General features: G+C 66.9%; 48 protein-coding genes (2 of these 48 running past the window's edge). 21 read left to right on the top strand and 27 right to left on the bottom strand.

The annotated features are described in order from the left end of the window. From ABRP34_RS11420 to ABRP34_RS11400, 5 genes are all read right to left on the bottom strand, one after another. On the bottom strand, positions 1-2,409 hold the 5' portion of the coding sequence (locus tag ABRP34_RS11420) for an ATP-binding cassette domain-containing protein (protein ID WP_353710278.1). Its footprint begins 474 nt before the window's first position; the window shows 2,409 of its 2,883 coding nt (coding positions 1-2,409); the start codon lies at positions 2,407-2,409; its stop codon lies beyond the left edge, outside the window. Continuing rightward, positions 2,406-2,963 carry a hypothetical protein gene (locus tag ABRP34_RS11415; protein ID WP_353710277.1) on the bottom strand — a complete coding sequence of 186 codons (558 nt, stop codon included), beginning with the start codon at positions 2,961-2,963 and terminating at the stop codon, positions 2,406-2,408. Before ABRP34_RS11415 ends, ABRP34_RS11420 begins: the two co-directional genes overlap by 4 nt. A gap of 191 nt (positions 2,964-3,154) precedes the next feature. Next, the gene (locus ABRP34_RS11410; RefSeq protein ID WP_003798225.1) at positions 3,155-5,662 is read right to left on the bottom strand and encodes an FAD-dependent oxidoreductase; all 2,508 of its coding nucleotides are present in this window, start codon (positions 5,660-5,662) and stop codon (positions 3,155-3,157) included. Positions 5,663-5,697: 35 nt separating this feature from the next. After that, positions 5,698-6,636 carry a formyltetrahydrofolate deformylase gene (purU, locus tag ABRP34_RS11405; protein ID WP_353710276.1) on the bottom strand — a complete coding sequence of 313 codons (939 nt, stop codon included), beginning with the start codon at positions 6,634-6,636 and terminating at the stop codon, positions 5,698-5,700. An 85-nt stretch (positions 6,637-6,721) separates the two neighbouring features. Further along, complete coding sequence (locus tag ABRP34_RS11400) at positions 6,722-7,072, bottom strand: bifunctional 3-phenylpropionate/cinnamic acid dioxygenase ferredoxin subunit (protein ID WP_003798219.1); 351 nt, start codon at positions 7,070-7,072, stop codon at positions 6,722-6,724. A gap of 249 nt (positions 7,073-7,321) precedes the next feature. Between ABRP34_RS11400 and ABRP34_RS11395 the strand changes: the two genes are divergently transcribed. Together ABRP34_RS11395 and ABRP34_RS11390 are read left to right on the top strand one after the other, a co-directional pair. After that, entirely contained in the window at positions 7,322-8,563 is a 1,242-nt protein-coding gene (locus ABRP34_RS11395; RefSeq protein ID WP_003798217.1) for an FAD-dependent oxidoreductase, read from the top strand. 55 nt (positions 8,564-8,618) lie between these two features. Then, a complete protein-coding gene (locus tag ABRP34_RS11390; RefSeq protein WP_353710275.1) occupies positions 8,619-9,839 on the top strand; it encodes an aromatic ring-hydroxylating dioxygenase subunit alpha in 1,221 nt (406 codons plus the stop codon). 72 nt (positions 9,840-9,911) lie between these two features. On the opposite strand, the gene ABRP34_RS11385 is transcribed toward ABRP34_RS11390, so the two are convergent. The 8 genes from ABRP34_RS11385 to purU (ABRP34_RS11350) all read right to left on the bottom strand — a co-directional run bounded on the left by ABRP34_RS11385 (position 9,912) and on the right by purU (ABRP34_RS11350) (position 20,101). Beyond that, on the bottom strand, positions 9,912-10,718 hold the full coding sequence (locus ABRP34_RS11385; protein ID WP_353710274.1) for an IclR family transcriptional regulator: 807 nt from the start codon (positions 10,716-10,718) through the stop codon (positions 9,912-9,914). A 187-nt stretch (positions 10,719-10,905) separates the two neighbouring features. Beyond that, positions 10,906-12,168: a molybdopterin molybdotransferase MoeA gene (locus ABRP34_RS11380; protein WP_353713351.1), complete on the bottom strand. Its 1,263-nt coding sequence runs from the start codon at positions 12,166-12,168 to the stop codon at positions 10,906-10,908. A 199-nt stretch (positions 12,169-12,367) separates the two neighbouring features. Then, positions 12,368-14,734, bottom strand: coding sequence for an FdhF/YdeP family oxidoreductase (locus ABRP34_RS11375; RefSeq protein ID WP_353710273.1), 2,367 nt, complete (start codon positions 14,732-14,734; stop codon positions 12,368-12,370). Between the two features lie 46 nt (positions 14,735-14,780). Further along, a complete protein-coding gene (locus ABRP34_RS11370) occupies positions 14,781-15,014 on the bottom strand; it encodes a hypothetical protein (protein ID WP_353710272.1) in 234 nt (77 codons plus the stop codon). 12 nt (positions 15,015-15,026) lie between these two features. Further along, positions 15,027-15,905, bottom strand: a complete 879-nt coding sequence (locus ABRP34_RS11365; RefSeq protein WP_353710271.1) for a bifunctional 5,10-methylenetetrahydrofolate dehydrogenase/5,10-methenyltetrahydrofolate cyclohydrolase — start codon at positions 15,903-15,905, stop codon at positions 15,027-15,029. Beyond that, complete coding sequence (locus ABRP34_RS11360; protein ID WP_353710270.1) at positions 15,902-16,528, bottom strand: cyclodeaminase/cyclohydrolase family protein; 627 nt, start codon at positions 16,526-16,528, stop codon at positions 15,902-15,904. The genes ABRP34_RS11365 and ABRP34_RS11360 overlap by 4 nt, the downstream gene beginning before the upstream one ends. Before the next feature lie 111 nt (positions 16,529-16,639). After that, positions 16,640-19,132 carry an FAD-dependent oxidoreductase gene (locus tag ABRP34_RS11355; protein ID WP_353710269.1) on the bottom strand — a complete coding sequence of 831 codons (2,493 nt, stop codon included), beginning with the start codon at positions 19,130-19,132 and terminating at the stop codon, positions 16,640-16,642. 54 nt (positions 19,133-19,186) lie between these two features. Further along, complete coding sequence (gene purU / locus ABRP34_RS11350) at positions 19,187-20,101, bottom strand: formyltetrahydrofolate deformylase (RefSeq protein WP_353710268.1); 915 nt, start codon at positions 20,099-20,101, stop codon at positions 19,187-19,189. Positions 20,102-20,214: 113 nt separating this feature from the next. Here purU (ABRP34_RS11350) and ABRP34_RS11345 point away from each other — a divergent pair, with 113 nt between their 5' ends. After that, on the top strand, positions 20,215-20,895 hold the full coding sequence (locus ABRP34_RS11345) for a GntR family transcriptional regulator (protein WP_353710267.1): 681 nt from the start codon (positions 20,215-20,217) through the stop codon (positions 20,893-20,895). 94 nt (positions 20,896-20,989) lie between these two features. On the opposite strand, the gene ABRP34_RS11340 is transcribed toward ABRP34_RS11345, so the two are convergent. The 3 genes from ABRP34_RS11340 to ABRP34_RS11330 all read right to left on the bottom strand — a co-directional run bounded on the left by ABRP34_RS11340 (position 20,990) and on the right by ABRP34_RS11330 (position 24,495). Then, positions 20,990-22,447: an MFS transporter gene (locus ABRP34_RS11340; RefSeq protein ID WP_003798193.1), complete on the bottom strand. Its 1,458-nt coding sequence runs from the start codon at positions 22,445-22,447 to the stop codon at positions 20,990-20,992. Positions 22,448-22,732: 285 nt separating this feature from the next. Beyond that, positions 22,733-23,353, bottom strand: a complete 621-nt coding sequence (locus tag ABRP34_RS11335) for an MBL fold metallo-hydrolase (RefSeq protein ID WP_353710266.1) — start codon at positions 23,351-23,353, stop codon at positions 22,733-22,735. Then, complete coding sequence (locus tag ABRP34_RS11330) at positions 23,350-24,495, bottom strand: S-(hydroxymethyl)mycothiol dehydrogenase (RefSeq protein WP_353710265.1); 1,146 nt, start codon at positions 24,493-24,495, stop codon at positions 23,350-23,352. Before ABRP34_RS11330 ends, ABRP34_RS11335 begins: the two co-directional genes overlap by 4 nt. A 330-nt stretch (positions 24,496-24,825) precedes the next feature. On the opposite strand from ABRP34_RS11330, the gene ABRP34_RS11325 reads away from it, so the two are divergent. Next, positions 24,826-25,143 carry a DUF6457 domain-containing protein gene (locus tag ABRP34_RS11325; RefSeq protein WP_353710264.1) on the top strand — a complete coding sequence of 106 codons (318 nt, stop codon included), beginning with the start codon at positions 24,826-24,828 and terminating at the stop codon, positions 25,141-25,143. 228 nt (positions 25,144-25,371) lie between these two features. Here the strand turns inward: ABRP34_RS11325 and ABRP34_RS11320 are convergent, their stop codons facing one another. After that, entirely contained in the window at positions 25,372-27,270 is a 1,899-nt protein-coding gene (locus ABRP34_RS11320) for a BCCT family transporter (protein ID WP_003806310.1), read from the bottom strand. A 477-nt stretch (positions 27,271-27,747) separates the two neighbouring features. Between ABRP34_RS11320 and ABRP34_RS11315 the strand changes: the two genes are divergently transcribed. Continuing rightward, positions 27,748-27,927 carry a hypothetical protein gene (locus tag ABRP34_RS11315; RefSeq protein WP_353710263.1) on the top strand — a complete coding sequence of 60 codons (180 nt, stop codon included), beginning with the start codon at positions 27,748-27,750 and terminating at the stop codon, positions 27,925-27,927. On the opposite strand, the gene ABRP34_RS11310 is transcribed toward ABRP34_RS11315, so the two are convergent. Both ABRP34_RS11310 and ABRP34_RS11305 read right to left on the bottom strand, forming a co-directional pair. Next, on the bottom strand, positions 27,912-28,727 hold the full coding sequence (locus ABRP34_RS11310; RefSeq protein ID WP_353710262.1) for an IclR family transcriptional regulator: 816 nt from the start codon (positions 28,725-28,727) through the stop codon (positions 27,912-27,914). The two genes, ABRP34_RS11315 and ABRP34_RS11310, sit on opposite strands and share 16 nt — an antisense overlap. A gap of 164 nt (positions 28,728-28,891) precedes the next feature. Then, positions 28,892-29,464 (bottom strand): GNAT family N-acetyltransferase, encoded by a 573-nt coding sequence (locus ABRP34_RS11305; protein ID WP_353710261.1) that lies wholly within the window; start codon positions 29,462-29,464, stop codon positions 28,892-28,894. Between the two features lie 142 nt (positions 29,465-29,606). Here ABRP34_RS11305 and ABRP34_RS11300 point away from each other — a divergent pair, with 142 nt between their 5' ends. Further along, entirely contained in the window at positions 29,607-29,825 is a 219-nt protein-coding gene (locus tag ABRP34_RS11300) for a hypothetical protein (RefSeq protein WP_353710260.1), read from the top strand. On the opposite strand, the gene ABRP34_RS11295 is transcribed toward ABRP34_RS11300, so the two are convergent. Then, positions 29,818-30,987, bottom strand: a complete 1,170-nt coding sequence (locus tag ABRP34_RS11295) for a N(5)-(carboxyethyl)ornithine synthase (protein ID WP_353710259.1) — start codon at positions 30,985-30,987, stop codon at positions 29,818-29,820. The genes ABRP34_RS11300 and ABRP34_RS11295 overlap by 8 nt on opposite strands. Continuing rightward, positions 30,984-31,130 (bottom strand): hypothetical protein, encoded by a 147-nt coding sequence (locus ABRP34_RS11290; protein ID WP_175305048.1) that lies wholly within the window; start codon positions 31,128-31,130, stop codon positions 30,984-30,986. The genes ABRP34_RS11295 and ABRP34_RS11290 overlap by 4 nt, the downstream gene beginning before the upstream one ends. 172 nt (positions 31,131-31,302) lie before the next feature. Here ABRP34_RS11290 and hxlA point away from each other — a divergent pair, with 172 nt between their 5' ends. Beyond that, positions 31,303-31,926 carry a 3-hexulose-6-phosphate synthase gene (gene hxlA / locus ABRP34_RS11285; RefSeq protein WP_003802977.1) on the top strand — a complete coding sequence of 208 codons (624 nt, stop codon included), beginning with the start codon at positions 31,303-31,305 and terminating at the stop codon, positions 31,924-31,926. 120 nt (positions 31,927-32,046) lie between these two features. On the opposite strand, the gene ABRP34_RS11280 is transcribed toward hxlA, so the two are convergent. From ABRP34_RS11280 to ABRP34_RS11270, 3 genes are all read right to left on the bottom strand, one after another. Further along, on the bottom strand, positions 32,047-32,412 hold the full coding sequence (locus tag ABRP34_RS11280; RefSeq protein WP_003806304.1) for a hypothetical protein: 366 nt from the start codon (positions 32,410-32,412) through the stop codon (positions 32,047-32,049). A 103-nt stretch (positions 32,413-32,515) separates the two neighbouring features. Beyond that, a complete protein-coding gene (locus ABRP34_RS11275; protein WP_353710258.1) occupies positions 32,516-34,969 on the bottom strand; it encodes a family 78 glycoside hydrolase catalytic domain in 2,454 nt (817 codons plus the stop codon). A 60-nt stretch (positions 34,970-35,029) separates the two neighbouring features. After that, positions 35,030-36,034 (bottom strand): EAL domain-containing protein, encoded by a 1,005-nt coding sequence (locus ABRP34_RS11270; protein ID WP_353713350.1) that lies wholly within the window; start codon positions 36,032-36,034, stop codon positions 35,030-35,032. 81 nt (positions 36,035-36,115) lie between these two features. Between ABRP34_RS11270 and ABRP34_RS11265 the strand changes: the two genes are divergently transcribed. Further along, positions 36,116-36,775 carry a TetR/AcrR family transcriptional regulator gene (locus ABRP34_RS11265; protein WP_353710257.1) on the top strand — a complete coding sequence of 220 codons (660 nt, stop codon included), beginning with the start codon at positions 36,116-36,118 and terminating at the stop codon, positions 36,773-36,775. Here ABRP34_RS11265 and ABRP34_RS11260 read toward each other — a convergent pair. Then, on the bottom strand, positions 36,750-37,379 hold the full coding sequence (locus tag ABRP34_RS11260; RefSeq protein WP_353710256.1) for a helix-turn-helix domain-containing protein: 630 nt from the start codon (positions 37,377-37,379) through the stop codon (positions 36,750-36,752). The genes ABRP34_RS11265 and ABRP34_RS11260 overlap by 26 nt on opposite strands. A 157-nt stretch (positions 37,380-37,536) precedes the next feature. Here ABRP34_RS11260 and ABRP34_RS11255 point away from each other — a divergent pair, with 157 nt between their 5' ends. Then, positions 37,537-38,799 (top strand): family 1 glycosylhydrolase, encoded by a 1,263-nt coding sequence (locus ABRP34_RS11255; RefSeq protein WP_353710255.1) that lies wholly within the window; start codon positions 37,537-37,539, stop codon positions 38,797-38,799. A 62-nt stretch (positions 38,800-38,861) separates the two neighbouring features. Here ABRP34_RS11255 and ABRP34_RS11250 read toward each other — a convergent pair whose 3' ends face one another. Beyond that, positions 38,862-39,695, bottom strand: coding sequence for an IclR family transcriptional regulator (locus ABRP34_RS11250; RefSeq protein ID WP_353710254.1), 834 nt, complete (start codon positions 39,693-39,695; stop codon positions 38,862-38,864). 245 nt (positions 39,696-39,940) lie between these two features. Between ABRP34_RS11250 and ABRP34_RS11245 the strand changes: the two genes are divergently transcribed. The 11 genes from ABRP34_RS11245 to ABRP34_RS11195 all read left to right on the top strand — a co-directional run bounded on the left by ABRP34_RS11245 (position 39,941) and on the right by ABRP34_RS11195 (position 55,131). Continuing rightward, positions 39,941-41,497: an ABC transporter substrate-binding protein gene (locus tag ABRP34_RS11245; protein WP_353710253.1), complete on the top strand. Its 1,557-nt coding sequence runs from the start codon at positions 39,941-39,943 to the stop codon at positions 41,495-41,497. A gap of 83 nt (positions 41,498-41,580) precedes the next feature. After that, positions 41,581-42,534 (top strand): ABC transporter permease, encoded by a 954-nt coding sequence (locus tag ABRP34_RS11240; protein WP_353710252.1) that lies wholly within the window; start codon positions 41,581-41,583, stop codon positions 42,532-42,534. After that, entirely contained in the window at positions 42,531-44,534 is a 2,004-nt protein-coding gene (locus ABRP34_RS11235) for a dipeptide/oligopeptide/nickel ABC transporter permease/ATP-binding protein (protein WP_353710251.1), read from the top strand. The genes ABRP34_RS11240 and ABRP34_RS11235 overlap by 4 nt, the downstream gene beginning before the upstream one ends. Beyond that, positions 44,531-45,538: an ABC transporter ATP-binding protein gene (locus ABRP34_RS11230; protein WP_353710250.1), complete on the top strand. Its 1,008-nt coding sequence runs from the start codon at positions 44,531-44,533 to the stop codon at positions 45,536-45,538. Before ABRP34_RS11235 ends, ABRP34_RS11230 begins: the two co-directional genes overlap by 4 nt. 57 nt (positions 45,539-45,595) lie before the next feature. Then, positions 45,596-46,555, top strand: coding sequence for an alpha/beta hydrolase (locus ABRP34_RS11225; RefSeq protein WP_353710249.1), 960 nt, complete (start codon positions 45,596-45,598; stop codon positions 46,553-46,555). After that, positions 46,552-49,218, top strand: a complete 2,667-nt coding sequence (locus ABRP34_RS11220) for a family 78 glycoside hydrolase catalytic domain (RefSeq protein WP_353710248.1) — start codon at positions 46,552-46,554, stop codon at positions 49,216-49,218. The genes ABRP34_RS11225 and ABRP34_RS11220 overlap by 4 nt, the downstream gene beginning before the upstream one ends. Further along, positions 49,215-50,225 (top strand): alpha/beta hydrolase fold domain-containing protein, encoded by a 1,011-nt coding sequence (locus ABRP34_RS11215; protein ID WP_003806288.1) that lies wholly within the window; start codon positions 49,215-49,217, stop codon positions 50,223-50,225. The genes ABRP34_RS11220 and ABRP34_RS11215 overlap by 4 nt, the downstream gene beginning before the upstream one ends. A 128-nt stretch (positions 50,226-50,353) precedes the next feature. Next, a complete protein-coding gene (locus ABRP34_RS11210; protein WP_353710247.1) occupies positions 50,354-51,199 on the top strand; it encodes an alpha/beta hydrolase in 846 nt (281 codons plus the stop codon). Positions 51,200-51,291: 92 nt separating this feature from the next. Further along, entirely contained in the window at positions 51,292-52,182 is an 891-nt protein-coding gene (locus ABRP34_RS11205) for a fumarylacetoacetate hydrolase family protein (RefSeq protein WP_353710246.1), read from the top strand. Beyond that, on the top strand, positions 52,182-53,915 hold the full coding sequence (locus ABRP34_RS11200; protein ID WP_353710245.1) for an FAD-dependent monooxygenase: 1,734 nt from the start codon (positions 52,182-52,184) through the stop codon (positions 53,913-53,915). Before ABRP34_RS11205 ends, ABRP34_RS11200 begins: the two co-directional genes overlap by 1 nt. Then, on the top strand, positions 53,893-55,131 hold the full coding sequence (locus ABRP34_RS11195; RefSeq protein ID WP_353710244.1) for a DUF3500 domain-containing protein: 1,239 nt from the start codon (positions 53,893-53,895) through the stop codon (positions 55,129-55,131). Before ABRP34_RS11200 ends, ABRP34_RS11195 begins: the two co-directional genes overlap by 23 nt. Positions 55,132-55,291: 160 nt before the next feature. On the opposite strand, the gene ABRP34_RS11190 is transcribed toward ABRP34_RS11195, so the two are convergent. Next, positions 55,292-56,359 carry a quercetin 2,3-dioxygenase gene (locus tag ABRP34_RS11190; protein ID WP_353710243.1) on the bottom strand — a complete coding sequence of 356 codons (1,068 nt, stop codon included), beginning with the start codon at positions 56,357-56,359 and terminating at the stop codon, positions 55,292-55,294. 265 nt (positions 56,360-56,624) lie between these two features. On the opposite strand from ABRP34_RS11190, the gene ABRP34_RS11185 reads away from it, so the two are divergent. Further along, positions 56,625-57,134, top strand: partial view of a hypothetical protein gene (locus ABRP34_RS11185; RefSeq protein ID WP_353710242.1) — the 5' portion only. Its footprint extends 30 nt past the window's final position; 510 of the gene's 540 nt are visible here — the first part of the coding sequence; the start codon lies at positions 56,625-56,627; its stop codon lies beyond the right edge, outside the window.

Genomic DNA, 57,134 nt, shown 5'->3' with positions numbered 1-57,134 from the left:
GCCGAGGAGCATTCCGAAGCGGGCACCGAAGGCCCGGCCGGCCAGGATCAGCAGGATGAAGACTGCCTCCACGCCCCCGACGCCGGTGCTGGCCACCCGCACTGCCGAACCGACGGCGGCCAGGACACCGAGCAACGCCACCGTATGAGCGGAGCTGACCGAGCCGTCGAGGGACACCACGATGGCGACGACGGCGAGCGGCGCCATGGCCAGCGCCGCGTAGGGGAGGGCCGCGGCGGCATCCTCCGGGAGGGCCGCTGCGAGCAGCGGCCAGCAGAACGCAGCGAGGGCCACAAGGTTTGCAGCGGCGAGAGCAGAGAGCTCGACGCCTCGCGGCATCCGGATGCGGCGGGATTTTTTGGCAGCTGGAATGTCTGTCCGCCGGTCAGCGAACCGTGGCCCTACGATGTGCTGCGCCGTTGCCGCATCGGCTGTGTCCGCACTGGCCGGGGCGGCTTCTGACACGGAAGCGGGCGCGACGCCGTCGCGCATCGGGAGGATCCGGGCGCCGAGGCCGTGGGCAAAACCGAGGTCGTGGGTGGCAATCAGGACCGCAGCACCGGCGTCCGCTGCTGCCCGCAGCGCGGCGGAAACTGCCGCGCGCGCCGCAGGATCGAGTCCGCGCGTGGGCTCATCGATCAGGAGCACCAGGGGGTCATCCATGGTCTGAAGGGCGATGGCAAGGATCCTGCGCTCGCCGGCAGAGAGGTCCCGGGGGTGCTCGTGGCCAATGGGAATGCTGACGTCTCCCCGCAACCGGGCAAGGTGTGACTCCGCTGAGCGTGCGGGAAGCGGGCCACTGCCCCGGCCCGCTTTACGCGAAGCGCGCGCCAGGCGCCGCTCGGCGGCGCGGAGCTCTCCCGCGACGGTATCCCGGGTGAAGAGATCGTCCGAGGCGTCCGGGACAAGGGCGACGCGGCCGCCGTGGACCGTACCGGCGTCGACCGTTCTTCCACCGCCAGTGCCTTCACCGAGCGTGCCTTCGCCGAGGGCGAGCGCCACCAGGAGGGACGACTTCCCGGCACCGTTCGGCCCCACCAGGGCCACCACTTCACCGCGGTGCAGGGTGAAGGAGGCGTCGCGCACGAGCGGCGTGCCCTGGCGGTTCACCGCGACGTTGGTGGCGGCCAGCACGGGCACGCGCGCACCCGGGTGCGCCGGCGTCGGACCGGCAACGGCAGCGGGCGGTGTCTGCGACGGCGCAACACCGGGCACCAGGGCGCCGTCGTCGATGGTCCACCACGAGTCGGCCACGGTCACGAGCGGTTCCGCCCGGTGCTCCGCCACGATAACGCAGACATCCGCTTCGCGGGCAAGGCCATTGAGCACGGCGATGACGTGTCCGCGTGCTGCGGTGTCAAGGTCGGCCAGGGGCTCATCGACCAGGAGCAGGGCCGGCTGCTCCACCACCGCGGCGGCGATGGCCACGAGCGTTGCCTCACCGGCAGAGAGGGTGCTGACATTCCGGTCCAGCAGCGCCGACACCCCGATACTCTCCGCGACCGCCAGCACCCGGGCCCTGGCGGCCCCGGATGCCACACCGCCCAGCTCAAGTGCGAGGCCGATTTCATCCCGGACCAGGGTGGTGGCGAAGGCGGCACGGGGATTCTGCAATACGACGCCGATGAGGTGGGCAGTATCGCGCGGCGGCGTGGTGGCACGGTCCGTTCCGCCGACTCGCACGGTGCCGGAAATTTCTCCGCCGTCAACGTGGGAGAGGAGGCCCGCGATACCCCGCAGGACCGTGGACTTGCCGGAGCCAGTCGGCCCGGTAATGACCGTCATGGACCTGCTGGGTGGTGCGAAACCGGCGACGCGCACCTGCGCGCCGCCAACCCGGAATTGTGCGTCACGGACGAGCAGCGGTGCGTCATCGCCGCGGCCGGGTTGGTGTGGTGCCCGGCTCCCGAAGCCTCGCAGCTCTAGGGCCGCGGCAACCCGGCTGGCGTGCTCGAGGGTGCGCTCGAGCACGGGAACAAGGGCGCGGGGTCCGAAGCGTTCGCCCCGCAATCGGAAAGCCAGGCGCACGGAGCCCACGGCGTCGGCGAGTGCCGGGAGCGCCGCCCACGCTACCACAAGCATCCGGGCCATGCCCTGCATGGGGCCGCGGCGGGCCAGGTGCACGAAGCCGCGGGCCACGTCCACCCAGGCGTTGAGGATGCCGAAACCGAGGATCATCCCGGCAATGGGCAGGGCGGACAGGACCGCCTGCCACAGGCCTGCTGCCGTTACCGGGCCCAGGATGACCACATGGGCGTACGGGGCAGGCAACGGGATCGCCGGTGTGTTGAGCAGCACCGTGTCACCAATGCCCGCCCCGTTGAAAAGGATGCGGTAGATGACCCGCGCCGCGATGAATACGACGGCGAGAACCGCCGCTGCGCGTAACGGCGCGGGTCGAAAGGTCATGCCGCGGGTGCGGCCGGTGCGCCGTCGACCGTGTAGAGCAGTTCCAGGCTCTGTCCCGGGCTGACCTTAAGGGTAGCGAGGCCTTCCTGCGCGTAGGCCCAGGCACCCGTGGCCGGCTTAACCCAGAGCGCCCAGTAGGCAAAGGCGGCCGGCATGCCGCTGCATTCTTCCTTGTAGGTGCCGCCCTTGTGCTTGATTTCGAGGTCTGCGGCGGGCACACCATTAACACGGCACACGAGTTCGGTGGGGTACTGGGTAGTGCCCTCGGTTTTCACCTTTGCTTCGTCGAGCACCTTGGATGCGAGAGTCGGCGCGTCCACGGCCACGCAAACGGACGTGTCGGCGGCGTCCTGCTTCAGGGCGCCCGAATCGACGATGACCTTCACACCGGCGCAGGGCTCGGAGGCGGCGCTGGATGAAGACGTTGCCGGGGAAGCCGGTGCAGAGGTAGTTGGCTGGGTGGCGGCCGGCGTGGAACAGCCAGCAAGAGCAAACAGGAGACCTGCGGCGGCGAGCGAGCTCGCGGCGGCGGTGCGGATCTTAGTCAAAGTCACCTGACAAGGGTAGGCCGTTGCTTATCCGGATTTGGATGCCGTCGCGTTGTGTGACGTTAGTTCTCGCGCGGGGCTTAAGTGTTCGTTCGGGCTTAACCAACAGAACGGCCCCGCTTCATTTCGGAAGCGGGGCCGTTCTTGGGTTTCGACAGGCTCAACCAGCGGGGTTTGGGCTGGCTCATCCAGCGGCGTCAGCCGCGGAGGCGCTCCATGCCGGGGTCGAACAGCGGTTCGGCGCTGACCGTGGCGGCGACGCGGCGGCCGAAGTACTCGATCTCCACGGCGTCACCCTCGGAAACCGCGGCGGGCAGCCAGGCGTAGGCGATCGGCTTGCGGATCGAGTAACCGTAGGCCGCGCTGGTGACGTACCCGGCCGCTACCCCGCCCACATATACGGGTTCCTTGCCCAGCACGATGGACGTGCCGTCGTCGACCGTCAGGCAGCGCAGCACCTTCTCCGCCGGCTGTTCCTTGCGGGCCGCCAAAGCCTCGGCCCCGACAAAGCCCACCTTGTCCTTGGCCACCGAGAAGCCCAGGCCCGACTGGTAGGGGTGGTGCTCGGTGGTCATGTCCGTGCCCCAGAGGCGGTAGCCCTTCTCCAGGCGCAGGCTGTTGAAGGCGCCTCGGCCGGCGGCGATGATGCCGTGCTCCCGGCCCGCCTCGAAGAGCAGGTCCCAGAGCTTGAGGCCGTATTCGGCGGTGGTGTACAGCTCCCAGCCGAGTTCGCCCACATAGGACAGGCGCATGGCGGTGACGGGGATGCCGCCCACCGAAATTTCCTTGGTGCGGAAGTACTTCAGGCCGTCATTGGTGAGGTCGTCGCTGCTGACCTTGCCGATCACTTCGCGCGCCAGGGGGCCCCACAGGCCGATGCAGCAGGTGCTGCCGGTGATGTCGGTGACGTGCACCCACTTCGCCGGATCAGCGGCCGACTGCTTACGGGCCTCAACGCGCAGGTAGTCGAAGTCCACGTTGCTGTTCACGCCGAGCTGGAAGTCTTCCTCCGCGAGCCGGGCGACGGTCACGTCACTGCGGATGCCGCCGTCGTGCTCCAGCAGCAGGCAGTAGGTGACCGCGCCGGGCTTCTTGGCGATGTTTCCGGTGCTCAGGCGGTGCAGCAGCTCCTGCGCGCCGGGTCCGTTGACGGCCAGGCGCTTCAGCGGCGTCATGTCGTAAAGCGCGACGGCGGTACGCGTCTTCCACGCTTCGGCCGCCGAAATGGGGGAGGAGAACATCGCGGCCCAGGGTTCGCGTTCCGGCGCCTGCCACTCTGCCGGCAGTTCGTCCAGCAGGGCACGGTTGGCCTCGAACCAGTGCGGCCGCTCCCAGGCTGCCGACTCGAGGAAGAAGGCGCCGAGTTCCTTCTGCCGGACGTTGAACGGGCTGACCCGCACGTCCCGCGGGGATTCCTTGGGCTGCAGCGGGTGCAGGACGTCGTAGATCTCCACGAAATTCTGCTGCGAGGTCTCGCTGACGTAGTCGTCGGAGGTCTGCACCTTCTCGAAGCGGCTGAGCTCTGTACCGTGCAGGTCGGTGCGGGAACGGCCCTCGGTGAGCAGCTCGGCCACGGCCTTGGCCACACCGGCGGAGTGCGTCACCCACACGGCCTCGGCAACGAAGAAGCCTGAGAGTTCCGGGGCTTCGCCGATCAGCGGGCCGCCGTCAGGGGTGAACGAGAAGATGCCGTTGAAGCCGTCCTCGATCTGGGTGGCGTGCAGGGCGGGCAGCAGGTCCTGGCAGTCCTCCCACGCGGGCGCGAAGTCCTCCAGGGTGAAATCAAGTCGCGACGGCATCCGGTGGTCGGACATTTCCTCCGCGCCGACGCGGGGCAGCTGTTCCATGTCCACCGGCATCGGCCGGTGGGCGTAGCTGCCGATGCCGATCCGGTCGCCGTGCTCGCGGAAGTACAGGTCGCGGTCCTGGTAGCGCAGGATGGGCTTCTGGGCGCCATTGGGCAGGTCGTTCACGCCCTGGAGTTCCTGCAGCGGCGTGGTCTTGACGTACTGGTGGGCCAGCGGCAGCAGGGGCACGTCCAGGCCCACCAGCTTGCCGAGCTCACGGCCCCAGAAACCTGCACAGGACACCACGATGTCGGCAGGAACCACGCCGGAGGACGTCTCGACGCCGGTGACCTTGCCGCCCCACTGGCTGATGCCGGTGACTGTGGTGGAGCCGAGGAAGGTCACGCCGCGCTCGCGGGAGCGTTCAATCAGCAACTGCACGGCACGGGCAGCCAGGGCCAGCCCGTCGGTGGGGATGAGCAGGCCGCCCAGGACCTCGCGGCCGCCGGTGAGCTTGCCGGTGTTCAGCAGCGGATAGATCTTTTCGCATTCATCAGCGTCGATAATCCGGCTTTCGACGCCCCAAGAGGTCATCACACCCATCTTGCGCTTCAGGTCGGCCAGGCGCTCGGGAGTGGTTGCCAGCTCCAGGCCGCCCACCTGGTTGAAGCAGGACTGGCCGTCCTTGCTCAGGGAGAGCAGCTTGTTGACCGTGTACGTGGCGAATTCGGTCATGGTCTTGGACGAGTTGTTCTGGAACACCAGGCCGGGGGCGTGCGACGTGGAGCCGCCGGCCAGTTCCAGTGGGCCCTGCTCGACGACGGTGATGTCGTTCCAGCCGCGGCTGGACAACTCGTCCGCGAGGTTGGTGCCGACGATGCCGGCTCCGATGATAACGACGCGTGGTGATGCGCTCATGGGGTGTGGTTCTCCTGGTTCGCGTTAGCGGAAAATTAGCGGAATACGACGGTGCGGGTCTTGTTGAGCAGGACGCGGTGCTGGCAGTGCCACTTCACGGCGCGGGAGAGCGCCTGGGTCTCCGCGTCCCGGCCCACCGTCACCAGTGCGTCCGGGTCAAGGGCGTGGTCCACCCGGAAGACCTCCTGCTCGATGATGGGACCTTCATCGAGGTCTGCGGTGACGTAGTGGGCCGTGGCACCGACCATTTTGACTCCGCGGTCGTAGGCCTGGTGGTACGGTTTCGCGCCCTTGAACCCGGGCAGGAACGAATGGTGGATGTTGATGGCCCGTCCGCGCAGCTGCCTGCACAGATCGTCCGACAGCACCTGCATATAGCGGGCCAGTACAACAAGATCGGCGTCGTATTCGGCCACCAGCTCCAGCAGCCGGGCCTCGGCCTCCGGCTTGGTGGCTGCCGTCACCGGCACGTGGATGAAGGGCAGGCCGGCAGCCTCGGCCATGGGCCGCAGGTCCTCGTGGTTGGAAACCACGACGGCGATCTCCGCACCCAGGCTGCCGGCCCGCCACCGGAAGATGAGGTCGTTCAGGCAGTGGCCGAACTTCGACACCATGACCAGCAGCCGCTGCGGGCGGCCGTCGTGGATGCTGAAGTCCATGCCGAACTCGCCGGCGACGGCTGCGAATTCGGCGGACAGGCTTTCGGCCGTCTGCTGGTCCCGTTCGATGAGCTTGTCGAAACCAAAGGCGGTGCGCAGGTAGAGCTTGCCGCTGACGTGGTCGTCGAACTGCTGGTGCTCCACGATGTCGAAGCCGCGGTCGGCCAGGAATGTGGTGATCGCGCGGACGATGCCCGGCCGTTCGGGACAGGCCAGGGTGAGGACAAATTCGGCATTGCGGGCTTTTGCCGGAGCACCGGAGTTGGCGGCGGTGGTGGCGGCGACCGCGGGCGCGCCTTCAAGGAGTGTGGACAAGGGGTGTCTCCTGGGTTGATGCAGACGTCGCTGCGGTTGTGGAGGTGACCCAAGCCGCGTTGCTTTGGTCACCGGACGGGCTTGCTTAGACGTGGCCGTTTACTGTCAGCCCGGGGGGAAGGTTGGGCTCCTCCTCAGACTCGATGACCATGATGTCGCCGTCCACAACGGTCACTTCGTGCGTGCGGACGGGGAGTTTGGCCGGCGGTGCGTCAACCTTTCCGGTCCGGAGGTTGAACTTGGAGGCGTGCAGCGGGCACTCGACCTCGCAGCCTTCCACCCAGCCGTCGGTCAGCGAGGCGTCCTGGTGGGTGCAGGTGTCGTCGATGGCGAAGAGCTCGCCCTCTTCGGTATGGAAGACGGCGATTGGCGGCGCTGTGTTCAGGCGCAGGGCTTCCCCTGGTGCCAGTTCGCTGAGCGGGCATGCCTTGTGCATGGGGGGCCTCTTTTCTGGTGTGGAAGGTATATATGGATGCTGCTGGCGGCGTGTTCCGTATAGCTCAACAGCCGTCGTAATATGCAACAGCGTGCTTTCGCTCACACTGTTTTGTCAAGGGCTAACGCCCCGATTACGCGCTCCTTCTTTAATGAGTCCCCGGCCCCTTGACAGGTACCGTGGCATGAATCACTGTGTTGCATATAGCGATTCTTGTTGCGCTAAAAGCAATTGAAAGAGGGTGAAGAAATGCAGACGCTTGCGATCGTGGGAGCCTCGCTGGCCGGACTTTCCGCCGCACGGGCAGCCCGCGCCCAAGGCTTCACCGGACGGCTCGTCATCATCGGCGATGAAGAGCACCGTCCGTACGACAGGCCGCCGCTCTCCAAGGACTTCCTGCTGGGATCCATTACGGCGGAGGACCTGTCCCTGGAAACCGAAACCGACGACCTCGACGCGGAATGGCTGCTGGGTACACGTGCGGTGTCCCTGGACGCTGATTCGAAAACCGTCAGCCTGGCCAACGGCCAGGTTGTCCAGGCCGATGGCATCGTCATAGCCACCGGTGCACGTGCCCGCCAACTGCCGGCCCTCGCCGGCTTGAGCAACGTCTTCTCCCTGCGCACCCTCGCCGATGCACAAAGCCTGGCGCCGGAACTGGTGCCCGGAAGCAAGATGGCCGTCATCGGGGCAGGCTTCGTCGGCGCCGAGGTTGCCTCTTCCGCCGCCTCCCGCGGGATGGACGTCACCCTGGTTGACACCAAGCCCGTACCGTTCGCCGCCCAGCTGGGCATGGAGATGGGCTCGGTGGTGGGCGGCCTGCACACCGCCAAAGGCGTCCGGCTCATCTCCTCGGCTGTAATTGAGGACTTCTACGCAGGCGAGGGAAATGTCACCGGCCTTCGGCTGGCCGACGGGACGTTCGTCGCCGCCGACGTTGTGGTGGTGGGCATCGGTGCGGAGCCGAACGTTGAATGGCTCGCCGGTTCCGGCGTGCAGGTCGACGGCGGCGTGCTGTGCGATGCGATGGGGCGCACCAACGTTCCGGGCATTGTGGCAGTGGGCGATTGCGCCGCCTGGTTCGACGCCGCTGTCGATCGGCACCGCAGGGTGGAGCACTGGACGGGCGCCCTGGAACGGGCGGCCCTGGCGGTTCAGGGGCTGCTCGATGACGACGCCCCGGCGCAGCCGCTCAAGCCCCCGTACTTCTGGTCGGACCAGCACGGCGTGAAGATCCAGTTCGCCGGGCACTCGGCCGGCTATGACCGTCTGGACGTCGAAGCGGGGGATGCTGCCGAGCATAGCCTGCTGGCCGTCTACTACCGGGATGACGTTCCTGTCGCCGTTCTGGGCATGAACCAGCCGCGGCTGTTCACCAAGTGGCGCAGGAGCCTGGTGCCGTCGGCACCCAAGCCGGCAGCCGCCGTCGTGCCCTCAGTTTTGACGCCGGCGGGCGGACCTGCCCTTGCCGGCGCCGCCGCGGGGCTTTAGCCCCCCACTCTTCTTGTCATTCGTGTTGTTTGTGTTGTTTTGTTAGGAGAACAAATTGTCTGTTGAGGTATCCACCCCGAGCCTGATCCCGACGCTGGGCGGGCACCTGTACACGGATCCGGCTATCTTCCGGGCCGAGCAGGAGCGTATTTTCGAGCAGATGTGGTTCTGCGCGATCCGGTCCGCGGACCTGGACAAGCCCGGGGCATGGCAGACGGTGCAGGTGGGCCGGGAAAGCGTGCTGATCTCGCGGACCCGCAAGGGCGAGATCCGGGCCTTCTACAACGTCTGCCGGCACCGCGGCGTGAAGCTGTGCATGGAGGAAAAGGGCGAAGCCGCCCGCAACTTCCAGTGCCCGTACCACGCCTGGACCTATGACTTCGAGGGCAAGCTGATCGCCGCCCCGAACCTGACCAAGATGCCCGACATCGACCGTGACGAGTACGGGCTGTCCAAGGTCCACATCCGCGAATACCTGGGCTACGTGTGGGTGTGCCTCGCCGAGGAGCCGCCGTCCTTCGAAGAAGAGGTGATGGGTGCGATCGAGGAACGCCTGGGCAACGTCCACGCCATTGACGGGTACGACGTGGCGAACCTGTCCGTGGGCCGCCGGATCCGCTATGACGTGAAGGCCAACTGGAAGCTCATCATTGAGAACTTCATGGAGTGCTACCACTGCGCCACGATCCACCCGGAACTGACCGAGGTCCTGCCGGAGTTCGCTGACGGCCTGGCCGCGCAGTACTTCGTGGGCCACGGTGCGGAGTTCGGTGAGGACATCAAGGGCTTCACCGTGGATGGCTCCGAGGGCCTGGACGTCATCCCGGGCGTGGCCGAGGACCAGGACCGGCGCTACTACGCGATCACGATCAAGCCGACCGTGTTCGTGAACCTGGTTCCGGACCACGTGATCATCCACCGCATGTTCCCGATGTCCGCAGACCACACGATCGTTGAATGCGACTGGCTGTACCTGCCCTCCGTGGTGGAGTCCGGCAAGGACGTCAGCGCCTCCGTTGAGCTGTTCCACCGCGTGAACATGCAGGACTTCGACGCGTGCGAGCGCTGCCAGCCGGGCATGGCCTCCAAGTCCTACGCCAAGGGCGGCGTGCTCGTCCCCAGCGAACACCACATCGGCGCTTTCCACGACTGGGTCCAGGAAAGGGTCGGCGACGTCCAGCTGTCCGGAGAAGCCCTGCTGGGCCTCACCGCGGACACCCCGCCGCTGGAGGAACGGGCCGAAACCCTGCAGCGCAAGGAGACCGCAAAGTCCTAGTCCGCTGATTGAGCCTGTCGAAATCTCGGCAGGCTCAATCAGGTTTCGACAGTGCTCAACCAGCGACCGGGGTCACCGGTGGGTGTAGCCCATTTTTCCGCTGATGTTCAGGCCGGCCTCCTGGAGGCCCTGGATCAGGCCGGGTGTGTTTTCCGGGTCGAAGCGGAAGGCGGGGCCGGAGATGCTGACGGACCCGATGACCGTCCCGAAGTGGTTATAGACGGGCACGGCAACCGCGGTCAGTCCGATCTCGAATTCCTCGTGGACAATTGCATAGCCGTTGTGGGATACGTCGAGGAGTTGGTTTTCCAAGGTGTCGCGGTCCGTGATGGTGCGCGGGGTGCGGGCCGGAAGGCCCGCCTCCTGGAGGATCCGGGAGCGTTCTTCAGCCGGCAGGGCTGCCAGCAGTACCTTGCCGCTGGAGGTGGCGTGGAGGGGTGTGAGGCTGCCCACCCAGTCCGATGTTGCCAGCGTTGACGGGCCCATGGCCTGGTCCACGTTCACCGCGTAGTTGGAGCGGAGGACAGCGAGGTTGACGGTTTCCTTGTACTGGTCTGCGAGGCTCTCCAGAATGGGGCGTGCCTCGTGGACCAGGCTCAGCCGGCCCGGAATGGAGCTGGCCAGCCGCAGGATCCCAAAGCCCAACTGATACTTGCCGCGGTCGTTGTTCTGCCGCACAATCTCCCTGGACACCAGCGATCCGAGCAGCCGCGAGACGGTGGACTTGTGGACCCCCATTTCGTCCGCGATGTCGCTGACGCCCGCGTGACCGTCCCTGGCGAGGATCTCCAGGATCTGGAGGGCGCGGTCCACGGACTGGACGCCTCCGCCTTGGGCGTCCGGATCCCTGCCGGTCCCTACTTCGTCTCTTGCAGCCATCAGAGGTGCTCCCGTGTTGTCGCTGTGACCAGCGGTCAGGCTCTGCGCCTTCCAGCCTGCTTCACACGTTCGATCCTAGACTGCGGCGGACACCGCGGCGTCATTTTCCTGAACACAACGTTTATTTCGCGCACGCAGCGGAGGCCGTGCCACGCGGCAGTCCGCCCAAATCTATGTGCCGGCCAGCCTATGTGCCGGCCAGCGGCGGCCGCAGCTCCGGACGCCACGGGAGCGCAAAAGCCGGAACCGGCTCACCCGGCTGGACGCCGCGGGACGGAACCACCATGACGCCGTCGGCAGTGGCCAGTCCGCGCATCATTCCGGGGCCTGTGTAGTCGACGGGAGCCGCCAGGTCCTGGATCCAGCGGAAGGGCATGAGCCGGGTGGACGCGCGGTGTGCGTCGATGATGGTGCCGCACGGCACCGGGCTGATGCCGGGTATTGGCTGGTGGCCGAGGGCAGCCAGCAGCGGACCGCCCACGGTGAAGAGCGCCATTAGGGCGGCGAGCGGATTCCCGGGAAGCCCGACGACGAACCGGCCATTGGGCAGTTTGCCCATGGCGGCGGGATGGCCGGGTCGCATGGCGATGCCGTCGATGAGGAGCCGCCCGCCGAGCGCCAGCACGGCATTTCGGAAATGGTCCGCGCCTGAACGTCCTGTGCCGCCGGTGGTCACGACGACATCGGGCCACTGCCCCATCGGAGCCTCGGAGGCGCCCAGCGCCGTGAGCCATTCCTCGTAGGAGTCCCCGATCCGGACCAGTGGTCCCGGGGTGCCGCCAAGCATCTGGATGACAGTGCTGAGCTGGGGCCCGAAGGCATCCCTGACCTGGCCCGGTGCCGGGAGCCTGGCCGCGACCACCTCTGAGCCGGTAACCAGCATCTTGACCAGGGGCTTGCCGCGCACCGTCAGTTGGTCGAATCCGGCGACGGCGGCCAGCGCGATATGCGCAGGGTTCAAGGTTGTCCCGGCGGGGATCAGCACCTCGCCGGCTGCTGATTCCTCGCCCGATTTGCGGATGTGCTGGCCCGGACGGGGTTCGCCGGGGGATGCTCCCTCGCCCAGCATCAGCATGACCTGGCCGGCTGCGTTGGTGCCAAGCCGTCCGCTCTCCACCCGGAGCACCGCCTGGGCGCCCGGAGGAATGACGCCGCCGGTGACTACGGGGCTTGCCTCTCCGCTGTGGAGGGGCTGTCCCGCTTCCGTCAATACCCAGGGGCCGTCACCACTGACCGTCCAGCCGTCCATGGCGGATGAGGCGTAGTGGGGCATCTCCTGAAGCGCGACGACGTCCGCTGCCAGGGTTCTGCCGGTCGCCTCCCCGAGGGGCATACTCTCTGGTCCAAGGGGCCCGGCGCAGTCGAAGGCCAAACGGCGCGCGTCATCCCACGTGAGCTCCCCGTGGGCGTCTCGCCCGTTATCCTTGCCCGGTCTGTCGACCGATTGCAAGGCTGGAGCTACCACTGGCCGTCCCCTCGTTGGATGGTTCGTTTCCCGAAAGCGGTGCTTCGGCGCTTACCTCCCCAGGTATTTCAGGCCTCCGAAACACCGTTTACGGGAAACGAAACTGCTTGTGCCCGGCGGACGCGGGCCGGGCGCCGCATCGTCGGCGATCGAACTGATATTCCAAATATAGCGTAAAGATATATCAGTACGGAAGGGCTGCAGGCACCTGATTTTCCGCGGTTTTGATTCGTGCCGGTTCCAGCCGCACCACGACGGATTTGGACGTCGGGGTTCCACTGGTGTCAGCGACGGAGTCGAGCGGCACCAGCACGTTGGTTTCCGGGTAGTACGCGGCTGCGCAGCCCTTCGGCGTCGAGTAGCTGACGATGCGGAAGTTCTCTGCCCTGCGTTCTGTACCCCGGAACTCAGAGACCAGGTCCACCATGTCGCCGTCGGCATAGCCCAGCTCGGTGACGTCGGCCTCGTTGACCAGCACTACGCGCCGGCCTCCGTGGATTCCGCGGTACCGATCGTCCTTTCCATAAATGGTGGTGTTGTACTGGTCGTGCGAACGCAGGGTCTGCAGGATCAGCCGGCCGGGCGGGACCCGAAGGTACTCCAGGGCATTGGAGGTGAAGTGCGCCTTACCGGATGGGGTCTTGAATTCCCTGCTGTCGCGTGGCGGGTGGGGCAGCACGAAGCCGCCGGGGTGCTGGATTCTCTCCTCGAAATTCTCGAATCCATCGATGACAGCCTCGATGTGCTCCCTGATCAGGGAATAGTCGTCCCGGAGCGAGAGCCAGTCGGCCGCCGGAGTGCCGGGAAGGGGGTGGCCGTCGGCGTCCGTGAACACCCTGTGCGCGAGGTTGCAGACGATGGCCACCTCGGACATCAGGTGCTCGCTGGCTGGCTTCAGCCGGCCGCGGGATGCGTGAACAGCGCTCATGGAGTCCTCCACGGTGACCCTTTGGTCACCGGAGCGCTGGGTATCCCGCTCGGTGCGGCCCAGCGTTGGGAGAATCAGGGCGCGTTTGCCTGTCGACAGGTGCGAATGGTTCAGTTTCGTCGAGATCTGTACGGTCAGCCGGGTATTCGCCAGGGCCTTCTCGGTGGCATCCGAGTCCGGAGCCGCCCGCACGAAGTTCCCGCCCATGCCTACGAACAGCCTGACCTTGCCGTCCCGCATCGCCCGGATTGCGGCGACGGTGTCATAGCCGTGCGCCCGGGGTGAACGGAAGTGGAATTCCTGGTCCAGCCGGTCGTGGAAGGCATCGGGCATCCGTTCGAAGATGCCCATGGTCCGGTCGCCCTGGACATTGGAGTGTCCGCGCACCGGGCAGACTCCCGCTCCGGGCTTGCCGATGTTGCCCTGAAGCAGCAGGACGTTGACCACGTCGCGAAGGGTGGGCACTGAGTGCTTGTGCTGCGTCAGGCCCATCGCCCAGCAGACGATGGTGGATCCCGAGGCCAGGAGCCGTTCACCGGTGGCGTTGATCTGCTCCATGGTCAGGCCGGTCGCCTCGACGATGTCGTCCCACTCCACCTGTTCCAGCTGCGAAAGGTAGGACTCAAGGCCCACCGTTTGCTGCCTGATGAAGTCGTGGTCAAAAACCGTGGACAGGCCAGGGGTGTTCCTGCCTGCACGTTCCGCGTCCAGCAGGTATTTCCCGAGGCCCTGGAAGAGTGCCTGGTCCCCGCCGGCCCGGATCTGCAGGAAGTCATCGGTCAGCTGCGTGCCCACCAGCGTTCCCGCGATGGTCTGCGGGTTCTCGAAATAAAGGAGTCCGGCCTCGGGGAGCGGGTTGATGGAGACGATGGCGGCGCCGTTTTTCTTGGCCTTCTCCAAAGCGCTGAGCATGCGCGGGTGGTTCGTTCCCGGGTTCTGGCCCGCCACGAAGATGAGGGACGCCGTCTCCAGATCCTTGAGGCTGACCGAACCCTTGCCGATGCCTATGGTCTCCACCAGCGCCGACCCGGATGACTCGTGGCACATATTTGAACAGTCCGGAAGATTGTTCGTGCCCACGCCGCGGACGAGGAGCTGGTACACGAACGCTGCCTCGTTGGAGGTCCTGCCGGACGTGTAGAAGACGCTCTGGTCGGGGTGGTCCATGTCCCTGAGTTCCTGGGCGATGAGCTCCAGCGCGTCGTCCCAGCCGATGGGCCTGTAGTGGGTTGCTCCCTCATCCAGGACCATCGGGTGGGTCAGCCGCCCCTGCTGCCCCAGCCAGTAGTCATCACGGGTTTTGAGGTCGGCGACGGAATGCCGGGCGAAAAACTCCGGGCTGACGCGGCGGCGGGTAGCCTCCTCCGCCACGGCTTTTGCCCCGTTCTCGCAGAATTCCGCGGCATTGCGCTTCTCATGTTCCGGCCAGGCGCAGCCCATGCAGTCGAATCCGTCTACCTGGTTGACTGCCATCAGGGTCTGGACGCTGCGCAGCGGACCCATCTGCTCGAGGGAGATTTTCAGCGCGTTCGCCACCGCGGGGATGCCCACGGCCTTGGTTTTGGGTTTGCTGACGGTCAGCTGTGACTCGTCGATATTGTTGCGGGGGGCTTTCGAGGCCATTGGAATTTCCTTTGGATCTGTGGCGGGCAGTGCGGGCGTGCGCTGCCTAGGGGGCTTCGACCGTGATGGTGTCGCCGTTCTCGCGGAAGAACATGCGACGGCCGCCCCCGGAGGCGCGAAGCAGCCAGATGATGTTGCCGTCCTCGGTCAGGTCGTCGATCCAGCCGCTGTGGGGAACCGTGTACGACTCCAGCACGGTGACGAAGTCGCCTGGCATGAGCGCGGTCCAGTCCGCCACGACCGTGGTGCCGGTGGGCCGCGGCGCAGTGCTGCCTGCCATCAGTGCCCCCGGTTACCGCGTGAGCGCAGGCGCGCTGGTTGCGCGCGACTGTTCGCGCGCCGCCTCGGCGGTGTGGAGAAGGAGCAGCGCGGTGGTGACTGAGCCCACGCCGCCGGGGACCGGTGTCAGCGCGGCAGCGACCGGACGGACGCTGGCTTCGTCGACGTCGCCCGTGAGTGAGCCATCGGAGAGCACGTTGGTTCCCACATCGATGACCACTGAATGTTCCGCAACGTCCGCCCCGGTGAGCAGCCCGGTCCGGCCCGCCGCAACAACCACGACGTCGGCCGTCTTGGTGTATGTCCCGAGGGCGCCGGACTTCGAGTGGCAGACCGTTGTGGTGGCGTCCTTCTGCAGCAGCAGCAGGGAGAGCGGCTTGCCAACGACCGTGGAACGGCCCACGACCACCACGTTGCGGCCTGCCACCGGGATTTCGAAGTGGTCCAGGATTTCCACCACGGCGCGTGCCGTGGCCGGGGCAAAGGCACGTTCCCCGACGGCGAGAAGCCCGAGGCTCAGCGGGTTCGCCCCGTCGATGTCCTTTTCCGGAGCGATGTACTTCACCAGCTCCTGGGTTCTGACGCCCGGAGGCAGGGGAGTCTGCAGGATGATGCCGTTGACGGAAAGCTCTGCGCTGAGGTCCTTCAACACGGCGATGAGCACCTGTTCGGTCGCGTCATGGCCGACGTCGATAATCCTGCAGTTGATGCCCGCGGCTTCGGCGGCGCGCTCGATTGAGCGCACGTACCAGTGCGTTGAGCTGTCCTCGGTCGCAACCACGACGGCGAGGGTTGGGCAGGTGCCCTCTTCGGCGAGGACTTTGGCTTCGGTCTGGGCCTGCTGCTGGATCAGTTTGGCGAGGGGTTTGCCGGAGAGCAGGGATGCCGTCATCGGAGGATCCTTTCCCGTACCTGGCGCGAGAGGGAGTCAGCTGCCAGCACGACTTTTACTTCGAGTCCGTCAGTTTGTTCAGCCAGTGCTGCGCGCACCTGGGCGTTCTTGATGGCGACGACGTTGATGTCGATGTTGACCCGCGCCGTGGTCGCTGCTGCCCGGGCCGCGTCGGCTGCGGCGGCAATGTCGCTGATGACATTGGGGTTCGCAATATCCAGAAGTTCGGCTGCGAGATCCACGACGGCGCCGGACAGCTTGATCAGCCGGGCTGGCGGTTCGGCGGCCTGGCAAAGCGCGTCGTCGATGGCGGCTGCGCGGGCCTCACGCTCAGCGTCGCTTTCGGCCGGCAGCTTGTACGAAGCGATCACAGCTTTGAAGGCGGCTTCGTCGGCGTCGGCCAGCCCCAGCGTCTCACCTACGAGTTGGTCGGCGGCGGCAATGATTCTGGACGTCGTCTCAACGTGCTGCTCATATTTGCCGCCGGTGCTGAAGCGCGCCACCATCGCCACCAGGGCCGCACCCTGTGCCGCGTGGAGCGCTGCGGCAGCGCCGCCGCCGGGCGTGGGCTTCCGGGCGGCAAGCCGGCCGAGGTAGTCATTAATTGTTTCTGAACCGATCATTTGTCCATTCCTGGGCTGATAGGGGCTGGAGCGGAAGGGGGCTGCACGCAGCCCGGCTCCCGTTGCGAGGATGAGCCGGGCTGCGTGTCCCCGAAGGGCCCTGCGGGCTGCTTAGCCGCGGAGCCTGGTCATTTTCGGGTCGTACAGCGGGTCTTCTGTGACGGTGGCGGTGATGCGCCGTCCGAAGTATTCGATGTCGACGGAGTCGCCGACCGAGACGGTGCCCGGCAGGTAGGAGTAGGCGATGGGTTTGGCCACGGTGTACCCGTAGGCGGCGCTGGTGACGTAGCCGACGGCCTGTTCCTTGTAGAAGACGGGTTCCTTGCCGAGGACGATGGACCGGCCGTCGTCGATGGTCAGGCAGCGCAGCCGGCGGGCCGAGCCCTCTTCGGTCCGGCCTTCGAGCGCGCCCTTGCCGATGAAGCTTTCCTTGGCCATCTTGACGGCGAATCCGAGCCCTGCTTCGAAGGGGTCGTGCTCCGTGGTCATGTCGGTTCCCCAGGAGCGGTAGCCCTTTTCCAGGCGCAGGGAGCTGAATGCCGCCCGGCCGGCGGCGATGACTCCGAAGGGCTGTCCTGCCTGCCAGAGCGCGTCCCAGAGCCGCTGTCCGTTGTCCGCGGAGGTGTAGAGCTCCCAGCCGAGTTCGCCGACGTAGGAAAGCCGCATGGCCGTGACCGGGATGCCGCCGATGACAACGTTCTTGGCGCGGAAGTACTTTAGGCCGTCGTTGGTGAAGTCGTCGTCGCTGACCTTGCCGACGAGGTCGCGGGCCAGGGGGCCCCAGAGGCCGATGCAGCAGGTGCCGCCGGTGGTGTCCCGGACCTGCACCCAGTCGGAAGCGGAGCCGCTTTGGGTCTGGTGCCGGGCTGCCCTGGTGAAGTAGGCGGTGTCGATGTTGCCGTTGGCGCCGAGTTGGAAGGTGTCTTCGCTCAGGCGGGCCACCGTGATGTCGCTTCGCACGCCGCCGGCGTGGTCGAGCAGCAGGGTGTAGGTGACGGCGCCGGGCTTCTTGTTCAGGTCCGCCGTCGTCAGTTCCTGCAGGAGCTTCAGCGCGCCGGGGCCGGAGATTTCCAGGCGCTTCAGCGGCGTCATGTCGTACATGGCCACGGCGGTGCGGGTTTTCCAGGCTTCGGCGGCGGCGATCGGGGAGCTGAACATGTTGGCCCAGGCGTCCCGGGCCGGCGGCAGCCAGTTGGCGGGCATGTCTTTCAGGAGTGCGGCGTTGGCTTCGAACCAGTAGGGCCGTTCCCAGCCGCCGGATTCCAGGAAGAACGCGCCGAGTTCTTTGTGCCGGGCGTGGAAGGGGCTCACGCGCAGGTTGCGGGGGGACAGTTTGGGCTGGAGCGGGTGCAGGACGTCGTAGATTTCCACGAAGTTCTGCTGTGAGGTTTCGCTGACGTATTCGGGGGTGAGCTGGACGTCCTCGAAGCGGGTGATGTCGCACTCGCCGAGGTCGGTCTCGGACCGGCCGGTGGTCAGCAGTTCGGCCATGGCCTTGGCCACGCCGGCGGAGTGCGTGACCCAGACGGCTTCGGCGACGTAGAAGCCATCGAGTTCCTTGGATTCGCCAAGGAGCGGCCCGCCGTCGGGGGTGAAGGAGAAGATGCCGTTGAAGCCGTCCTCGATCTCGCTGTCAGCCAGCGCGGGCAGGAGCTGCTTGGTGGCCTCCCAGGCCGGCAGGAAGTCCTCCAGGGTGAAGTCCAGGCGGGAGGGCATGTGGTGTTCGCTGACGGTCTCGGGCGCGTAGGCGCCCAGGGTGTCGACGTCGACGGGCATGGGCCGGTGGGCGTAGGAGCCGATGCCGTACCGGTCCCCGTGTTCGCGGTAGTAGAGGTCCTGGTCCTGGTGGCGCAGGATCGGCAGCCGGGCCCCGTTCGGCTGGTCGTTCTTGCCCTGCTGCGCCGGTACCGGGGTGGTTTTTACGTACTGGTGGGCCAGCGGGAGCAGGGGAACGGCCATGCCGATCATGGCCCCGATCTTCGCGCCCCAGAACCCGGCGCAGGACACCACGATATCGGCCGGGATCACGCCGTCGGCGGTCTGCACGCCCGTCACCCGGCCTCCGGACTGCTCAATGCCCGTCACGGTGGTCGAAGCGCGGTATGTGACCCCGGCGGACTCGGTGCGTTTGATCAGCAGCTGCACCGCACGGGCGGCGCTGGCCAGGCCATCGCTGGGCACGTGGAGGCCGCCCAGGATGTTCTCCCCGTCCAGGAGCGGGTACAGCTCCTGGCACTCGGCCGGGGACAGGAGGCGCCCTTCGATGCCCCAGGCGGCGGCGTAGCCGAGTTTGCGCTTCAGGTCAGCGAGGCGGGTTTCGGTGGTGGCCACTTCCAGGCCACCGACCTGGTTGAAGCAGCTCACCCCGTCCTCGGTCAGCGACAGCAGCTTCTCCACCGTGTACTTGGCGAAAGAGGCCATGGTCTTGGAGGGGTTGGTCTGGAAAACCAGGCCCGGGGCATGGGACGTGGACCCGCCGGGCATATTCAAGGGCCCCTGGTCCAGGACAGTGATGTTGTTCCAGCCCCGGGTGACCAGCTCGTCGGCCAGGTTCGTACCGACAATGCCGGCTCCAATAATGACAATACGCGGCGTCGATGCCATGCGGTTCTCCTGCAGATTTAGGTAGTGGGCGTCTGCGGCCTGTGGATGGCTGCTTTAGCGGAAGACGATGGTGCTGGCCTGGTCGATCAGCACCCGGTGCTCGCAGTGCCACCGCACCGCGCGGGACAACGCCAGGGCCTCCGCGTCCTGCCCGATGGTGGAGAGCGTGGTGGGCCCGTGGCTGTGGTCCACGCGAATGACTTCCTGCTCGATGATCGGACCTTCGTCCAGGTCAGCGGTCACGTAATGCGCGGTCGCGCCAACCAGCTTGACCCCGCGGTCGTAGGCCTGGTGGTAAGGGCGCGCGCCCTTGAACCCCGGCAGGAACGAGTGGTGGATGTTGATGGCCCTGCCCTCCAGGGACCGGCACAGGTCATCGGAAAGTACCTGCATGTACCGGGCCAGGACGACGAGGTCGATGTTGTACTCATCCACGAGCTCGAGCAGGCGCCGTTCGGCATCCTGCTTGGTTTCCGGAGTCACCGGAATGTGAACGAACGGAAGGCCGGCAGCCTCGGCCATCGCCCGGTGCGTTTCGTGGTTGGAAACCACCAGGGCCAGGTCCCCGCCAAGGCTGCCGCCCCGCCAGCGGAAAATCAGGTCGTTGAGGCAGTGCCCGAACTTGGACACCATGACCAGAACGCGCGTCTTGGTCTCGTCGTGGACGTTGAACTTCATGTCAAAGCGCTCCGCGATGGTGCCGAACTCGTCTTCGATCTTCTGCAGGTCATAACCCGTCGCGCCGGAGAAGGCGGTGCGCAGGTGCAGGGTTTGGCGGAGACCGTCGTCGAACTGCTGGTGCTCCTCGATGTTGAATCCGCGCTCGAACAGGAAAGTGGTTACCGCCTGGACGATGCCGGCACGCTGGGCACACGACAGTGTGAGCACAAACTTGCCGGTCTTGGTTTCTCCAGCGGCTTCCGTCAGCGGCGCCGGGCTGGCTTTTGTGGCTGTCTCCACGAGCGTCATTTCAAATCCTTTAGATATATGGTTGATAACCTTATTGATATATCAGCGGTGATGGCCAGCGTATACTGGTGTGCGGATGAGGTCAATAGTTGGCCCGTAGGAGAGGCGGAACGGTGGCTTTTGAAGCTTTGGCGGTGACTGAGGCCGGAGGTTCGAGGTCGTTGGCCGATGTGGCCTATGAACGGATACGTGACAGCCTGCTGACCCTGGAGATCCGGCCCGGGGACCCCCTCTATGACGAGGGAATCGCAAAGGAACTCGGCGTGGGCCGTACTCCCGTCAGGGAAGCCTTGAAACGGCTTGAAGTGGACCGGCTTGTGGTGACGTATCCCCGGCGCGGCACGTTCGCCACGCGCGTGGAGGTTACGGACCTGGCGTTCATCTCGGAGATCCGTGCCCAGCTTGAGCCCCTCGCGGCGGCGCGTGCTGCCCGTGTGGCCACCCCGGCGGCCCGGGACCGGCTCCGCCTCATCGTGGAGGAAGTCGAGGCCTTCGACGTAAACAGCGCATCCGTGGTGGAGACCCTGCGACTGGACGCCCGGGTACACCAGGGAATCTACGCCGCCGCCGCGAATCCGCACCTGGAAGACGCGTTGATCCGCTACGACAACCTGGCAACGCGCATTTGGTGCATGGTGCTGGACCGGCTGCCGAACCTTTCTGGCCATGTGCATGAGCATGTCGAACTGCTGAAAGCAGTGATCAGCGGAGATGAGGCCCGTGCGGCGGAGCTCGCCCGTGCCCACGTCGACGGCTTTGAGAAGGCCGTGCGGACGGCCCTGTTCGCTGCCTGAACAGCCCGCCTAGTGCCTACAGGCCCTGTTGACCGCCTGAAAAAGTGTCCCCGTCGTCCTCACGACGGGGACACTGCTGTTTTGGGGCCCCGGGCTAACGCCACGTGTGCTGGGACGCGATAAGCTCCTGGGCCTCCTCCTCCGTGTCAACGCTCGGCATGGAGCCCGGCAGCGGGCGACGGGCGGATTCACGAAGGAAGTAGATGGCGATCGCACCGATGACAGAGGTGCCCATCAGATAATAGGCGGGGGCCATGTCGTCGCCGGTGGCCTCGATCATGCCCTGGATCAGGAATGGTGTTGTCCCGCCAAAAATCGCCACCGAGAAGTTGTAGGCGATGCCCATGCCGCTGTAGCGGCTTGAGGTGGGGAACAGTGCAGGCAGCGCCGAGGCGAGGTTGGCCACATAAAAGGTCACAGGGAAGGCGACCAGGGAGAGGCCCGCGAGGGTGGACCAGATCTCGCCGATACCGATCAGGGTGAAGGCGGGGACCGCGAACAGGACGGTGCTTCCGGCGCCGATCCACAGGACCGGGCGCCTTCCGATGCGGTCAGAAAGCCTGCCGGTGAGAGGGATGCACAAGGACATCACCACCAGTACCGGGATGGTCAGCAAGGTCCCGTGAACGGGGTCGTAGCCCTTGGATTCGGTCAGGTACGTCGGCATGTAGGACGTCAGGGCGTAGCCAACGGTGTTGGCTGCGCCGGCGAGGATCATAGCCAACACAATCGGACGCCAGTACCTGGCGATGATGCCTACCGGACCCTTGGCGACTGCTGCATCGCCGGCGGCGGCTTCGACGGCGGCTGACTCCTGCGCGTCCAGGGCTGCCTGGAACTGGGGGGACTCCTCGATCTTGTTACGGAAGTAGATGGCGATCAGACCCAGCGGCCCGGCCACCAGGAATGGGAGTCTCCAGCCCCATTCCTCCATCGCGGCTTCGCCGAGGGTGACCTGGAGGACCGAGACCGTGGCCGCGCCCAGGGCAAACCCGATGTAGGAGCCCATGTCCAGGAAGCTGGCGAAGAAGCCGCGCCTCTTGTCGGGGGCATACTCACACACGAACGTGGTGGCACCGGCGTATTCGCCGCCGGTGGAGAAGCCCTGCACGAGCTTCAGGAGCACCAGCAGGGCTGCGGCCCAGACGCCTATCTGTGCGTAGCCGGGCAGCAGGCCGACGGCGAAGGTGCTGGCCGCCATCAGCATCAGTGTGGCGGCCAGCACCTTCTGGCGGCCCACCTTGTCGCCAAGCCAGCCGAACACGACGCCGCCGATGGGGCGGGCAATGAAGGTGGCCGCGAATGTGCCGAGCAGGAACAGTGTCTGGACGGACCTGTCCGCTTCCGGCAGAAACACCGGACCCATGGTGGTGATCAGATAGCCGAAGACGCCGACGTCGTACCACTCCATGGTGTTGCCCACGACTGTGCCGCCGAGGGCCTTCTTGAGCATCCGCTGGTCCACGACGTTTATGTCGGAGGCGGTGAGCCGGCGGGAGGCCTGTCTACTCTTGCTGCTCTGCTCGGTTGTGACATCACCTTTGAGTGTCATGAGGGGTTCCTTACTGGGTATTGACGGGACTGGCGTGCAGCGAGCTGCTGTTCACCCCGCGGACGGGTTCGGCTGGTCTTCGGACTCCAGGGCCAGGAAGCCGCTGTCCCGGACTATGACTGCCTACATGCGACCGCGCGGGGGATCGCATCGTGTTCCGTAGTAATCAACATGACTCATTCTATGCAACAAAGTGCCTCAGCTCACAGTGATAGCCACGAACATGACACGAGTTACGCAAATGGCCCCCATCGCAGGATGGGGGCCATTGTGTTTGCCGGTTTCTTACTGTGCCACTTTGGCGAGGGTTTCGCGTTCGGCGGCGATGGTGGTGTTGTCCCCGTGTCCGGTCCGAACGACCGTGTCCGCGGGGAGGGGGAGGAGGCGTTCGCGGATGGAGGCCAGGATGGTGGGGTAGTCACTGTAGGACCGGCCGGTCGCGCCGGGTCCGCCGTTGAACAGGGTGTCCCCGGTGAACACGGTGTTCTCCGTCTCGAGGTGGAAGCAGGTGGACCCGGGTGAGTGGCCCGGGGTGTGGATCGCCTTCAGCACCGCCCCGGCGACCTGGAACTCGTCCCCGTCCGCGATGGCCTTATCGGGGGTGGTGCCGGGGTAGACCTGTTCCCAGAGGACCTGGTCCTCCGGGTTCAGCCAGATAGGAGCCCCGACAGCCTGGGCGACCTCGCGGGCGGCGCCGATGTGGTCGTTGTGCGCGTGCGTGAGCAGGACCGCCCTCACCTTCCGGCCCCGCACCGCACTGATGATCGCGGCGGCGTCGTGCGGGGAATCAATGATCACGCACTCCTCCTCGTCACCGACGATCCAGACGTTGTTATCCACATCCCAGGTCCCGCCGTCCAGCGAGAACGTGCCCGAGGTGACCAGGTTCTCGATCCTGACGCTCATGCGGACACCCCCGCAGCCCCGGCAGCCGTGGCGGTTGCCGTGGAGGATCCCGCGGGCCGGATTTCAACGACCGAGCGCAGGACCTTCCCGTCATGCATCTTCTCGAAGGCCTCCTCGACCTGGTCGATGGTGATCCGTTCGGACACGAACGCGTCCAGGTCCAGGTTCCCCTGCCGGTAATGCGAGACCAGCATCGGGAAGTCCCGCGACGGCAGGCAGTCCCCGTACCAGGAAGACTTCAACGACCCGCCCCGGCCAAACACATCCAGCAACGGCAACTCCAGGACCATCTCCGGGGTCGGGACCCCGACCAGGACCACCCGGCCGGCCAGGTCCCGGGCGTAGAACGCCTGCTTATACGTTTCCGGGCGGCCGACCGCCTCGATCACCACATCGGCGCCGTTCCCGCCCGTCAACGCCCGGATCGCCTCGACCGGGTCCGTGGCGCGGGAGTTCACCCCGTGCGTCGCTCCCAGCGACTTCGCCATCCCAATCTTGTTCTCATCAATGTCCACCGCGATGATCGTCGTCGCCCCGGCCAGCTTCGCCCCCGCGATCGCGGCGATCCCCACCCCGCCGCAACCGATCACAGCCACCGACTCGCCCCGCTTAACCTCACCGGTGTTAATCGCCGCACCAATCCCGGCCATCACCCCGCACCCCAACAAACCCACCGCGGCCGCGTCCGCGTCCTCATCGACCTTCGTGCACTGCCCCGCAGCGACCAGGGTCTTCTCCGCGAACGCCCCGATCCCCAACGCCGGAGACAGCACCGTCCCGTCCTCCAAGGTCATCTTCTGCGACGCGTTCGCCGTGTTGAAACAATACTGGGCCTGGCCCCTCGCGCACGCCCGGCACTGCCCGCACACCGCACGCCAATTCAGGATCACCCGGTCACCAACAGCAACCTCGGTCACACCCTCACCCACGGCCGAGACCACACCGGTCGCCTCATGACCCAGCAAATACGGGAACTCATCCCCAATCCCGCCCAGCTTGTAATGCAAATCCGTATGACACACCCCGCACGTCAGCACATCCACCAACGCCTCCCCCGGCCCAGGATCCGGCACCAAAATCGTCTCCACCGACACCGGAGCATCCTTCGCCCTGACAACAACTGCCTTCACTTTATGAACCATGAAATCGCGTTCCTTTCGGGTGTTCTGCGGCTCATACAGTCCACCCAGCAGGCGCTTGGCACTGTCTTGCGGGGGAGCGGTGGCCGGAGGTCTTGTGGGTGGCCATCAGCGGCGCGGCTGATATGCCTTTGATATCTGTGAGCTAGGTAACTGATATATAAGCGATCGTATGCGCCGGAACTTGGCTGCGTCAACGTGGCCGGGGCAGGCCTGAAGCCGGCCTCATGGCAACGACGGCACAGCCAGCAAAAACCCCATGACTTACGTCGCCATGCCTTGTAGGGTCGGGGCACGAGCTTCCAGTGGAAGTGTTCTGTACAAGGAGAGATCATGGCAGTCGACGATGAAATGCAGGTCCTGTCCGAGTGGTGCGAGCAGTTGGCGAAGGCGTTGCAGATCCCGGATCTTGACGTCGATCAGGAGCTGCTTCTTGATGTGGCCAGGAAAGCTGCGGATCAAGTAATCCATGCCGCGGCACCGGTGACGGCTTACATGGTGGGCTACGTCGCCGGCCATAAAGCCGGCGGGGGTAACGCGGAGCGTTCCAGGGAGGCGACTGCCCGGGCCGCGGACATCGCGTTCCGGCTGTGCGAGGACCGGGCTAACAGCAAGGACGGCGGGGGTGCCGGCCACACCGGGGTGATGTAGCGGCAGTCAGTCGGTCTCCGGGCCGGAACAGAAGAAGCAGCCGTGATAGTCGCAGTCATCAACAGGGCGGTCTTCATCCGTCTTCGCTTCAACCTGTGTCATGGCGGGCGCCGATGCCATTTGAGATGCCTTTCCTAGTGTGAGCCGCGAGTGCGTTTCTTTAGAGGACCAACGTCAGAGCGGCCGGACCCAGGTGGCTTGTGCCACCCGGATCCGGCCGCTCAGCGCTCAGTGGTGCTTGTGCCCGTTCGGATCAAGCTCATTGTTGGCGCATCGTTCGTCACATTCGTGCTTGGTCACCAGGTCGAACTGGACGCCGCCGTGCTGTTCGACTCCACTGCGGATGGAGCGCTCGACGACAGATGTGACCAGCCGTCTCCGCAGTGACAGCGGATCCCTGCGCAGGTCCCTTGTGAGGGCAAAGCACATCAACAGCATCACGACGACGAATGGCAGCGCAGACACGATGGTGATGCGCTGCAGTCCGGAGAGCGCTTCGGCGGGCTTATCGCCACCGGCGAGCAGCATCACTGCTGCGACGGCGCCGGTGAGGGTGCCCCAGAAGATAACGACGCCGCGGCGTGGTTCTTCAGCGCCGTCGGAGCTGAGCGAGCCCATCACGATGGATGCTGCGTCGGCGCCGGTGACAAAGAAGATGGCCACCAGGACCATCGCCAGGACGGAGACTGCCGCGGCGATGCCCGTGGGGAGGGACAGGTGGTGCAGCAGGTCGAACAGGGCGCCGTCGAAGGAAATCGAGGGAGTTCCGTCGACGATCTTGGCCAGGCCATCGCCGGCGTCCGGGGTGGCATCTGCAGTGGACTGAATGTTGACGGCGGCACCGCCGAAGATGCCGAACCAGATCACGCTGACCACGCTGGGGACCAGCAGGACACCGGTGACGAACTGGCGGATGGTGCGGCCGCGGCTGATGCGGGCGATGAACAGGCCCACGAAGGGTGTCCAGGAGACCCACCAGGCCCAGTAGAAGATGGTCCAGCCGGACATCCAGGTCCGCAGGGCTTCGTCGCCGACGGCCTCTGTCCGGGAGGCCATCTCGGCCAGGTCCCGTGCATAGTCGCCGACTGCCGCCGGGATCAGGTTCAGGATGAAGAGCGTGGGCCCAGCCACGAATACGATGACGGCCAGGACTGCAGCCAGGACCATGTTGATGTTGGACAGCCACTGGATGCCGCGGCTGATCCCGGAAACCGCCGAGGCCACGAAGCAGGCTGTCAGCACGGCAACGATAACCACGAGCACGGGAGTGGCAAGTTGGCCGCCGATCCAGCCGTTGGACGCCATGCCGCTGCCGATCTGCAGGGCACCAAGTCCGAGCGATGCTGCCGTTCCGAAGAGCGTGGCGAAGATGGCGAGCATGTTGATGAGCTTGCCGATGGGGCCTTCCACCCGCTTGATGCCGAACAGGGAGGTGAAGACAGTGGAAATGAGCTGCTTGCGGCCAAGGCGGTAGGTTCCGTAGGCCATGGCAACGCCCACCACCGCGTACATGGCCCACGGGTGCAGGGTCCAGTGGAAGATCGAGGTTGCCATCGCCGTCTGAATGGCAGCGGGAGTCTGGCCGTCAACCGTGCCCGGGGGCGGGGAGATGTAGTGGTAAAGCGGCTCGGCCACACCATAGAACATCAGGCCGATGCCCATGCCCGCAGCGAACATCATCGAGACCCACGAGACCATGGAGTACTCGGGCTTTTCCGCGTCTTTCCCCAGCGGAATGTTTCCGAAGCGGCTGACTGCCAGCCACAGCACGTAGACCACGAACAGGGAGGAGAGGGAGACGAACAGCCAGCCGGTGTTTTTCATGACCCAGTCCAGGACCACCTGGGAAGTGGCGGCGAGATTCTCCCTGCCGGCAAATCCCCAGACAACAAAGGCCAGCGTGAGTACTCCGGCGACGCCGAAGACTACCTTGTCGATGCCTCCCTTCCGGAACAGGTGGCTGCTGCGCCGCGCTTCTTCGTGTTCTGATTCGGTTTCCCGAAGGGCCTGAAGGAGTTCCAGGTCCTCCTGGGGAGTTTCAGGTTCTCGTTCCGACACCGGTTCCACCCCCGAGGCCCGACCGTCTTCACTGCTTTCATCGATAGTGACGTCACTATTGATTGTCATGAGGGGTTTCCTTAATTGAATATGCGGGACGGCCCAGCCGTGCCGCCGGGGTTGGGCCCGGCGCCAGGTTCGGCTCGTCCACGGAGTCGACACCAGGGTGGTCGCCATCGACGATCCTGACTTCGTAAATGCGGACCGACGGTTTCGTCGGAAGCTTTGGTTAGCTCAATCGTTCCGCAGTAATCAACACACTTCGCCTTCAGCAACAGAGTGCGCCAGCCCACACGGGATGTCAAGGACTTTTTTATGATGCCGTCACCTCTTGACAACAGGTGCCTGATGAAATAGCTGTTGCTTATCGTGATTACTGTTGCGCATAAGGCAATGTAGAAAAGTCGACGCAGGCGAACTCCAGAGCCCTTAGAGTGAGCGGTCGGGCGGCGATATCGCAGCCCCGGCAGGCACGGTTCGCCTTGGGCGGAGGGCCATCGACCGCTTGGATGTGGCCGAGCTGGGGGAGGTCCCGCATAACGTAGCGTGGCGTTTCCGCTGCAGCCGGAGCGGGAAGCCGACGTCGGGGCGGAGGCCAGTCAGGACCAGCAAATCCGCCGCAACATTGCGGCGATGAGCCGGCGCCTCCGCAAGTCCGGCGGGGCCTCGGCGGCCGCCGATGCCATGGAGGAGTACCTGGGCGCTCTGGCTCAACGGCGGGTGTAGCCCATGTTGGCGCTGATCTGCAGGCCGGCCTGGCCGAGGCCCTCCACCAGCCCCGGTACCTTCTCCGGGTCGAAGCGGAAGGCCGGGCCGGAGATGCTGACTGCGCCAATCACCGTTCCCAGATGGTTGTAGACCGGCACTGCCATGGAGTTCAGCCCGATTTCGAACTCCTCGAGGACCACCGCGTAGCCGACGTGGGCGACGTCTATCAGCTGCTTCTCGAGTTTGTCGCGCCTGGTGATGGTTTTCGGTGTGCGGGCCGGCAGGCCTGTCTCCTTCAGGATCCGCTCGCGCTCATCTGCGGCCAATGCTGCCAGCAGAACCTTCCCGCTGGACGTCGCGTGCAAGGGAGTCAGGCTTCCCACCCAGTCGTAGGTGGCCAGGGTTGACGGCCCCATGGCCTGGTCCACGTTGACGGCGTAGTTGGAGCGGAGAACGGCGAGGTTGACGGTTTCCTTGAATTCCTCGGCCAGGTTTTCGAGGACCGGGCGGGCCTCGCGGACCAGGCTCAGGCGGCCGGGAATGGAACTGGCCAGGCGCAGGATGCCAAAGCCGAGCTGATACTTGCCCCGTTCGCTGTTCTGGTGGACCATCTCCCTGCCCACGAGGGAGCCGAGCAGCCTGGACACGGTGGACTTGTGGATGCCCATTTCCTCGGCGATTTCGCTCACGCCGGCATGGCCGTCGCGTGCCAGGATCTCCAGGACAGCGAGCGCCCTGTCGACGGATTGGACACCACCCTGCTGGCCGCCCTCGCCGTCGGCGTCGGCATCGGATTCAAGGACATTGTTCGAAGCCATGATCCATACTCTCAAGTAGTTTTCGGCAGCGTGCTTTCCCGGGAGACTGCGTGGGCCGGCCTGGCCGCCGATCCACAGTGTCGATCCTATGCCGGGAAGTGTGACGGAGCCGACATTGCGTTAAGCGCGTTAGCGCCGCCGGAAGTCTCAGGGGTGGAGCCAAATCAGCGCAGGTCAAGGCGCATGAGCACCCGCGGGAAGCCGTTGAGGACGGAGTCGGTGCCGGCCGCCCTGGTGAAGCCTGCCTCCTCGAAGAGCTTGCGGGTGCCCACATAGGCCATGGTGAGGTCCACCTTCTTGCCCTGGTTGTCCACCGGATAACCCTCGATGGCAGGAGCGCCATTGGAGCGCGCAAAGTCGACGGCGCCCTGCAGCAGCCGATGCGAGATTCCCTTTCCCCGGTACCCCGGCCGGACCCGGATGCACCACACCGACCAAACGTCCAGATCGTCCACGTGGGGGATGCGGCGGTTGCGGGCGAAGCTGGTATCGGCGCGCGGATGGACACCTGCCCACCCAACGGCCTCCCCGCCGTCGTACGCCAGCACCCCGGGTGGCGGATCCTGCGCAAGCAGTTCCTGGACCAGTTCCCCTCGGGCGGTACCCCGCAGCTCTACATTCTGCTTGGAGGGGATGCGGTAGCTCAGGCACCAGCACACGGTTGCGTCAGGCCGCTTGGGTCCCACCACCGCTTTCACGTCCGCAAACAGCGACGCCGGACGGACTTCGATCGCCATGCCGCCACCCTGCCACCGGTTGGGGATGTAGACAAGATCAAGCACCAAAACGCAACTTCAGCTTTCCCGAGGACTCTTGCTATCGTGCTCGATACGTTTTGCAGTCCCGCCCGGGACGCGGCAGGGTCAGAGAAAGTTGGGAATGGAGATGTTTGGACGCGCACACGTAGGCATCAAGGGCCACGGCCTGGACGGGCCGGGCAAGGGCTCCCGCGTCGCCTGGATCGTCGCCGGGGCCCTGGCCGCCGCTGTCACCCTGGCGGTGGTTGTGTGGGAGGTTCTTGACCGGACTGAAGATTCTGATGCCGAGCGCACCGGGGAAGAACCGGCTCCGCGCCGGAAATGGTGGTCCGTTAGCTGACCACCGTTCCGGGCGCGGCGTGGGGGTAGCCCGGCTCGCGTCCCTGGAATTCCAGCACGTCCGGGTTGAGAACGACGCCCTCGCGGATCTCGATGGCCCTCCTGATGGTCTCACTGCTATCCCAGGCCGCAGGTCCTGACATGACTGGCTCGAGAAAAGGCAGAAGGGCTTCGCTGATTTCCCAGCTGGAGGAGTTCCACAAGTAGGACGGGCTGTGATCCACCGCGTAATAGTTGATGTGCTCACCCACGGTGAACATCGGCTTTGCGAAGGTAGTGGTCTTGGCCCAGCTGAAGCCCATGCCTTCGTCGCAGGACACATCCACGATCAGGCTTCCCGGCCGGAACGCGGCCAAATCCTCCGTCCGGAGGTAGGTCAGGGGATTGTTCGGATCCTGAAGGGTGCAGTTGACTACGATGTCACCCTCTGCCAGGAACGGGGCCAGGGGAACACGGCCGCGTTCGGTGATGACCTGGCTGAGGAACGGCGCCTTGTCGTCGTGATCAAACTGGGTGATCCGCACTGAGTGGATCGGGGCACCCACCGCAGCAACGCCCCTGTTCGTCAGTACCTGCACGTCGTGGATGCCGTGTGCGTTCAACGCCGTGACAGCACCGCGGGCGGTGGCGCCGAAACCGATGACGACGGCGCGGAGGCGGCGGCCGTAATCCCCGGTGGACCCGCTCAGCGCCAAAGCATGTATGACCGAGCAGTAGCCGGCCAACTCGTTGTTCTTGTGAAAGACATGGAGGCCGAAGCCGCCGTCGGAAGCCCAGTGGTTCATGGCCTCAAAGGCGATCAGCGTCAGCTTCTTGTCGATGGCCAACTGCGTGATGGCCCTGTCCTGGACACAGTGCGGCCAGCCCCAGAGAACCTGTTCGTCCCGCAGCTCGGCAAGGTCCAGCGGCTGGGGTTTGGGTAACAGGACAACGTCCGCCTGCGCCACAATCTCCTGACGGTTGCCCAGCCGTCCGCCCAGCTCGGCGAGCTGGGCGTCGGAAAAGCCGAAACGTTCCCCGTAGCCGCGCTCAAAGATCATGTTCCGGCGCAGCTCCGGCGGGATGCGTTCGAGGTGGAGCGGGTGCAGAGGAACGCGTTGTTCATCCGGTTTGCGTGATGAGGAGAGCACCCCGAGGGTGAGGTAGTTCGGTGAAACGGTCACTTCTTCTTGGCCGGCACGGGCTTGGCGCTGGTCTTGTCAAGTGAGCTGGCGGGTGCCGCGGCAGCCCGCTTGTCGGCACGCTTTTCCTTGATGGATTTGGTGGATTTCTTGGATGCTGCTTGACGGGGGGACTTGTCAGCCATGATCGCTCCTGTAGTGGAACCGAAGAGGTTCCTGACCCCTGACCCTACACCCTGCCGCGAGCCGCCTATCCCTTTGGGTGGGAAAGACTGTCCGAACATGCTGTAGTGCCCGCCTGCCTGGCGTTCGAAGATGGAAGGGCGATCCAAAACCACCCAAGTAAGGAATAAACACATGAAGCTCCAGGTTGCCATCGACCTCCTGACCACCGAAGCTGCTCTCGAACTGGCCGGCAAGGTTGCCGAGTACGTCGACATCATCGAACTGGGCACGCCGCTGATCAAGGCCGAAGGCCTTTCCGTCATCACCGCCGTGAAGGAAGCCCACCCGGACAAGATCGTTTTCGCTGACCTGAAGACGATGGACGCCGGCGAGCTCGAAGCCGACATCGCCTTCAAGGCCGGCGCTGACCTGGTCACCGTGCTCGGCGCCGCTGACGACTCCACCATCGCCGGTGCGGTCAAGGCAGCCCAGGCCCACAACAAGGGCGTCGTCGTTGACCTCATCGGCATCGAGGACAAGGTCACCCGGGCCAAGGAAGTCCGCGCCCTGGGTGCGAAGTTCGTTGAGATGCACGCCGGCCTGGACGAGCAGGCCAAGCCCGGCTTCGACCTGAACGGTCTGCTCCGCGCCGGTGCCGAAGCCCGCGTTCCGTTCTCCGTGGCAGGCGGCGTGAAGCTCGCCACCATCGGTGACGTGCAGAAGGCCGGCGCCGATGTCGCCGTCGCCGGCGGTGCCATCTACGGTGCAGCCGACCCCGCCGTGGCCGCGAAGGAACTCCGCGCAGCCATCGTCTAGGCCCGTCCTGCTTCAAGGCCGACGGCGGCACCCGCCGCAGTGGCGGTCCTCACCGACAGGTGGGGGCCGCCATCGGCGTTTGGAAGGCGTTCCGAAGCGGTTGTTGCGGAAGCGGAACGGCTAGGAACACGATTCCCCGTCTGAATCGAGCCCGGGCAGGGACTTGAGGACCACCTCCACGCCCGAACCCTGCGGAGATTCAGTAGCCGCCTGGCTGCGGGGCACTGCATCAGCGGCCGCCTCCACCCCGACCTCCGCTGTCCGGATCTGCGCCGGTGCCTCCTGCGCGGACCTGTTCTGGTGGCGGTGCGTGGTCCTGTGTTTCCCGTGGTGATCAGGGGAAGTACTTGACACCCGGATCACAGCGTCATCGGAGATCAGCTGTTGTTTCGCCTGCCCCTGCGCGGCGAGTGTTCCACCGCCGGCCGTCCCCAGGAGGATGGCGATACCCGCCACGGCAGCGGCATTACGCGTGCTTGTTTTCATTTGTGGCCCCTTCCGGACCGGGCGGCCTGCATCCCCAGCGCCGTGGAGAAGAGGCCCTTTCTCGAAAGTTACGCCCGCCCGGCCGGGACACAAAGCCTGCGGGTCAGATTAAGAGGGAACTCACAGGTTGGTTCCAGGCAGAGAACCGGTGCGATCCTCCCGTCACCAGCCTGGTGCGGCCGTCCGGGAGCTTAACGGTGGCCTCAACACCGTTGGGCAGGTCCACCCCGAGCGTGAACCGGCCGTGCTCAAGCGTCCAGGCAACGCTGATGCGGCCCCGGGGAGTTACGACGGCGGCGCTCGCCGAAGTGATGCCGCCGCCGGGCTGTGGAGCGATGGCGAGGCGCCGGTAGGCGGCCTCCGCCTCCGCCGGATCCGCCGGCAGCCGAATGCCGGCCAGATGGGTGTACAGGAACGACCCCACCGCGCCTTTGCTGTAGTGGTTCAGTGAACCTCGGGCGCCCTGGTCCGTCACCCCATCCCACCACTCCCACATGGTGGTGGCGCCGGCTTCCAGCATTCCCAGCCAGGAGGGCGTGCCGGCGGAGAGCAGCAGGTCGTAGGCGACGTCCGCGTAGCCGTGGTCTGCGAGGACGGGCAGCAGCAGTCCCGTGGCCAGGAACCCGGTGCCGAGCCGGTTCCCGTTGGCACGGATGAGCTCCACCAGCCGGGCCGCGGTCTGCGGAGCGAGCTCGTCCGGCACAAGCCCGAAGGCCAGGGCGCGGACGTAGTGCCCCTGGGATTCCTCCCTCAGGATGCCGTTCCCGTCCAGGTATTCGGTCCGCCAGGCGGCCAGCACCTGCCGCGCCAGGGCTGCATACTTTGCTGCCGCTGCCGCGTCCTCGAGCACCTCGGCGGCGCGGGCCAGGACACCGGCGGAGCGGAAGAGGTAGGCCGTGGCAACGATCCCATGGTCGCGTGACGGGTCCGGGTTGGGCGGGCTGTCCGGCTCAAGCCACTCGCCGAAATGGAAGCCTGTGTCCCACAGGAACCGCTCGTGCGCCAGCGGCGCGGGACGCCTGCCGGACCGTTCCGGATGGCGCCCACCGGCCGCGGCCGCGGCAGCGTAGTCGACCCATCCGTGCATGGACGGGAACGCCCGGGCCAGGGCCTGCCTGTCCCCGTAGGCACGCCAGAGTGACCACGGGACCAGTACGGCGGCGTCACCCCACCCGGCGGAGCCCGCGGCCATGTCTTCGAAGGCGTTGCCGGAGGGGCCATCGCCGGCGGGGTTCGGAACGACGGTCGGCACCCGGCCGTCGGGCCACTGGTCCGCGGCGAGATCCCTGAGCCACTTGTCACTGAACGCGGCAACATCGAACATCAGGGCCGCCGTGTCCACGAAAACCTGCCAGTCGCCGGTGAATCCGGACCTCTCCCGTTGCGGGCAGTCGGTGGGGACGTCGCACGCATTGCCGCGAAAGCTCCAGGAGATGGCGTCATGCAGGGCGTTCAGCCGCGGATCGCTGCACTCGAACCACCCGGTGCGGTCCAGGGGTGTGTGCACCACGACGGCGGTGATGTCCTCCGCGGCAAGGGTCCCGGGCCGGCCCTCGACCTGGACGTAGCGGAAGCCGTGCGTGGTGTGCCGCGGCTCGAAGGCATCGTCCGGCCGGCCTGCTGACACCACCTCGTCAACCTGGCCGGCAGGCAGGGGCGTCTTGGTGGCGAAGTTGAAGGCGCGGATGTTCTCCAGGGAAACCAGTCCGGCCGTGTCCAGGACCTCGCCGTGCCGGAGGACGGTCCGCGTTCCTTCCGGCCCGAGGTTGCCCAGCCGGACCCACCCATTGATGTTCTGCCCGAAGTCCACCACCGTGATGCCGGGCGCCGGGGCCGTCATCCGGACGGGCCGGATCTCCCCGATCCGCCGCGCCGGCGGTGAGACCGGCAGGACCAGCCGGGTGCGGTCCTCGTGCAGCGGACCCGCGGGCCGGACCACCGGAACCCAGCCATCCGCCGTCGTACGGGTTTGCCCCGCAGAACCGGACGGGGTGAGCCAGGCCGGATCCAGGCGTCGGAAGTCGGTGGTCTGCCCGTCCATGAGGTCGGCGCGGGTGAGGTGGCTTTCGCGGCAGAGCCAGCTTTGGCTGGTGGCGAGGAAGGTCTGCGTAGCCGTGGCGTTGGTGACCGAAGCCAGGAAGGCGGTTTCGGTGCCGAAGCCGTCGGCCCGGCGCTCGAAGCCGTGCCGGCCCCGGAACCATCCGTCGGAGAGCAGAGCGGCAACAACGTTTTCGCCGCGGACCAGCAGGTCCGTGATGTCCCACCGCTGCACCTGGAGCCGCTTCCGGTAGGACGTGAAGCCGGGAGTCAGCTCGTCATTGCCTACGCGGGTGCCGTTGACGAAGAGTTCGTAGATGCCGTGGGCGGTGGCGTGCACAACAGCCCGCTCGTTGGCAGAGCTGCCCGTGTCCCGGGTCTCGGGCGGCCAGGTGAAGGAACCGCGCAGCCAGTAGGCTGGCCGGTTGCCGGCTTCCGTGGAGCCCGTCTCAACAGGGGAAATCCAGGCGGCATCACGGAGCGCGTCCTGGACGGAGGTATGCGAAGTATCGGCAGTCACGGCTTCTCCTTGAAAAGTGTGCTCAAAGAGTAGCCGATAAAAACCGAGTACGCACTGTTTTTATCCGTGGTCCTCCACCCGGTAAGTGTCACCGGTCCAGGCTGCCCAGTCCCGCGGGTCCACCGAGGGCCTGCCCAGCAGGTAGCCCTGGCCCCTGGCGATTCCCAATTCCACGACGGCGGCGAGTTCCTCGCGGCTTTCGATTCCCTCCGCGGACAGCGTCGCGCCGGTCTGTTCGGCGAGAGCGAAAACGAAGGGGGATGCGGCCGGCCGGTCTCCTGAAGCGACGGCACCGGCGAGGAAGTCGCGGTCGACTTTGATGATGTCGGGAAGCAGGTGGAGGATTTGCTTTGCTGAGGTGGCGGCCGGGCCGGAACCATCCACTGCCAGGCGCACACCGTGTTGGCGCAGGGGGCTCAGAACAGCGGCGAGGGCCGCCAGTTCCCGGTCCGCTATGTCGCCCATGATCTCAATGACCATCCTGTCCGGATCGACGCTCCCTCCCAGCATCAGCGCCTGAACGCGGGGATCGGCACATGCGGCGGGGCTCAGGTTGAACGACGCAAACAGGTGGGACGGAATTTCCCCTGCTGCGGCAAGAGCGAGGTGCAGGGCGGCGATTTCCAGGTCCGGCCCCAGGCCCATGGCGGCTGCTCCCCGGAACCAGACGTCTGCGCTGGTCCCTTCATGGCTGACGAACCGTGCCAGGGCCTCAACACCGATCACCTCGCCGCCTGGCAGCTGCCTGATGGGCTGGAAGGCCGTCAGCAGCATCCGCTTTCCCATTGCTGCCGGGGCGGGCTCGGAAGAGTTTTCCGGGGAATCCTCATGCGAGGAGTCGGGGACGTTCCTGGTGCTGATCAGATGGTGCAGCAGTGCCTGTTCGGGGTCGTCCATGTGCGTCGCCAGCAGGTCGAGCAGTTGCTCCCTGGCCCAGGCCTTCTGCGGATCGGAGTCTGCCAGCACATCGCTGATGATCTCCAGCACCTGGCGCCGAAGCGTTTCTCCGTCCACGTTGCGGAACAGTTCCGGTGTATGTTCACCTTCCGGAGGCGACTCGTCCATGGCGTTCACACTACTCCTCGGTAGCTGATGCCGCGATCGAGGCGGCACCCGGGCTGTGGCTATCCGTTACCCCGAAGCGGCGTGGACCGCTACCCTGAAGCGGTGCGGACGAGGCGGAAAACAGGCAGCTACGAGGTAGGCAGGGCCAAGCGGGCCGAAATTCTGGACGCTGCCACGCGGCTCTTTGCGGCCTCGGGCTATCACCGGGTGCCGCTGTCGCAGGTCGCCGCCGACGTCGGACTCAGCGAAAGCGGCCTGCTGCACCACTTCCGCTCCAAAAAGCACCTTCTGCTGGCGGTCGCCGAGCGCCGGCTGGAGCAGACCGCCCTGTGGTGGAGTTCCGTCCAGGCGGACGGCATTGACGATCCGGATGAACTGTTCCGGTCCATGGTCGAATCCACGCGCCGGCTCGTGGCGGAGCCGGGCCTGATTGAGCTCTTCGTGCTGGTTTCGGCTGAAGCCGCGGATCCGTCCACCCCCGCCCACCAGCTGTACGGCAAATGGTACGAGCAGGCGGTAACCGAAACCGCGCAGCTCCTCGACCGCGGGGTGGAGCGTGGCTTCTTCCGGCCGGACACGGATACCCAGGCCATCGCCCGCGAAATCATCGCCGTCAGCGACGGGCTGCAGCTGCAGTGGGTCATCTCCGGAGGCGGGCTGGACCTGGTTGAAGGGATCCGCGACTACGCCCGCCGGCTGGCCCGCTCGATTCTGGTTACTGGAGAACTGCAGGCGCCCTGACCAGCTGCAAAAACCCCTCCAGGTGCGCTGCCATGTCCACCGACTCGTCATACAGCCAGGCCAGCTGCACGCCCTCGATGAGTGCTGCGATTTGCCGCGCCAGAACGGCGGCATCCAGGCCGGGTGAAACGCGGCCCGCGGAAACCTCCCGCTCGATCTCTGCCTGCAGGGAACCAATGATTTCCTCATCCCGGCGCCGGATGAAGCCGTGGGCCGGATGGTCCGGCCGGACGGCCTCGGCACGCAGGGTGGCGTCCAGCTGGATCACGCCCCGTATTCCGGCGTTGCGGCGCATGACCTCCGGCACCGTTTCGAGCAGCCCTTGTGTCTCCAGCAGGGTGCGCCGCCAGGGCCCTTCCTGCTCCTCGCGCCGGACCAGGACGGCTTCCAGCAGCGCGTCCTTGCTCCCGAAGTGGTGGAGCAGCGCGGTGTGGCTGGTCCCGATTTCCTCGGCGATCTGGCGGATCGACAACCGCTGGAACCCCTTTTCGGCGAACACGGCAAAGGCCGCATCCACCAGCTCTGCCCGCTTGCGCTCGCCGTTGGCGTAGGGTGCCCGCCGCCCGCTGCGCGCCGGCTGCCGCGCCGTGGTGGCATCTGCCATGCTCCGCCTCCTTCTGGCCGTGGCCGTCCGAGCTGCACTCTTGCCTTCCTCGAGGCTACCAAGTTTCTTTTCCACTTTGGTCAACAAATTCCCTCGAAAGTATTCCAAGTTGGAAAATGTTTGCCTAAGGTGAAGGTCAACCGCAGAAAGGAACTCCATGACCGACCTCCAGCACTTCCCTGACAACTTCCTCTGGGGCGTGGCCACCGCAGCCCACCAGGTGGAGGGAAACAACACCAACAGCGACACCTGGTTCCTCGAGCACCTGCCGGGCACGATCTTCGCCGAGCCGTCCGGGGATGCCATCGACCACTACCACCGCTACCGTGAGGACATCGCCCTGATCGCCTCGCTCGGGTTTACCACCTACCGTTTTTCCCTTGAGTGGGCGCGCATCGAACCCGAGGAAGGCCACTTTTCCGTCGCGGAGCTTGACCACTACCGGCGAGTGCTGGAAACCTGCCGTGACCACGGGCTGACGCCGGTGGTCACTTACCACCACTTCACCTCGCCGCGCTGGCTGCTCGCCGCGGGAGGCTGGGAGGACGACGCCACGCCGGAACGCTTCGCACGCTACTGCAGCCGCGTGACCGAACACCTTGGCGACCTCATCGGCGTCGCCTGCACCCTCAACGAACCCAACCTGCCGTGGCTCCTCAAAGCACTCGGCATCGGTGGCGAACCGGCCGAGCGGCGTGCGGACGTGCCGCTCTGGTCGGCCGCAGCCGGACGCCTCGGCATCGAGGCAGAAAGGGTTGCACCGTTCCAGTTCACCGTGTCCGACGCCGGCTTCGACATCAAACTGGCAGCCCACCGCGCCGGCCGCGAGGCCATCAAGGCGCACCGGCCGCAGCTCCTGGTCGGCTGGACTCTCGCCAACTCCGACATCCAGGCGGCCGAAGGCGGCCAGCGGGTGGCGGACCGGGTCCGGCGGGACGTCAACGAACGCTTCCTCGAAGCATCCCGCGGCGATGACTTCGTGGGCATCCAGACCTACGGCCGGACCGTCTTCGGACCCGACGGGCTGGCCCCGGTTCCCGAAGGCGCACCCGTCAACGCGATGGGGGAGGAGATCTACCCCCAGGCCCTCGAGGTGACCATCCGCGAGGCCCACCGGATCGCCGGCATCCCCGTCATGGTCACCGAGAACGGACTGGCCACCGACGACGACACGCAGCGGGTCGACTACCTCCGCACCGCCGTCGCAGGGGTTTCCGCCTGCCTCGCGGACGGCATCGACGTCCGCGGCTACATCGCCTGGACGGCCTTCGACAACTTCGAGTGGATCTTCGGTTACGGGCCCAAGTTCGGCCTCATCGCCGTCGACCGCACCACGCAGGAGCGCACGCCGAAGCCCAGCGCCCACTGGCTGGGCGGCGTGGCCCGGGCCGCCCAGGAGCGCCTCACCACGGTGGGCTGAACAGCCCAAAAGAAGCACGACGGCGGTCCGCACCAGATGGTGCGGGCCGCCGTCGGCCGTGGTTAACGCCGCACCGAGACGCCTTCCGTGGGTCCGGCGTTGTAGCCCAGGTTCCGGGAGACGGCCCTGGCCGCAGCCTGGACGGCCGGAGCCAGCACGTTCGGGGGAGTGCCGCCGTCGGGAACCACGATGGACAGGGCCGCGGCCACGGACCCCTCGGCATCAAAAATCGGCGAGGCGACGGACACCGTCCGGGACGGCGCGGACCTCCTGATCATGGCGACGCCGGTGCGCCTGACGTCGGACAGCGTCCGCCGCAGCTGCCCTTCCGGCATGGCGTCCACGCCGGCTTCGGCGTCCGGCGGCTGCCGGATGACCGCTTCCTGGAAGCCGGCATCGGCGCCGGCCAGCAGCACCAGGCCCACCGCCGTCGAACGCAGCGGCGCGCGCCCGCCCACCCGGTACGCCACCTCGGTGGCCTCCTTGGAGGACAGCCGCTCGATGAGCACGGCCTCGCCTTTGTCCCGAACGGCCAGCAGCACGTGGTGCCGGGTGACCGCGAAAAGGTCCTCAAGGTACGGCAGCGCGATCTCCCGGACACCGTGCCCGCGCAGCGACAGCGACGCCACCTCCCACAGCCGCACGCCCACCACGTAGCGTCCGTCCTCGAGCCGCTCCAGGGCGCCCCACGCTACTAGCCGGGCAATGAGCCGCAGCGCCGTCGGCGCCGGCATCCCCGCATGGCGGGCCATCTCGGACAGCGTCAACGCCCGGCGGCGGTCGGTGAAGACGGCGAGCAGGCTCAGCGCCCGGTCGATCACCGGCTCGCCCTGCTTGGGACGCTTGCCGCGCTGCGGAGCCTCAGCTTCCGGTCCTGCTTCTTCCGCCACTGCCATCCTTCCGTTCAGTCATCCCCGTCGTTCCGCCGCCGAGTGACCAGCACCACAATATCGTTTCAACCAATGAAATTCCCGTGGGGCCCGTGACGCCGTCCAAACGATTCTTGTAGAAGCCGGTCACCGGAAGCCATCTGACGAGAGGGCGCCGACCGAACAGCCCGCAGCGGTCGACGCAGACCGCGGCGGGCCCCGGCCCCCAGATGTTGATTCCCGTTCGTCATCGAGAATGCAAAGGCGCACACATGAAACTCCTTCCCACCCCCGCCCGCCGGAGCGCGGCCGTCCTGGCCGGGGCGCTCCTGGTGAGCTCCCTCACCGCCTGTGGCGGCGGAACACAGGCGGCAACCGCCGTCAACAAGGACGCGCTCACCATCGCCATCGACAGCGACAGCGCTTCCTTCGGCTTCGATCCGCTGCGGGTCGCCGACGCGCAGCGCCAGTTCTTCGAAGGCCTTTACGAGAACCTCATGACCCTGCAGCCGGACGGTTCCGTGGGACCGGGCCTGGCCAAAGAGTTCAGCTACAGCGCGGACAACACGGTACTGACCCTGACCCTCAGGGAAGGCGTGGCCTTCACTGACGGCTCCACCCTGGATGCGGCACTGGTCAAGGCGAACCTGGACCGCCGCAGCGATCCGGCGCTGAGCGCCTACTCGGCCATTGCCAAGGGCGGCGCCCAGGAGATCACGTCGGTGACCGTGGCCAGCCCCACCAAGGTGGCCATCAAGTTCGCCAAAGCGCAGCCGGGGTTCGAAAAGAACCTCACGGGCACCATGGGCATGATCGTCGGCAAGACGGCTGCCACCAAGAGCGCCAGCCTTGCCACCACCCCGGACGGCTCCGGCCCCTACACCCTGGACACCACGGGGACCGTCAAGGGCAACAAATACGTGTTCACGAAGAATGAGAAGTACACGGACGCCGCCAAGTACCCCTACAAGAAGATCACCTTCAGCGTCATCCAGGACCCCCAGGCCCGCGCCAACGCCCTCGTCTCCGGCCAGACCGACGTCGCCATGCTCACCTCGCCCACGGTGGACTTTGCCAAGTCCAAGGGCCTGGGCGTCTCCCAGATTGGCGGGACGCTGCACACCATGGTCTCCTTCGACAAGACCGGCAAGACCTCGCCTGCATTCGCGAAGGAGAAGGTCCGCCAGGCGTTCCAGTACGCCATCAACCGCCAGTCACTGGTGGACGCCCTGCACAAGGGCGACATCCCGGCATGGAACGCCCTTCCCAAGGATTCGGCGGGCTACACGGAAGAACTGAACACCAGGTTCGCCTACGATCCGGAGAAGGCCAAGAGCCTCCTCGCCGAGGCCGGCTATGCCAACGGCTTCGAATTCACCATCGTTGGCAGCGCCGAAACCCAGACGGACCTGCAGGCCGTGCAGAAGGACCTGGCCGCCGTCGGGATCAAGATGAACATCAAGATGGCCTCCTCCACCGACGAAGCCTTCGCCGCAGTCGCCACCACGCCCCTGGGCTACGCCTCCCTCGGCTGGGACAACCCGGTGGGCCTGATGTACGGCGTTGTCCTCAACGGCTTCACCAACGTGCAGAAGGCCACCGATGAGCAGCTGAGTGCCGCCACGGGCGAGGCAGCCGCCGCGAAGGACGACGCCGCCAAGAAGGCCGCGCTGACCAAGCTGAACATCCGCCTGGTGGAATCCGGCTGGATGATCCCGCTCTACGAGTCCCTCGCCAACCAGGGCTACAACACCAAGAAGGTCCAGCAGGTGAAGTTCGCCGGCACGAATGCGTACCCGCTGCTCTCTTCCTACGCCCCCGCCAACTGATCCACCTCCCGGCCGGACGCCTTCCCGCGCGGAAGACGTCCGGCCCGGGCACTAGAAAACCTGACCAACGGAGGTCCTGATCAATGGATGTCACCATGGCAATGTTCGCCGCCAAGCGCCTGCTGATGGCACTGGCCACCGTGCTGGTGGTGGCGGTGCTGGCATTCCTGCTGGTCCACGCCATGCCCGGCAGCCCGGGCGCGGTGTCCCTCGGCGCGGGCGCATCGCAGGAAGCCATCGACGACGTGAACCAGCGCCTCGGCTGGAATGATCCCCTGGCGCTCCAGTTCTTCCGGTGGCTGGGCGAGGCCGTCAAGGGCAACTTCGGAACCTCGCTGATCGACGGCCGGTCCGTCAGCGCCGACCTCGCCAGCCGGCTGCCGGTCACGGCATCCCTTGCTGCCGGTGCCACCGTGCTGAGCGCCATTCTCGGAATCGGACTCGGGGTCACCGCAGCCGTGCGCGGCGGGCTGCTGGACCGGATCATCGGAGGGTTCGTCGGGCTCCTCGTGGCGCTGCCCGCCTTCTGGATCGGCATCATCTTCGTCTATCTGTTTGCCGTCCAGTCCTCCGTGTTCCCGGCCACCGGCTACGTCCCCTTCGAGGTCTCGCCGCAGGACTGGGCACTGTCCCTCGCCCTGCCCGTCATCACCCTCGCGGTCGGCGGTGCGGCGTTCATCGCCCGCCAGACCCGGGCCTCCATGCTTGAAGCCCTGCAGCAGGAACACATCCGCACACTGCGCGCCACGGCGACTCCCACCTGGAAAATCCTCTACGTCCACGCGCTGCGGTACGCCAGCCTCCCCATCGTTGCCGGTATCGCCCTGCAGTTCATCGGCCTGTTCGGCGGCTCCGTCATTGCCGAGCAGCTGTTCGCCATGCCTGGCCTGGGCCAGGCAGTCCAGTCCTCCGTCAGCACCCACGACGCCCCGGCCGTCCAGGGCGTGGTGGTCATCGCCACCGTCGTGGTGGTGGCTGTGAACCTGCTTCTCGAACTCGCCACCAAATTCCTTGACCCGAAGTTGCGTGCCTCATGATCACCTCCATCGCACCCACAGCCACCCCACGGAAGACAGCCCTGGCGAAGTTCTCCGGACACCGCCTCCTCACCTCACCCGGCGGCCTCGCCGGTGCTGTGTGGCTCGCCGCCCTGGTGGCCGCATCCCTCACTGCCCCCTGGTGGCTGCCGTACAAGACCGAGGACCAGGACTTCACGGCGGTCCTGTCCGGACCCAGCGCCGCCCATTGGCTGGGCGCGGATGAACTTGGCCGGGACCTGCTCAGCCGCATTTTCGCCTCGGCAGCCGGGACGCTGGGGACGTCGCTCATCACGGTGATTGTCGGCGTCGGGCTCGGGACCATCCTGGCCATGACGGCCGCGGCCAGTGACCGGGCGGAAGGGATCATCAGCCGCGTCACCGAAATCATGATGTCGCTGCCCGGAACGGTCATCATCCTGGCGGTCATTGGAGCGGTGGGGACCAACATTCCGCTGATCATGGCCATCCTGGGCATTCTCATCTCGGCCGGCATCTACCGCGTGATGCTGGGCCAGGCGAAGTCGCTCCAGTCCCAGCTCTACGTCGACGCGGCCAAGGTCGACGGCGTCGGGCCACTGGGAATCAGCGTCCGCCACGTGCTTCCGGGCCTGATGAACACCGTGGTGGTGCAGTCGGCGCTCATATTTGCCGTCGGCATGCTCATCCAGGCGGGACTGGCCTTCATTGGGTTCGGCCCGCCCATTCCCCAGCCGAGCTGGGGCGGGATGATCCAAAGTGCCTCCCAGCACGTCTATGACGCCCCCTGGCTCATGGTCCCCAGCGGCGCCGTGCTCGCCCTCACTGTCCTGTCGGCCAATGCCATCGGCAACGCCCTCGGCAAGTCGCCCAACGCAGCCGCATCCCACCTGCCCTCCGCTGCCATCCGCCGCAAGCGCGCGGCCGATGCGGCGGCAGCAGCAGCGGCCGCGCCTGCCGTGGAACACGCTCCCGCCGCCGGCCAGCTCAGCGTCCGCGGCCTCTCGGTAGGGGTCGACGGCGGCACTCCGCTGGTCACGGACGTCACCTTCGACGTCGCACCGGGCACCGTGCTTGGCCTCGTGGGGGAGTCCGGCTGCGGCAAGACCATGACCGCCGTGTCCCTGCTCGGGCTGCTGCCGTCCGGCGTTTCGGTCACCGGCGGACAGATCCTCTGGAACGGAAAGAACCTGGCCTCGGCTACGGAGAAGGACCTGGAAGGCATCCGGGGGCGGGACATCGCACTGATCTCGCAGGAACCCATGCGTGCCCTCGACCCCATGTTCACGGTGGGCTACCAACTGACCGCCGCCATCCGCCGGCTGCGGAAAGCCGGCAAGGCAGAAGCACGTGCCGAGGCGCTGAGCCTGCTGGAAAAGGTGGGCATTGTTGATGCCCAGCGCATCCTGAAGTCCTACCCGCACCAGATCTCCGGCGGCATGGCCCAGCGCGTGGCCATTGCCCTGGCCCTCTCCGGCAAGCCGCGGCTGCTGGTGGCCGACGAACCCACCACCGCCCTCGATGTCACGGTCCAGGCCGAAATCCTTTCGCTGCTGCGCTCGCTGGTGAAGGACACCGGCATGTCCGTCGTCATGGTGACGCACGACCTCGGCGTCGTGGCGGACATCTGCGACAACGTGGCCGTCATGTACGCCGGCCAGGTGGTGGAAGGCGGCCGGACCGCGAGCATCCTGGACAACCCCCGGCACCCGTACACGCTCGCGCTGCTTGCCGCCGACCCGCACGCCAACACCGCCCACGACATGCCGGAGCGGCTGGCCACCATCAAGGGCCAGGTGCCGCAGCCCAAGGACTGGCCCGCCGGCTGCCGCTTCGCCGCCCGCTGCCAGTTCGCCGGCTCAGCCTGCGCCGTCCCCGTTCCGCTGCTCCCCTCCGGCTCGGAGGACGGCGAGGTGCGCTGCGTCAAAGCCGACGAGCTGGCTGTCGAGGGCCTTGGCTGGCTTGCCACCGAGGTCCCCACCCACCGCGTACTCGAGATCGTTGAAAAGGACATGGCATGAGCATCGACACTGTGGAACTCGAAGACGCCGAAGCAGGCCTGTCCGCCCCGGCCATGCTCGAGGTCAAGGACCTGGTGGTCCGCTACGGCCACGGCCGCAAGGCGGCCTCGGCGCCGGCCGCCGTCGACGGCGTAAGCTTCACCATCCGGCCCGGCGAAACCGTCGGCCTGGTGGGGGAGTCCGGCTCCGGAAAGTCCACCATCGGCAAGGCGATCCTGGGGCTGCAGAAAGTATCCGGCGGCTCAGTCAGCTTCCAGGGCAGCGACATCACCCATGCCAACTCTTCCCGGCGACAGGAACTCGGCGGGGAACTGCGCGCCGTCTTCCAGGACCCCAACTCCTCGCTCAACCCGCGGAAGATCATCGGTGCCTCGCTGGCCGAGCCGCTGCGGGTCCGCGGCGTCGCAGCCGCAGAGGCGCGCAGCCGGGCCGAAGACATGCTGGAACGGGTCGGACTTCCCCGCGAGGCCGTGGACCGGTACCCCAGCCAGTTCTCCGGCGGGCAGCGGCAGCGCATCTCCGTGGCACGGGCCCTGATCTGCGAGCCCAAACTGGTGGTGTGCGATGAGGCAGTAAGCGCCCTGGACCTCTCCACCCAGGCCCAGGTGCTGAACCTCCTCGCCGACCTGCGGGACGAGCGGGGGCTGAGCTACCTGTTCATCGCCCACGACATCTCCGTGGTCCAGTTCCTCGCCCAGCGGGTGGTGGTGCTCTACCGCGGCCAGATCATGGAAACAGGACCGGCCGCGGCGGTCACGGAATCCCCGAAACATCCCTTTACCCAGGCCCTCGTGGCCGCATCACCGGTGCCCCGTCCGGCGGAGCAGGCCGAGCGGAGGAAGCTGCGCGAGTCGCTGGGCGTCCGGACGGCCGCCGCCGTGGCCGCCTCGGCAGGCGGCTGCCCGTTCAGCCAGCGCTGCGCGCTGGCCACCGACCTGTGCACCACCGAACGCCCCGCCCTGCGCTCAGTCGGCCAGTCCGGCGTCGCCTGCCACTACGCCTGAACCACATTGACCCCAACCACAAACTTCAAGGAGCGCCGGGTGACCCCGGAAACAGTGATGCCTGACGAAGCAATTGCCCGCCGCGTCCCCACCCCGCCGCCGTTTCCGGCCTTCCAAACACCGGGCACGCCCGAGGAAGTCTCCGAGCACTCGCGGGTGCACCGCGAACTCAACTATGCGATCGCCGTCGGCTTCCGCCGGCTCTCCATGGACATCTGGCTCCCGCGCAACCCCGACGGCGGCCCGGTCCCGGTGGTGGTGTGGATCCATGGCGGTGCCTTCCAGCTCGGAGACCGCCGCGAACTGCCGCCGACGTTTCAGCCAGACTCGGTGTTCCGGCTCCTGAACGAGGCAGGAATCGCGTGCGCCACGGTGGACTACCGGCACGCGCTGGAGGCGCCGTTCCCCGCCCAGCTCCACGACATCAAGGCCGCCGTCCGGTATCTCCGGCACCACGCTGAACTTCTGGGTATCGACCCCGAATGCATCGGTGCCTGGGGCGAGTCCGCCGGCGGCCATCTTGCCGCGCTGCTGGGCCTGACCGGCGGCCGGGCCGACCTCGAGGGCGGTCTTGGCGCGCAGGGGCACTCAAGCGCGGTGAGCGCCGTCGTCGACTTCTACGGCGTCTCCTCACTGACCCGGATGCCGCCAATGGAAGCGACCACCAGTTTCATGAGCGGTGCCCTGCTCGCGGCCGTCCCCGACGGCGTGTCACTGGAACCCGGCCCCATGCTGGTGGGCAATTCGCACGATCCGGCCCTGCTGGACGCCGCCAGCCCGCTGGGCTACGTCACTGCAGACGCTCCGCCGTTCCTGCTGATCCACGGCGACAGCGACGGCCTGGTCCCGCTCACGCAGAGCGAGCTCCTGGCCGACGCCCTGGCCGTCGCCGGCGTAGAGCAGGAACTGGTCACCATCGAAGGCGGTGACCACTGCTTCTTCTTCGCCGAAGACCAGCTGGACCGCATCCTCGCCACCGCCGTTTCCTTCTTCACGAAGGAACTGACCCAGCCATGACAACCACTCCAGGAGCCACCCCGATGACCGCCCCTTCCGCCCTCCGCTTCGAACACCACGAGGAGCCCTTCGGTATCGGCGAGGACCGGCCCCGGCTGTCCTGGCAGGTCCGCACCGACGCCCCGGGCTGGGTGCAGACGGCGTACGAACTCGAACTCGGCCCGGACACCACCAGCCTGGCCAGCTACGGGCGCGTTGACTCCGCGGAACAGCTCCTGCAGCCCTGGCCGGCGCGCCCACTGGCCAGCCGCGAACGGGTCGCGGCCCGGGTCCGGGTCTGGGGAAATGACGACGGCGGACCCTCCGACTGGAGCCCCGTCGCCTGGGTGGAAGCAGGGCTGCTGGACGCCGCCGACTGGCAGGCCTCCATGATCCGTCCGTCGTGGGACGAGGACAGCACCTCCGACGAGCCCGCGTCCCGCCTCAGCACCACCTTCGAGCTGGACGGCGCGGTGGCGTCAGCCCGCCTGTACGCGAGTGCCCACGGCATCTACGTCGCCTCCATCAACGGCCGCCGCGTGGGACAGGATCTCCTCGCGCCGGGCTGGACCAGCTACCACCACCGCCTGCGCTACCAGACGTACGACGTCGCGGACTACCTGCGGCCGGGCACCAACGTGATCGGCTTCGAGGTCGCTGACGGCTGGTGGCGGGGCAATCTCGGCTTCCAGGAGAAGCGCAACAAGTACGGAAACCGCACCGCGGTGATCGGCCAGCTGGAAATCACCGACGCCCAGGGGCGGCTCAGCGTCATCAGCACCGACGGAGCGTGGCAGGCAGGGCGCGGCCCCGTGCTGTCCGCCGACCTGTACAACGGCGAAACGTACGACGCACGGCTGGCGGATGCGGGCTGGGCGGGCCACGGTTCCCGAAGCCTGGAACCGGTGGTTGCCGAAGACTTCAACACCGCCCTCCTGGTGGCACCGGACGGTCCGCCGGTCCGCGCCACCGAAGAGCTGCCCGTCCAGGAAGTGCTGACCACGCCGTCCGGCAAGACCATCCTCGACTTCGGCCAGAATCTGGTGGGGCACGTCAGGATCCGCGTGCGCGGCGAGGCAGGCACCGAAGTGGTGCTGCGGCACGCCGAGGTGCTGGAGCACGGCGAGCTCGGCGTGCGCCCGCTCCGCGTTGCCCGGCAGACGGACACCTACATCCTGCGCGGGACCGGCGTGCGTGAATCCGGCGCCGTGGAGCAGTACAGTCCAGAATTCACTGTCCACGGCTTCCGCTACGTCGAGGTGAGCGGCTGGCCCGGTGAGCTTGACCCGGGAGCCTTCACCGCCGTCGTCGTTCATTCCGAGCTCAAGCGCACCGGCTTCTTCGAGTGCTCCGAGCCCATGCTGAACCAGTTGCACGCCAACGTGGTGTGGGGCATGCGGGGCAACTTCGTGGATGTGCCCACCGACTGCCCGCAACGCAACGAGCGGCTCGGCTGGACGGGGGACTTCCAGGTCTTTGCCTCCACCGCGTCCTTCCTCTACCGGATTCCCGGCTTCACCGCGTCCTGGCTGAAGGACCTGGCCGCCGAGCAGGGAACGGACGGGCCGCCGCCGCTGGTTGTCCCGGAGGTGACCTTCGACAAACCGCCGTTCCCCACCCGGCCCGTGATGGCCGCCTGGGGCGACGCCGCCGTGCTGGTGCCGTGGGTGCTGTACCAGCAGACGGGCGATCGTGAGTTCCTGCGCCGGCAACTGCCCGGAATGGCCGCGTGGCTGGCCGCTGCGGCAGACGCGGCCGGGCCGGAGCTGCGCTTCGAGCAGGGCTTCCAGTTCGGTGACTGGCTGGACCCGGCCGCGCCGCCGAACGATCCCGGTGCTGCGAGGACACCCTGGCAGCTGGTGGCGCAGTCCTACCTGGCGTACTCGGCGTCGATCGCGTCGCAGGCTGCTGCCCTGCTGGGGGAGGACAGCGAGTCCCTGCGCCTGCGGGAACTGTCCCGCCAGGCGCGCACCGTGTTCCGCAAGCACTACATCGCCGACGACGGACAGCTCCAACCTGCCACGCAGACCTCCTACGCGCTGGCCCTGCGCTTCGGGCTGCTCGAACCTGAGGAGCACCCGGCAGCAGGGGAACGGCTGGCCGAAACCGTGGCCGCCGACGGCTACCGGATCGCCACCGGCTTCGTGGGGACGCCGCTGGTCACCGACGCACTGAGCGACGAAGGCCAGGTGGAGGCGGCCTACCGCCTGCTGCTGCAGACCGAGTGCCCGTCCTGGCTGTATCCGGTCACGATGGGCGCCACGACCATCTGGGAACGCTGGGATTCCATGCTCCCGGACGGCACCATCAACCCCGGCGACATGACGTCCTTCAACCACTACGCGCTCGGCGCCGTGGCCGACTGGATGCACCGCACCGTCGCGGGTCTTGCCCCCGCGGGTCTGGCCAGCCGGAAACTGCTGGTCAGGCCGCTGCCCGGCGGCGGCCTGACCTGGGCGGCCTCCCGGCACGAGACCCCCTATGGCGAGGCGGCGGTGCGGTGGGAGCACGGCGCCGGCAGCTTCACCCTGTCCCTCACGGTCCCCGCCGGCTGCACGGCCTCGGTGTACCTGCCGGACGGCTCGGAGTCCGTGGAGGTCGGGTCCGGGACGCACTCCTTCAACTGTGAACCCGAGGTGTTTGCGGGGACCGCGGGCACCCCGCAACTGTCGGCCCTGCCATGACCCTGGATCCGGAGCTGGCCGGGCTTCTGCACCACCTGGCCGGCGTGGAATCGGTCCCGGAGCTGCTGACCCGGCCCGGCGGGCGGGAGCGCCTGGACGCGTTTTGCGGGGGCCTGCTCCCGTACAGCCCGCCGGACGTTGCCGTCCGGCACCTTGAGGTACCAGGACCCAACGGCGCGGTGCCGGTCCGGATCTATGGTGCACGCCCGGAGGACGGACCGCCGGCAGCTTCCGACGGCGGGACCGGCGAGGGCGGTTCCACCGCCCTGGTCTGGATGCACGGCGGCAATTTTGCGGTCGGTGACCTGGACATGCGCGAATCGGACCAGCTGGGCCGGGAAGTCGCGGCCCGAAGCGGCGGCGTGGTGGTCTGCGTCGGCTACCGCCTGGCCCTCGACGGCGTCCATTTCCCGGTTCCGCACGAGGACGTGCTGGCGGCATGGTTCTGGACCCGGGAGCACGCCCGGGAACTCGGCGCTGACCCCTCCCGGATCTGCCTGGGCGGGGCGAGCGTCGGCGGAAACCTCGCGGTGGGGGCGGCACTGTACCTGATGGATGCGGGCCTGCAGCCGCCGGCAAAACTCGTGCTCGCGTACCCGTTCCTGCATGGGGAGCTCCCCGGTGAACTGCCGGCTGCACCGCCACATGACCTGTCCTCCGCCGGACTTTTGCCGCCGTTTCTCCGGTTCACCGACGAGGACTGCCGGGACATGCTGGAGAACTACATCGGCGGACCCCTGGCCATGGCCTCCTCCTACGCCATGCCCGGGCACGCCGACCCGGCGGGACTGCCGCCGTCCGCTGTGCTCGCCTGCGAACACGACGACCTCCGGTTCTCTGCCGAGGCATTCGTCGAAGGCCTGCGCGCGGCAGACGTGGAAACCAGTTACCGGCTGGAGGAAGGGGCGTTCCATGGCTACCTCAACCACTCGGCGGCCCTTGGCCTGGTCCGGCGGGGCCTGTCGTTCCTGGCCGCCGAGCTGGAGTCGGCAAAGCCGTTTCAATGATTGAAATGGCCGGTACAGGCCCTGCTCCTGATCCGACAGTCTTAGAGGGATAGGCCCCTTGAGGCAGAAGCCCCAAGAGGACAGGCCGGGCCAAAGAGGAACCGGCAGAGGCAGCAAAGGAGTCGATGATGACGGAAGGCCGAGTGCTGAAAGGCGTGGAATTCGCCCGCACGGGTGGACCAGCCGACCGTCCGCTGCTCCTGGACCTGTACCTGCCGGAGCCGGCCGGAAACGGCGCCGGAACCCGGCCGGCAATCGTTCACTTCCATGGCGGCGGCTGGCGGGCCGGAACACGGTCATCACTGGGGCCGGTCACGGACGGCTTCGGGCTCACCCCGTTCGAGGCCCTCGCCGAAGCCGGCTTCGTCGTCGCCTCGGCGGACTACCGGCTGAGCGGGGAAGCCGTCTATCCCGCCCAGCTGCACGACGCCCAGGCCGCCGTCCGCTGGCTGCGGAACCACGCAGCCGACTACGGCGTGGACCCCACCCGGATCTATGCCTGGGGCGACTCAGCCGGCGGCCACCTGGCGAGCCTGGTGGGCCTGATTAGCGGCGACAGCCCCGTCGCGGCGGTGGCGGCCTGGTACCCGCCGACCGACCTGAACCGCATGGGCGAGCAGGCCCTGCCCGACGCCGTTGCGCGGGCCACTGACCCGGGCTCCCGGGAGGAACAGCTCATCGGCGCCGTCCTGGCGGAGGAGCCGCAGAAGGCGGCAGCCGCGAGCCCGGTCAGCTACGTCCGTCCCGGCGCCCCGCCCTTCCTTCTGGTCCACGGCACAGCCGACCGTTTTGTCCCCGCCGCCCAATCCGAAACCCTGGCGGCGGTCCTCGAAAAGGCGGGCGCCGACGTCGAACTTCTCCTCCTCGACGGGGCGGACCACATGTGGTCCCTTCCCGACGGCGGCCCCGCCGCGGCGGAGAAGGCGCTGGCCGCCACCGTGAGCTTCTTCCGCCGGCAGTCCGGCATTCCCTGAGTTTTCCGCAACATCCCGCCTGGCATGGCTGGGCTTTATTTGCCGTGCCCTCTGAACCGACACCGCCCCCGGGCGAACCTGAAAGGCCCTCCATGCAGTACATAGGCATTAATCACGACGGCGACACCTGGGCGGCTGCCCTGGCAGGCACTGGTCCCGGCGGTGTCAGGGTATTTCCGCTGGCTCCGGTGACGGACTTCTGGGCGGATGCCGACGGCTGGCAGGAGAAGGCGCAGTCGCTCGTTGCGGGCGCCGGTTCAGTTCCAATCGAGCAGGGTTCGGTCGAGCGCGGCACCGTCGCTGAAGTTCCGCTGGTTCCGGCGTCCGCCCGGGTTATCTGCGTGGGGCTTAACTACAAGGCGCACGCGGCGGAAGGCAGCTACAAGGATCAGGAGCTGCCTGCCTACCCCACCCTGTTTGGGCGCTGGACGGCTTCCCTATCGGTGGGCCACGTCCCCGTCCCGGTGCCTGGCGGCGAGGCCGGCCTGGACTGGGAGGGCGAGGTGGCCGCCTACATCGGCAGGCGTGCGGAATCCGTGACCGAGGACCAGGCGGCAGAGGCCATCTTCGGCTACTCCACGTTCAACGACATCACCGCCCGGCGCGCCCAGAAGCTCACGTCGCAGTGGGCCCTGGGCAAGAACGGGGACTTCACCGGCCCGCTGGGACCACTGGTCAGCCGGGACGAAGTGGGCGACCTGCGCGACGGCCTCGAGCTCAGGACCCGCGTCAACGGCACCGAGGTCCAGCACGGCAACACCCGGGACATGATCTTCTCCGTGCCGGCCATCATCTCGCTGATCAGCCACACGTTCACGCTCCATCCCGGCGACGTGATCGCCACCGGCACCCCCGAGGGCGTCGGGTACGCACGCTCACCGCAGTGGCTGCTGCAGCCGGGGGACACCGTCGAGGTCGAGATCGAGCGGCTGGGCACCCTGGTCACTCCCGTCGGCGAACCGTCCCTCCGGGCGAGGGCCTGATGACCGCCGTCAACTATGCCGGGCTCCAGGATGTGCCCGCCGCAACGCCGGTCCTGATTTCCGGGGGCGGTCCCAGCGGCCTGTTCCTCGCCCTGGACCTGGCCAGCCGGGGCATCCGCAGCACGGTCATTGAGCCCCGGACCCTGATCGACCCGGACAGGCCGCGCGCCAAGACCACCAACGCCCGCACCATGACGCACCTGCGGAGGCTCGGCCTCGCCGATGCGCTCCGGAACGCGGCGCCGCTGCCGGTCGGCTTCGCCCAGGACGTCATCTTCTGTTCAGCCCTGACCGGCTCCGAGATCAGGCGCTTCCCCAACGCGTTCCAGCTCGAGGCCGGCCGCTACGGGCCGCAGCCCGAGTGCGGCCAGCAGGTGCCGCAGCCGGTCCTGGAGGCTGTGCTCCGGGAAGCCGTGGCGGGGTCGGCCCACGCCACCCTCCTGACGGGGCTGCGGGTGGACAGCTTCGAGGCCCTCCCCGATGGCGGGCAGCGCGTGACCGTTGCCGACGACTCCGGGCGCCGCACCGCCGTCGACTGCGCCTTCCTGGCCGGGGCCGACGGCGGCTCCTCCACGGTCCGCCGCGGCGTGGGCCTCCGGCTTGAGGGGGAGTCAGCTTCCCTGTCCAACATCAGCATCCTCTTCCGCTCCCGCGACCTCGCCGCCACCATCACGCTGGACCCCGCCGTGCAGTACTGGGTGCTGGGGCCCGGCGCGGCGGGCATGGTGGGACGGATGGACCTGGACGAGACCTGGTGGGCCATCATCCAGGGCGTCGTCAGCCACAACGTCGGCGGAGCACCGGACCTGGATCCGGCCGCCCTGGTGCGCTCCCTTGTGGGGGCGGACGTCGACGTTGAGGTGATCGCAACGGATCCCTGGACTGCCCGCATGCTCCTTGCGCCGTCCTATGGCACGGACAGCGTCTTCCTGGTGGGGGACGCGGCGCACCAGAACCCGCCGTGGGGCGGCCACGGCTTCAACACGTGCATCGGCGACGCCGCCAACCTGGCCTGGAAAATCGCGGCCGCCTTCGAGGGCTGGGCGGGGCCGCGGCTGCTGGAGAGCTACGGGCTGGAGCGCCGGCCCGTTGCAGGCCGGACCATCCGCGACGCCGCGGCCAACGGCAAGGCCCTCGCCTACCACTTCGCCGACCCCGCCCTGACGGCGGCCGGGGTTGCAGGTGAGGCCGCACGTGCCGGCGCCCACGACGCGCTTGCGGTGAAGCAAAGCGAGTTCGATTCGCTGGGCCTGGTCCTCGGGTACAGCTACGCCGAGTCCCCGCTGGTGGTCCCCGACGGCGCACCGGTACCGGCCGAGGACCCGATCCGCTACGTCCCCTCGGCCAGCCCCGGCGCCCTGGTGCCGCACGCCTGGCTGGAGGGCGGCACCTCCCTCTACGACGTCCTCGGGCCAGGATTTTCGCTGCTCGTGGACAGCGAGGCACTCGCCGGCAACGCGGCGGAAACCGCGTACGCGGAAGTCCTCGCTGCGGGTGCCGGGCACGGCATCCCGGTGACCGTCACCTCCGTCGGGCCTTCCGACAACGGGACGCCAATGGCGGAACTGTGGGCGGCAGATGCCGTCCTCGTCCGTCCGGACCAGCACGTTGCCTGGCGCGGTTCCTCCGCGCAGGCGGCCGCCGCAGCCCTGGCCGTCGCGGCCGGCTGGGGCGCCACCCACCCATTCGACCAACTGAAGGAGGGCACCAATGCCGGCGCCGTCGTTTCGTGATTACCTGTACGCGCCTGACCACCCGCGCGTGGCGCGGCTGCGCGGACTGGACGCGCGGTCCTATGCCGAGGAGGCCAAGACCGACTCCTTTGCCGGCCCCATGATCGAGGGCTGGCAGAAGCTGTACCCGGAGCCGTTCGTCGGTGTAACGAACGACGGCGTCATCCGCCCCGGGCTATTCAGCCTCGCCGAGGCGCGGCCCGGGGAACAAGCGCCGACGGCGGAGATGGCCGCCGCGGCAGACAAGCTGCTCGCCACCGCCTCGGCGGAACAGCGCGACCGACTGAGCTACGCCGTGGATGCCCACGAATGGCAGAGCTGGGCGAACCCGGAATTCATGCAGCACGATACCGGGCTGCGCCTCGAGGACCTGGACCCGGCCGTGCGCGATGCAGCGCTCGCCGTCGTGGAGGCCAGCCTGAGTCCGGAAGGGTACGCGCTGGCGCGGAACCTGATGCGCATCAACGGCTTCCTCGGCGAGCTGGTGGAACTGCCGGAGCTCATGAATGAATATAGCTACAACTTCGCCCTCTACGGGGAACCGTCGGAAACGGAGCCGTGGGGCTGGCAGCTGTTCGGCCATCACCTGGCGCTCAACTGCCTGGTGGCCGGAACCCAGCTGGTCCTGTCGCCGATGTTCCTTGGTGCCGAGCCGGACGTCATTGACGCCGGCCCGCACAAGGGCGTGAAGGTGTTCAAGGAGCGCATCAGCCTGGCCCGTGACCTGATGGCGTCGCTGCCTGAGTCCCTGCGTGGGGAGGCGCTTACCTTCGCGGAGATGGTGGACCCGGCGATGCCCGAGGGCCGGCTGCATCCCGGCGACGAACGCCATCTGGCGGGCTGCTTCCAGGACAACCGGGTGATCCCCTACGAGGGCATCCTGGCCGGCTCCCTGCCGCCTGCATCACTGGCGCTGCTGGACCGGCTCGTGGAGGACTTCGTCGCCTGCCTTCCAGCAGGGCCCCGCGCCGCGCGGAGGCGGGAGATCCGGGAGCACTTCGATGAAACCCGGTTCTCCTGGATCGGCGGCTGGCAGGGTGAGGACGCCTTCTACTTCCGGATCCAGAGCCCCGTGGTGGTCATCGAACTGGACCACCACACCGGCGTGTTCCTCAACAACGACACCCCGGCCCCGTTCCACATGCACACCGTGCTCCGAACCCCCAACGGCAACGACTACGGGCGTGCGCTGGTGCGGCAGGCGGCGAAGGGCTGAAACCCCACTGAAACCCCCGTCGATTGCTCCGTAGCTGCCCTTTTCACGGTCCAAAAGGGCACCTGCGGAGCAATCGATGGTTATATCAACACCAAGAAGGCCCGGACTCCGTGAGAGTCCGGGCCTTCTTGATGGCTCAGCGCCCTAGATAGCTTCCTGCCTAGATGTCCAGGGCCGCGCGGCGCTGGGGCGGCGGGCCGACGACGGTGAGGTCCATCTCGGCCTGGGCGCGGCCGAAGCCCTCCATGTCCATGTAGGGCTCACCGCCCTCCGTGTACATGTAGTCGTCGGTGGGCTGGTTGAAGTATTCAAAGAAGCCGTTGAAGACCGACGGCGTCAGGAACCCGAGCATCTGCGTGTTGTGGGAGTCGAACGCGAAGGAGTGGACGGTGCCCGCCGGGGCGTGCAGGAAGTCGCCCTTGGTGAGCAGCACCTCCCGGCCGTTGGCGTAGAGCCACATGCGGCCTTCCGTGCAGAGGAAGTTTTCTGTGTGCTCGGAGTGGAAGTGCAGCGGGATGTACGGGGATTTGGCACCCTTGGTGTGGACGGCAAAGTAGTTCGAACCCGTGTTTTCCGGCCGGGAGAGGTACGTGAACATGGTCTGGTAGCTGACCATGCGTTCCCCTTCGCCGGCACTGAGGAAGTAGGGAGTCTGCGTGGCAGGCCGCCCGGCATTCTGCTGCAGGCTCGGTGCCACGCGCTCGACGTCCGGAAAGGAGATGCCGAATTCGGCGCCGACTTCCGCCTGCTCCCGGAGGCTCGGCTTGCGGCCGGCGTGCACGGGCGGAACATGCGAATCGATGGGCGTGCCGACACGCTCGTAGTAGGCCTCGGCCCCGCCGGGCGTCATCCAGTTCAGGAAGCGCGTGTAGTGGCTGGCCATCCGGTAGGCGTGCGGCGTTCCCGGCGGAATCACCACGGAATCGCCCGGCGTCAGGATGCGGCTCTCGCCGGGGAGCCAGACATGGAGGATGCCGTCAAACACGTAGAGGGTCTTGTGCTCGATCCTGTGGGTGACGAAGGGGGATTCTGCCCCCATGCCGCCGGAGATGTAGGCGGCGCTGAAGATGCCGCCGGTGTCCGCGGCGCGGGCGATCACGGTAACCAGCTGCCCGTCGATCTCGTAGCGGGCACCCTCGCCGGAGGCCATGTAGTAGGGCACGGCCTCGCCGGGCAACGCATTGGCAATCGGCAGCTGCTTGTTCATTTCCTCCACGCTGAGGGTCATTGCTTCCTTCTTTCTTCGGCATCGCCGCGGGGACGTCGTTTGGACAAGCTTGGCGGATCAGGTGGTCGAAGTATGCGTGGATTTCATTGGTTGAAAAGTTCGGGGGCGGGTTCACAGTTTTCGGGATCACGGCTTTCAGGGTTCACAGCCTCCTGACAGTTTCCGAACAGCGGTGCCCTAAGCTGCTGCCGGATCTTTGAGTGAGGGGCTACGACAGATGCCCTTCCGTTCAAAGCCGTACCGCACGGCCGATCAAGGAGACACCATGTCACGAAGCAGGAGAATCACCCTCGGCATTACCGCTGGCGCCCTGGCGCTGGGAGCAGGCCTGGGGGTTACCGGAATGGCCTCAGCCGCCACCACCCCGAGCCCCAGCGCATCATCGAGCGCATCCACGGACAGCAGCGCATCGACCGACGGTTTCCGGGGCCACAAGGGCGACCGCGGCCAGATCGCGGCAGACCTTGCCACCAAGCTGGGCGTTGACGAAGCGAAGGTGACCGAGGCAATCCAGGCGTTCCGCGAGGCCAACAAGCCCACGACGGCGCCTACCGAGGGCACCAAGCCTGACCGCACAGCCCAGGATGCCGCGATGGCCAAGTCCTTGGCGACGGCACTCGGAGTCGACGAATCGAAGGTCACCGCAGCCCTGACGGAAATCCGCGCCGCTGCCCAGGCAGAACGGGCCGCAGCGCTGAAGACCAAGCTCGACACGGCGGTCAAGGACGGCACCCTGACCCAGGCCGAAGCCGACGCCGTCACGAAGGCCGTCGAG

The organism is Arthrobacter sp. K5 (assembly GCF_040448525.1).
GTDB classification, from domain to species: Bacteria; Actinomycetota; Actinomycetes; order Actinomycetales; family Micrococcaceae; genus Arthrobacter; species Arthrobacter globiformis.
Note: the sequence above shows the minus strand (reverse complement) of the source record. Positions and strands in the feature narration are given on the sequence as shown.

Coding starts and splice junctions, on each gene's coding strand:
- ABRP34_RS11360 (WP_353710270.1), bottom strand. CDS start 16,528: ATGATCGGTTCAGAAACAATTAATGACTACCTCGGCCGGCTTGCCGCC.
- ABRP34_RS11400 (WP_003798219.1), bottom strand. CDS start 7,072: ATGCACAAGGCATGCCCGCTCAGCGAACTGGCACCAGGGGAAGCCCTG.
- ABRP34_RS11385 (WP_353710274.1), bottom strand. CDS start 10,718: ATGGCTGCAAGAGACGAAGTAGGGACCGGCAGGGATCCGGACGCCCAA.
- ABRP34_RS11200 (WP_353710245.1), top strand. CDS start 52,182: ATGACCGCCGTCAACTATGCCGGGCTCCAGGATGTGCCCGCCGCAACG.
- ABRP34_RS11235 (WP_353710251.1), top strand. CDS start 42,531: ATGATCACCTCCATCGCACCCACAGCCACCCCACGGAAGACAGCCCTG.
- ABRP34_RS11365 (WP_353710271.1), bottom strand. CDS start 15,905: ATGACGGCATCCCTGCTCTCCGGCAAACCCCTCGCCAAACTGATCCAG.
- ABRP34_RS11410 (WP_003798225.1), bottom strand. CDS start 5,662: ATGAGCGCATCACCACGCGTCGTTATCATCGGAGCCGGCATCGTCGGC.
- ABRP34_RS11260 (WP_353710256.1), bottom strand. CDS start 37,379: ATGGCAGATGCCACCACGGCGCGGCAGCCGGCGCGCAGCGGGCGGCGG.
- ABRP34_RS11230 (WP_353710250.1), top strand. CDS start 44,531: ATGAGCATCGACACTGTGGAACTCGAAGACGCCGAAGCAGGCCTGTCC.
- ABRP34_RS11305 (WP_353710261.1), bottom strand. CDS start 29,464: ATGGCGATCGAAGTCCGTCCGGCGTCGCTGTTTGCGGACGTGAAAGCG.
- ABRP34_RS11220 (WP_353710248.1), top strand. CDS start 46,552: ATGACAACCACTCCAGGAGCCACCCCGATGACCGCCCCTTCCGCCCTC.
- ABRP34_RS11190 (WP_353710243.1), bottom strand. CDS start 56,359: ATGACCCTCAGCGTGGAGGAAATGAACAAGCAGCTGCCGATTGCCAAT.
- ABRP34_RS11355 (WP_353710269.1), bottom strand. CDS start 19,132: ATGGCATCGACGCCGCGTATTGTCATTATTGGAGCCGGCATTGTCGGT.
- ABRP34_RS11225 (WP_353710249.1), top strand. CDS start 45,596: ATGCCTGACGAAGCAATTGCCCGCCGCGTCCCCACCCCGCCGCCGTTT.
- ABRP34_RS11320 (WP_003806310.1), bottom strand. CDS start 27,270: ATGACAATCAATAGTGACGTCACTATCGATGAAAGCAGTGAAGACGGT.
- ABRP34_RS11270 (WP_353713350.1), bottom strand. CDS start 36,034: ATGGACGAGTCGCCTCCGGAAGGTGAACATACACCGGAACTGTTCCGC.
- ABRP34_RS11340 (WP_003798193.1), bottom strand. CDS start 22,447: ATGACACTCAAAGGTGATGTCACAACCGAGCAGAGCAGCAAGAGTAGA.
- ABRP34_RS11195 (WP_353710244.1), top strand. CDS start 53,893: ATGCCGGCGCCGTCGTTTCGTGATTACCTGTACGCGCCTGACCACCCG.
- ABRP34_RS11205 (WP_353710246.1), top strand. CDS start 51,292: ATGCAGTACATAGGCATTAATCACGACGGCGACACCTGGGCGGCTGCC.
- ABRP34_RS11280 (WP_003806304.1), bottom strand. CDS start 32,412: ATGAAAACAAGCACGCGTAATGCCGCTGCCGTGGCGGGTATCGCCATC.
- ABRP34_RS11290 (WP_175305048.1), bottom strand. CDS start 31,130: ATGGCTGACAAGTCCCCCCGTCAAGCAGCATCCAAGAAATCCACCAAA.
- ABRP34_RS11325 (WP_353710264.1), top strand. CDS start 24,826: ATGGCAGTCGACGATGAAATGCAGGTCCTGTCCGAGTGGTGCGAGCAG.
- ABRP34_RS11255 (WP_353710255.1), top strand. CDS start 37,537: ATGACCGACCTCCAGCACTTCCCTGACAACTTCCTCTGGGGCGTGGCC.
- ABRP34_RS11330 (WP_353710265.1), bottom strand. CDS start 24,495: ATGGTTCATAAAGTGAAGGCAGTTGTTGTCAGGGCGAAGGATGCTCCG.
- ABRP34_RS11310 (WP_353710262.1), bottom strand. CDS start 28,727: ATGGCTTCGAACAATGTCCTTGAATCCGATGCCGACGCCGACGGCGAG.
- hxlA (WP_003802977.1), top strand. CDS start 31,303: ATGAAGCTCCAGGTTGCCATCGACCTCCTGACCACCGAAGCTGCTCTC.
- ABRP34_RS11395 (WP_003798217.1), top strand. CDS start 7,322: ATGCAGACGCTTGCGATCGTGGGAGCCTCGCTGGCCGGACTTTCCGCC.
- ABRP34_RS11335 (WP_353710266.1), bottom strand. CDS start 23,353: ATGAGCGTCAGGATCGAGAACCTGGTCACCTCGGGCACGTTCTCGCTG.
- ABRP34_RS11245 (WP_353710253.1), top strand. CDS start 39,941: ATGAAACTCCTTCCCACCCCCGCCCGCCGGAGCGCGGCCGTCCTGGCC.
- ABRP34_RS11250 (WP_353710254.1), bottom strand. CDS start 39,695: ATGGCAGTGGCGGAAGAAGCAGGACCGGAAGCTGAGGCTCCGCAGCGC.
- ABRP34_RS11215 (WP_003806288.1), top strand. CDS start 49,215: ATGACCCTGGATCCGGAGCTGGCCGGGCTTCTGCACCACCTGGCCGGC.
- ABRP34_RS11375 (WP_353710273.1), bottom strand. CDS start 14,734: ATGGCCTCGAAAGCCCCCCGCAACAATATCGACGAGTCACAGCTGACC.
- ABRP34_RS11210 (WP_353710247.1), top strand. CDS start 50,354: ATGACGGAAGGCCGAGTGCTGAAAGGCGTGGAATTCGCCCGCACGGGT.
- ABRP34_RS11370 (WP_353710272.1), bottom strand. CDS start 15,014: ATGGCAGGCAGCACTGCGCCGCGGCCCACCGGCACCACGGTCGTGGCG.
- ABRP34_RS11240 (WP_353710252.1), top strand. CDS start 41,581: ATGGATGTCACCATGGCAATGTTCGCCGCCAAGCGCCTGCTGATGGCA.
- purU (WP_353710268.1), bottom strand. CDS start 20,101: ATGACGCTCGTGGAGACAGCCACAAAAGCCAGCCCGGCGCCGCTGACG.
- ABRP34_RS11300 (WP_353710260.1), top strand. CDS start 29,607: ATGGAGATGTTTGGACGCGCACACGTAGGCATCAAGGGCCACGGCCTG.